Genomic DNA, 56,482 nt, shown 5'->3' with positions numbered 1-56,482 from the left:
TGTTGGAGCAACTAGCACATTAATTCCAGCCATGACATAAGGTTCTTCAATTTGAGCCGTTGGTGCTGTTGTTTTAAAATTAGAACGATACAAGTCAATCTTTTCTCGGTAATTATCTGAAGCAAAATGGGTTGCAATCGAGTAAGGCAGACCAAGCTGCGCGGCAATTGATGCACCATTCATACTTGAACCTAATACCCAAATCGGAATATTTGTCCCTGTTCCTACGTTCGAGGTAACTGGTACACTGTGACCTTTACCTTCTTCACTAAACCAACCCATAAGATCATAAATGGAAGTAGCAAAAGATTGCGGATCACTGCCAGAGCGTGTTAATAATTGCGCTGTTTGTCCATCTGTACCTGGTGCCCTTCCAAGTCCTAGGTCAATTCTTCCAGGATGTAATTGTGCAATCGTACCAAAGTTCTCCGCAACTTGAAGTGGGGAGTGGTTCGGTAACATAATTCCGCCTGACCCGACACGAATTCTTTTCGTCGCTTGGGCTGCGAGTAAAATAAGATGAGAGGTTGCCATGGATGCTAAGTTTATTGTGTTATGGTGCTCTGCAAACCAGAGGCGTTTATATCCTAACTCATCTAATAATTTCGCTGATGTTACTGCCTCTTCTAACGCTTCTTTCTTTGTTTGTCCTTCTGACACACTTACTAAATCTAGTACGTTTAACGGAATCCGTTTTGTCATATTATTCACCTCTATATATTTTACCCATTCGTCGATCAATAAATTAATTAATTTTTGCTAATGCTTCCGAGATCTCATCATTTCCAGATATCAGATCAAAAGCACGTTTATATGTGTTTTCTTTTGCTAGGGTTACTGCGATTGTTCGAGCAACATCTTCACGGGGAATTTTCGGAAGGTTACTTAAATCCCAATCTGTTTTTTCAGTTGTAGCGGTAATTTTATTGTTGCCTGGTTCATTCGTTAAGACACCAGGACGAATAATCGTATAATCGAGTGAGCTTTCCTCGAGAAACTTATCTGCATAATATTTTGCAGCCATATAATGACTTCCTGACCATTTTTCACGGTCATTTGATAGGATGGAGCTAACCATAATAAAACGCTTAATCCCTGCTTTTTCAGTTGCTTCAATTGTTTTTACTGCACCATCTAAATCAATAAGTATTGTTTTATCTGCTCCAGTATGGCTTCCAGAACCTGCAGCGAATACTACGGCGTCACAACCTTTAGCCGCTTCTGTAATGGATGCCACACTACCTTCTAAGTCAGCAAGTCTCGTTTCCACACCATCTTTTTCAAACGATGCTGCCTGCTCTTCTTTGCGAACCATCGCTCTTATCGTGTGTTCTTCACTATTTTTTAATAGATGAACCAACTGCTTCCCAATCTGCCCATTCGCACCAACAACAAGTACTTTCATCACTTAGCAACTCCCTTATACATTACCTCATAACCCTAACTCTATCGATGTTACTTTTTCATAGCAAGCGATTTGTTTGAGAGTGAAACATGGGGACGGTTCTCCTGTTGCAGAGTGCAACAAGAGAACCGTCCCCATGTTTCTATATGAGGAAATATAAAATATTATTTATCAAATAGTTCTAAGACATCATAGTTGAAGTATTCAACATTTCTTTTTTGTGACGGATCTTTAAATAATAGTCCTTTTTCAACTAATGAATTCAATGCTCTTCTAGCTGTAGTAAGTGCAACTTTAGTATGTTTGGCTGCCTCTACCGCTGTAATATTAGGATAACTAAACGTCATGAAGTATATAAGTTGCTCAGTATGGCGCTCACATTTTTTTATACCCTTTTTAGCTAATTCATTTGCTTCGTCTAATAAGGTGTTCAACTTTTGTGCCATTCGTTCTGAGGCAGAGAGGAAAAAGCTGAGCCAGCTATACCAATCCGGGTTATCTCCACGCGTTCGATTTAGTAGATGGTAATATTTTGCTCGTTGCTTTTCTAACTCTTCACTAACAAAGAATATTGGACTAGACAATTGATCAGATTGCATCATATAAAGAACTATCATAATTCTACTCAATCTACCATTCCCATCTAAAAAAGGGTGAGTAGATTCAAATTGAGCGTGAAGAATGGCAACTTTTAATAAAGGGTGAACATTTTCATCTAAAACAAAATCGCCGTCAAGAAGATGACTGCAATCCATTTTATCACCATAAGGAGGTTTATTTGCGTATACTTCCCAAATTCCTCATATAATCTTCTATTTCATCTGCAGCTACTGGAATATACACTGCATCTTCAAACCGCTTTGTAGGTCCAATCCAATTTGGGACCTTACGGAAATCAACACTACTTGCGCTAGTGCCTCTAGCATCCTTCATTAATATTTTATGAAGATCTAATATGAGACGCGTTGTAAGTGGATAACCATTCCTAATTCTTTCTTGTCCGACAGATAAAGCTTTTCGGTAATTTAATACTTCTATATGTTCTTTTTTTTGTTCCACCTTATGTGCCTCATGAACCATATCTGTGAATGTTACTTGTGTACCTTCTATTTTTGTAGACTGAACAGATTCTTTTAATGCTAGGGTATTAACTAAATCACTCTTTACAATAGAATGTTTTAATTTTTCATCCACCCGGCTTATTTCCGCAGAGACGTTAGCTAATTTCATAAAAAAATCCGGTGCCTTTTCCATTTTAATACTAATAGGTAATTTCTTAATGCCTTTGATAGGTGACATACGTCCACTCTCCTTTAAGTTCAATTTATGGAAAAATGAACTTAGTATATCTATTATAAACAGATTAGCATTAAATTAATACATTTCTTACTTTAATAGCAAATTGAAAACCCCCTTCCCGAGAATTGGGAAAGGGGTTTAAATGTTGATAAAATTAACGTTTTGAGAACTGAGGCGCACGACGAGCTTTTTTAAGTCCGTATTTGTAACGCTCTTTCATTCTTGAGTCACGTGTTAAGTAACCTTCTGTTTTAAGTGCTGCGCGGTATTCTGGATCTGCTTCTAGAAGCGCACGAGCTACACCGTGACGAATTGCACCAGCTTGACCAGTGAATCCTCCACCATGTACGTTAACGATAATGTCATATGTTCCTTCTGTTTCTGTAGCCGCTAAAGGCTGGTTAAGAATTAGAATTTGAGTTTCATATGGGAAATAGTCTCTTGCATCACGACCATTGATAGTAATGTTACCTGAACCTGGTACTAGACGTACACGTGCAGTTGATTTCTTACGACGACCTGTACCGTAGTATTGTACTTGTGCCAATATCTTCTACCTCCTTTGATTACCCGCGAAGCTCGTAAACTTCTGGTTTTTGTGCTTGGTGATTATGTTCCGCACCTTTAACTACATGTAACTTTTTATACATTTTACGTCCTAAAGGTCCCTTTGGAAGCATACCTCTGATTGCTAATTCAATCATTTGCTCTGGGTGCTTAGCACGTAGTTCTGCTGCATTACGCTCTTTCAATCCACCTGGGTGGTTTGAGTGACGGTAATACATTTTGTCCTGTTCTTTGTTACCTGTTAATTCGATTTTCTCTGCATTGATGATAATTACGTTATCACCAGTGTCTGCGTGTGGCGTGTAAGTTGGCTTGTGCTTTCCACGAAGGATAGAAGCAACTTCACTTGAAAGGCGTCCTAGACGTTGACCTTCCGCATCCACAACTAGCCATTTGCGTTCAATATTCGCTTCATTTGCCATGAAAGTTGTGCGCATGATATATTTCCCTCCATATATAAAAAATCCGTTTCAAATTGTATTTTAAGTTTCTTTAGACATAATTAGATTCCGGGGCTAATCATGTGGTTTAGAAATAAAATGCCATAGATAATAATATAACATATAAGGGGTTATTGTCAAGCTTTCTCAGGTTAATTTTTAATCTTATTCCTGGTTAATTAATCCTTTTGTATTTAGGGTAGAGTATACAGTATAAATTGTTAAAATATCGAAAGGAGTCACGTCCATGCGAAAGAAATTGATGGAGATGTTAGAAGCTCGAAAAGAAGAGATGATCGAAATTCGCCGCTACCTACATCAGCATCCTGAGCTCTCTTTTAAAGAAGAGAAAACAGCAGAATATATTATAGATTTTTATAAAGGAAAAGATATACAAATCGACACAAATGTCGGTAACGGCCACGGCATCATTGTCACGATCAACGGTGGGAAGGTTGGGGATACAATCGGACTTCGAGCAGACTTCGATGCACTACCAATCAAAGAAGAGGCAGATGTCCCTTTTAAATCGGTCAACGAAGGAGTCATGCATGCTTGTGGGCATGATGCTCATACAGCTTATCTACTAGTTCTAGCGGATTGCTTGATTGAATTAAAAGATGAACTGAATGGAACAGTTAAAATTATTCACCAGCATGCAGAAGAAGTTCCACCAGGTGGGGCTAAAAGTATCATGGATTCTGGAAAGCTCGATGACTTAGATGCTATTTTTGGCATACATGTATTACCTGTCGATGAGGCTGGAGTTGTTGGTTATCGGAGTGGCTATGCATTTAATGGACGTTCTTTCTTCAAATTGAAAATCCAAGGAAAAGGCGGGCATGGTTCTTCCCCTCATACTGCAAATGATGCGATAGTTGCAGGAGCACACTTTGTGACAGCTATTCAAACGATTGTCAGTCGAAGGATAAATCCGATGGAAGCTGGAGTTGTCACGGTTGGTTCTTTTGATGGGAAAGGTTCTTTTGATGGGAAAGGTTCTTTTAATGTAATCAAAGATAGCATCGAACTCGAAGGTGATATTCGCTATATGAGCACAGAGAGTCAGCAAATTATTGAGAAGGAATTTAAACGAATGGTTAAAGGCTTAGAAATCAATTTTGATGTGGAATGTACGTTAGATTACACCGCTGACTACCCTCCACTATATAATGACCCAGTTCAAACGGATTTTGTGATGCGTAGTTTACAACAAGCAAATGATCCCGTGATTACTGAAGTGAAGGAATACCCAGCACTCGCACCATCCGAAGACTTTGCCTACTACCTTGAGAAAATCCCGGGCTGCTACTTCTTTATCGGCTGCACACCCAAAGGAGTAGAAAAACCATACTTTAATCATCACCCAAAGTTCGATATCGACGAAGACTCCCTACTCGTCGCAGCCAAAGCAGTCGCCCACGTCGTCTGCTCCTATTTCGAACAATGAAACATGGGGACGGTTCTCGCGTTGCACATAGTGCAACAGGAGAACCGTCCCCATGTTTCAATAAACAACTTCCCACAAATATAGTCCTTCTGGTGGCATTGTTTTTCCGATCAGTTGTCTGTTTTTTGCAGCAATTAGGCCTGGGATGTCTGTAGCTTTTCTTTTCCCACGGCCTACATCAATTAAGACACTGACGATAATGCGCACCATATTATACAAAAATCCATTTCCTTTAAAAATAAACCGAACGCCATCATTGGTTTCTTCTATTTCTAAAGCATATAGCTCTCGAACACGACTTCCTTTAACGGTAGCCTTTGCTGAAGAAAATGTCGTAAAATCATGGGTCCCGACAAGCTTTTGGCAAGCCGCTTTCATTTCTTCTAAATCTAGTTCATAGGGAACATGGCTCGCATAATATCTTCTGAATATGTCGGGTTCTAGCGACGTTATCACTTCGTAGTGGTATTCCTTAGCAATCGCACTGTAACGAGCGTGAAAGGCGTCTGTGACGTTCTCACAGGCTACAATATAGATATCATCTGGTAGCAATGTATTTAATGCGCGTTTCCAATTTTCATCTGGAATGGTAAGTGGTGTATCGAAGTGGACAACCTGCCCTTTGGCATGAACACCTGCATCGGTTCTACCCGCACTTTGAATGCGAATAAATTCACCCTTATGCATTTTCTTCAAGACTTTCTCAAGCTCTCCACCAATGGTACGGCCTTCTGGTTGAAATTGAAAACCAGAAAAACCTGAACCGTCATATTCCAGTGTACATTTTACTCTCACCATTTGCTTCCCCTCTTACCCATAAGTTCTCGTCGCAAATAGAATTGCGATCACGATGGCAAAAACGACATATATTAAAATATCTAATTTGGTAATCTTTAGCTCTCGAAGCTTGCTACGGTTTTCTCCGCCTTGATAGCCACGTGCTTCCATAGCCATCGCGAGCTCCTCAGCACGCTTAAAGGCACTGATAAACAAAGGTATTAATAAAGGTATGACAGCTTTTATCCTATCTTTAATAGGACCTGTTCGAAAATCCACACCTCGTGAAGCCTGAGCTTTAGAAATTTTATCTGTTTCTTGCATTAGTGTCGGAATAAAACGAAGAGAAATTGACATCATCAATGCAAGTTCATGTACTGGAAACTTCCACTTTTTCAATGGATGTAACATATCTTCAATCCCATCTGTAATTTCGATAGGTGTTGTAGTTAATGTTAAAAGTGAAGTCACAAGGATTAATAAGAAGAAACGAATCGAAATAGCGAACCCTTGAATTAGTCCCCCTGAATAAAATTCAAAAATCCAGAAGTCGAAAATCACGGTCCCTTCTTTCGTAACAAATAAGTGCAGTATAAAAGTAAATATAATTAAAAACCATACAGGGGTAAGCCCTTTAATGATAAAACGAATAGGCACTTTACTAGTTAACATACTTGTCAGCGCAAAAAGAATAAGAATGCCATAGCTAAGAACATTATTCGCAAAGAAAACGATAAATACAAAGAAAAAGATTATCGTTATTTTCGTTCGAGGGTCCAAACGATGCACAATTGAATTACCCGGAACATACTGACCAATGATTAAGGAGTTATTCATTTCTCTCAACTCCTTTAAGAGCTTCCGTCATTTGTTGAGCTAACTGACCCATTGATTGATTGGAAAAAGGAATTTTTATCCCAAACTTTTCTTCAAAGCTCGCTATAAATGCTACAACCTCTGGAACATCAAGTTGAACGCTCTGTAATGCTTCCTGCTGACTAAACACTTCAATCGGCGAGCCTTCCATAAACTTTGTCCCTTTATTCAAAATAATAATATGGTCTGCATATTTGAGTGCATCTTCCATACTATGTGTGACAAGGATTGTAGTAAGTTTTTGTTCGTGATGGAGACGATGGAACATATCCATCATTTCCAGCTGACCCCGAGGATCAAGTCCTGCTGTTGGCTCATCTAATACAAGCACATCAGGCTGAACAGCCAAGACCCCTGCAATTGCAACTCGCCTCTTTTGTCCACCACTTAAATCAAATGGCGACCGTTCTAATAATTCTTCAGGTAATCTTACGGCATCGAAAACTGCTTTCGTTCTTCTTTCAATTTCTGCCTTTGCTACACCAAAATTTTCAGGACCAAACGCAATATCTTTCGCAATTGTTTCCTCAAAAAGTTGATGCTCTGGATATTGAAAAACAACCCCAACTTTACTACGGAGTTCTTTCATATTTTTCGGTTTGTCTTCATTTGTTAATTTAAAATCTCCAATATGAACCTCGCCCTCACTTGGCCTAGAAAGTCCATTTAAGTGCTGAATTAATGTAGATTTACCCGATCCTGTATGACCAATAATCGCAACAAAAGAACCTGAAGGAATATGAAAAGATAAATCATCAATAGCCTTATGTTCAAAAGGAGAATTCCTTTGATAGATATAAGTTACGTTCTTGAATGTAATGTCCATAGTTCCTCCAACATTTCCTCGTGGTTTAATGGTTCCTGTGTAAGTGATATCCCTGCTCGCTTTAATTCTTCAGCTAAAATCGCAATAAATGGCACATCTAATCCAATCTCTTTAAGCTCTTGGCGTTTGGAGAATATTATTCTTGGTGTTGCTTGCATCCAAATTTCTCCCTGATTTAAAACAATTACTCGCTCTGCTTGTGTCACTTCAGATAGATCATGTGTAATTGTAATCAAAGATAATCCACGTTGCTCACTTAGCTCGGAAACGGTGTCCATAATTTCTTTTCTTCCTTTTGGATCAAGCATTGCTGTCGCCTCATCCAAAATTAAGACCTTTGGAGAAATTGCTAACACACTTGCAATCGCAACTCTTTGTTTTTGCCCTCCAGATAAACGGTGAGGCTCAGTTAAACGGTATTCAACCATTCCTACTGCCTGTAATGTATCTTCAATTCTCTTTAGCATTTCCTCGCGTGGGAAGCCACGATTTTCCATCCCGAAAGCAACATCGTCCTGTACCGTTGCCCCAACAAACTGGTTATCAGGATTTTGAAAGACCATTCCAATCTCTCTGCGAATATCCCAAATAGTTTCTTCGTTCACAATACGATCATTTATATAAATTTCCCCTTCTTGTGGGAAAAGCAGTCCATTTACTAGCTTTGCAATTGTAGATTTACCAGAACCATTATGCCCGATAATTGCTACAAACTCACTTTCATATATTTCAAAGGATACATTCTTTAGTACCCAAGGCTGTTCCTCATTATAGCGAAAGGATACATTTTTAAATTCTATTAATTTCTTTCTCATCAACTTGCCTCCTCCGCTTCGAAAACTACGGGTTTCATTTTATGTAGGATTACTTGTTTTATTATAGTATACATTGCAACTTTCGACTATTCTTCCCGTTTATCCAATCATGTTTAAGAAGCTTTCTCTGCTCAGCTATGCTCAATCATATAAATGCTGTGTTAAAACTCATTGTTGAGATTTTCATGCATTAAAAGATATAAAATGAAAATGAGCTTCGGAAATATACGAAGACTCCTGCGGGAGGAAAGGCATGGGTGAGATCCCGCAGTACGCAAAGCGTACGAGGAAGCTCACCAGCCGCCCGCGGAAAGCGTAGTATATTTCCGAAGCGGGTTTTTCCTCTTATCAACATTGAACTGTAACATTGCAATTACAAAAAAAGGGCTTGGATTCATCTCTTTGTGAGAGGTGTGAGTCCTGCCCTTGCCGTTTTTGTTTGATTAAACTAATTCAATGATTGCCATAGGTGCACCATCACCTTGACGCTCACCTAGTTTAAGTACACGCGTATATCCGCCTTGTCTATCTTCATAACGTTTTGCAACATCATCAAAAAGCTTCTGAATAACTGAATTGTCTTCATCCGCTTCTTTATTATAAAGAAATGCCGCAGCTTGACGACGTGCGTGAAGATCGCCGCGTTTTCCTAATGTAATCATTTTATCGACTACAGATCTAAGTTCTTTCGCTTTCGCTTCTGTAACTTCAAGGCGCTCATGAATAATTAAATCAGATGCAAGGTTACGAAGTAGTGCCATACGTTGATCTGTTGTACGTCCTAACTTTCTAGCCATGGACTATCCCTCCCTTTCTTATAAATCTAAAGGTGACTGCTAGTTTCAGTCGTCATTACGTAAGCCTAATCCAAGGTCATCCAATTTCTGTTTAACCTCTTCTAAAGATTTACGTCCTAAATTACGTACTTTCATCATATCCTCTTCAGACTTAGTTGAGAGTTCCTGAACAGTATTAATACCAGCACGCTTCAAACAGTTATATGATCTAACAGATAGATCAAGTTCTTCAATGGTCATTTCCATTACTTTTTCTTTTTGGTCTTCTTCTTTTTCAACCATAATCTCAACGTTTTGAGCTTCATCAGTTAATCCTACGAAAATATTCAAGTGCTCGGAAATAATCTTCGCACCTAAAGAAACAGCTTCCTCTGGACGAATACTGCCATCAGTCGATACTTCTAAAGTTAATTTATCATAGTCAACAATTTGCCCAACTCTTGTGTTCTCTACTTGGTAAGTAGCACGAGAAACTGGTGTGAAAATAGAATCTACTGGAATAACTCCAATCGGTTGTTCATCGTGCTTATTCTCCTCAGCAGGGCGATAACCACGACCACGTTCAGCCGTTATTTTTACATATAAGCTACCTTTGCTATTAACCGTTGCGATATGAAGATCCGGATTCATCACTTCAACATCACTATCATAGGTTAAGTCTGCAGCAGTCACATTCGCTTTTCCTTGAATATCTAATTCTAATGTTTTTGGTTCATCAGAGTAGATCTTAAGTGCAAGCTTTTTTAAATTCAAAATGATTGTCGTTACGTCTTCTACAACACCATCGACCGTAGAGAACTCGTGTAAAGCACCGTCAATCTGAACTGAAGTAACAGCAGCTCCTGGAAGTGAGGATAATAGAATACGACGCAAGGAGTTTCCAAGTGTGGCACCATATCCACGCTCTAGAGGTTCAACTACGAATTTACCGAATGTAGCATCTTCACTAATTTCAATCGTTTCAATTTTTGGTTTTTCAATTTCAATCATTAAATAAAACCCTCCTTTAAAACGTCGAAACCCCGGCTAGACCTTGGAGTCTAACCGAAATTCCTCAAATAAGTAGTCGCGCATTTCGCACTACCTGTCTTTCCTTCGTACAAATGTCGTTCATTCTTCGTTAACACTGGCAAGAATATTTCTGCCATTATAACCCAGTATAGACAGGGTGACAAATTATATACGAATGTTTACAAAGCCTTACAAATTTAAGTCTTTAATAAACATTGTAGCATTCATTATACACGACGACGTTTCGGTGGGCGACAACCATTGTGAGGAACTGGTGTAACATCCACAATTGCTGTTACTTCTAAGCCAGCTGCTTGAAGTGAACGAATTGCTGCTTCACGTCCTGCACCAGGGCCTTTTACTGTTACTTCAAGGTGTTTCATTCCATTTTCTACAGCAGTTTTTGCTGCGGTTTCAGCTGCCATTTGAGCTGCAAAAGGAGTCGATTTACGAGATCCTCTGAAGCCTAATGCTCCTGCTGAACTCCATGAAATTGCATTACCTTTTTCATCAGTAATCGTTACAATTGTATTGTTAAATGTAGAGCGGATGTGCGCTGTACCAGATTCAACATGTTTTTTTACACGACGTTTACGTGTGTTTGTTTTACGTGACATCTAATATTGTCCTCCTTTCAGAAATTACTTCTTCTTGTTAGCCATTGTTCTACGTGGGCCTTTACGAGTACGAGAGTTGTTCTTCGTTTTCTGACCACGAACTGGTAAACCACGACGGTGACGGATTCCTCTGTAAGAACCGATTTCAATCAAACGTTTAACGTTAAGTGATACTTCACGACGAAGGTCACCTTCGATTGTATACTGTTCAACAGCTTTACGAATACGAGCAAGTTCATCTTCCGTTAAATCACGAACACGAGTGTCAGCTGAAACTCCAGCTTCTTCTAGAACTTTTTGTGCAGTAGTTTTACCGATTCCAAAAATATAAGTTAATGAAATAACGATACGTTTGTCTCTTGGAATATCAATACCTGCAATACGTGCCATTTAGTTGCACCTCCTGTTTAGCCTTGTTTTTGTTTATGCTTTGGATTTTCGCAAATCACCATTACTTTGCCTTTACGTTTAATTACTTTACATTTTTCGCAAATTGGTTTTACAGATGCTCTTACTTTCATCCTTATTACCTCCTTTAATATCGGAGCATTATTTATAACGGTACGTAATTCGACCTCTTGTTAAATCGTACGGAGAAAGTTCAACTGTAACTTTATCGCCTGGAAGAATACGGATATAGTGCATACGGATTTTGCCTGAGACATGCGCAAGCACTGTGTGTCCGTTTTCCAGTTCAACGTGAAACTGTGCGTTTGGCAGTGTTTCTTTTACAGTACCTTCTACTTCAATAACATCATCTTTCGCCACTTTAGTTAATCTCCCTTCTTCAAATCAGTCACAAGCATTGGTAAAACATTTAATCTTACATCTAAAGTTTATCCTCTGTGACAAGACCAGTTTCTAGAAGGTCTAAATTAGTGAGTTTTTCAACCACTTCATAATACATACTCATACTACGTCGTTCATTATAACTATTCACATATAGAAATACATCTGTAGTGAACTGACAATCGAATTATAATGCTTGGTTTTCCAGTTTCGAATGAATCTCTTGGAAAACATCATTGATGTCTTGATCTCCATTTACGCGGATAAGATAGCCTTTGCTTTCATAAAAATCGAGTAATGGTTGCATTTGCTCAATATTTACTGCTAAACGGTTTGTTACCGTTTCAGGTTTATCATCATCACGCTGTATTAAATGCGCACCATCCTTATCACAAACACCTTCCACCTTAGGCGGGTTAAATGCTACGTGATAAGCAGTTCCACAAGTAGGACAAATTCTTCGACCGGATAAACGCTCCACTAATTTTTCCTTTGGAACATCTACATGTAGTACAGAGCTAAGTGTCTCATTTAATTCTGTTAGTAGTTGTTCCAGTGCTTCAGCTTGTGCAATGGTTCTTGGAAATCCATCCAAAAGAAAACCATTTTTACAGTCATCTTTCATCAAACGTTCTCTTACTATACCGATAGTAACCTCATCTGGTACTAATGCTCCTTGGTCCATAAATGCTTTCGCTTCTTTTCCAAGTGCTGTACCTTCTTTGATCGCTAGTCGGAACATATCCCCTGTAGAAATATGAGGAATATTGTAATGTTCGTTTATTCTTTCTGCCTGTGTACCTTTACCAGCACCAGGTAAACCCATTAAAATTAAATTCAACTTTTTCCCCTCGCTTTTTTGGCGGCAGGAAATTACTTAATAAATCCTTTGTAGTGACGTTTTACTAGCTGTCCTTCAAGTTGTTTCATAGTCTGTAATGCAACCCCTACTACGATTAGTAGCCCTGTACCACCAATTTGGACAGACTGAGGAAGATTTGCAAGACCACCTAAAACGATTGGTAGAACGGAAACTCCTGCTAGGAAAAGCGCACCTACAAATGTTAGCCGCTTCATAACACGTGTAAGATACATTTCTGTATTATGACCAGGTCTAATTCCTGGAACATATCCACCTTGTTTCTGTAGATTCTCTGCCATTTGCTCAGGGTTAACTTGAACAAATGTATAGAAATACGTGAATGCTATAATTAATGCAGCATAGATTACTATGCCAACTGGTTGTGTGAAATCAAATAGATTCATAATTGTTCCCGCCACACTATTACCTTCAAAGAATCCGGCAACAGTAGTCGGAGCCATCATAAACGCCATTGCAAAAATAACTGGGATAACCCCCGCAGCATTTACCTTAATTGGTAAGTGTGTAGATTGCCCACCAACTGGTGAACGGTTAACTAATTTTTTTGCATATTGCACTGGGATTTTACGTAACGCTTGGTTTACATAAATAACTCCTACAGTAACTGCAACAATTACTAAGGCAATAATGACAACAATAATGATATTTATAAATAACTCATCTCCAGGATTAGTGAAATACTGGCTGAATAATTGACCTGCACCACTTGGTACTGCAGCAACGATACCAGCAAAAATTAGAATGGAAATACCATTTCCAACTCCATTTGCAGTGATCTGTTCACCAACCCACATAAGGAAGGCTGTACCCGCAGTTAGAGTGATTGCTATGATTAAGAACTTCATAACATCAGGGTCTTTAATTAGTAGGCCACCTGCCATAGCATTAAAACCTACCGACATTGCAATTGCTTGAATAAATGCTAGGACAATCGTTCCATAGCGCGTAACTTGAGCAATTTTTTTACGACCCATTTCCCCTTGCTTCTTCCATTCAGTAAACTTCGGAACTACATCCATCTGCAATAATTGCATAATGATGGAAGCAGTAATGTAAGGCATGATCCCCATTGCGAAAATAGAGAAATTCTGTAAAGCCCCACCGCCAAAGGTATTCAGAAAACCGAATACGTTTTGTTGCTCATTGATAAAATCAATAGCAGTTCTGTCAGTGAATGGTACTGGGATAAATGTGCCGAGACGGAAGACAACTAACATCGCTAATGTGAAGAGTATTTTCCGTCTAATATCAGCAACACGCCAAAGGTTGGAGATTGTTTCGAACATTAGATCACCTCAGTCTTACCGCCCGCAGCCTCTATAGCTTCTTTCGCTTGACCAGAGAACTTATGAGCTTTTACTGTTAGCTTCTTTTCAATAGCGCCATTGCCAAGTATCTTAATGCCTTGATTTAATTTACTTACGACACCTTCTTCAAGTAATAGCTCTGGAGTCACTTCAGTGCCTTCTTCAAAACGATTCAATGTATCTAAGTTAACGATTGAGTATTCTTTGCGATTAATGTTCGTAAATCCACGTTTTGGTAAACGCTGGAATAAAGGTGTTTGTCCACCCTCGAACCCTGGTCTTGTTCCACCGCCTGAACGTTGTCCTTGTCCTTTATGACCACGCCCAGAAGTTTTACCATTTCCAGAAGACATTCCACGTCCAACGCGGTTTCTTTCTTTACGATAACCTTCAGTTGCTTTCAATTCATGAAGTTTCATCGGAGCACCTCCTTATTTATAGAAATTTCTTACGCTTCTTTGACATCTAATAAGTGGGATACTCTATTAATCATACCACGATTTACTGGTGTGTCTTCAAGTACCACTGATTGACGAATTTTCTTAAGTCCAAGTGCTTCTACGGTTCTACGTTGTACGTCAGTTCCGCCAATAACACTGCGTTTGAGGGTGACTTCTAATTTGTTAGACATAATGTTTCCCTCCTTATCCTAAAAGCTCTTCAACAGACTTTCCACGTAGTTTAGCTACATCTTCTGCTGTTTTTAAATTTTCTAAGCCGTTTATTGTTGCACGAATCATATTGATTGGAGTGTTTGCTCCAAGTGATTTTGTTAGAATATCACCTACACCTGCTAGCTCAAGTACCGCACGAACCGGTCCACCTGAGATAACTCCCGTACCTTCTGTAGCTGGTTTCATTAACACGTTACCAGAACCGAAACGTCCATTGATTTCATGTGGAATTGTTGTTCCAACGATTGGTACACGGATAAGGTTTTTCTTAGCGTCGTCTACTGCTTTTTTGATAGCTTCAGGTACTTCTTGTGCTTTACCAGTACCGAATCCTACATAGCCGTTTCTGTCTCCAACAACAACTAATGCAGCAAAACGCATACGACGTCCACCTTTAACTACTTTAGAAACACGGTTAATAGTAACAACGCGTTCTTCTAAGTCTAATTTGTTCGCATCGATGTTATTCATTAAAACGGTAACCTCCTTTATCGATTAAAATTCAAGACCTGCTTCTCTTGCAGCGTCTGCTAATGCTTTCACACGTCCATGATATAGATAGCCTCCACGGTCAAATACAACTGATTTAAAGCCTTTATCTTGAGCGCGTTTAGCGAGAGCTTCTCCGACTAATTTAGCAGCTTCGACGTTACCACCGTTAGCTACGTTTAGATCTTTATCTTTAGTAGATGCACTTGCAATCGTAACATGATTTACATCATCAATTAATTGTGCATAAATATGTTTGTTTGAACGATACACGTTTAGACGTGGAGTTTCAGTAGTACCAGATAGGTTCTTACGTACTCGCCCGTGTCTTTTTCTACGCATTGTATTCTTGCTAGGTTTTGTGATCATCTAAGTCACTCCTTTCTCGCCTAACTAATCTTACTTCGCAGTTTTACCTTCTTTACGACGTACATATTCGCCAACATAACGAATTCCTTTACCTTTGTAAGGCTCAGGTGGTCTAATCGCACGAATGTTTGCTGCTACAGCACCAACTAGTTCTTTATCAATACCTTTTACAGTTAATTGTGTGTTCTTTGGAACGTCAATTTCGATACCATCGATTGGATCGATTTCAACTGGGTGTGAATATCCTGCGTTTACTACAAGTTTATTACCTTGCATTTGTGCACGATAACCAACACCAGAAATTTCAAGTGATTTTTCGTATCCTTTAGTTACACCTTCAACCATGTTACCAATAAGTGTACGACTTGTTCCATGCAATGCACGGTGGTCTTTATGGTCACTTGGGCGTGCAACTGTGATTACGTTGTCTTCTAATTTGATCGTAATATCACTGTGGAGTACTTTAGAAAGTTCACCTTTTGGTCCTTTAACAGAAACCTTTTGGCCTTCAACTTTCACTTCTACACCTTCAGGAATTTCGATCGGTTTAAGTCCTATACGAGACATTATCTGCACCTCCTCGAGTTAAAAAATAATATTACCAAACGTACGCTAATACTTCTCCACCAACGGATTGGTTTCTAGCTTCTTTGTCAGAAAGCATTCCTTTTGATGTTGAAACGATAGCAATACCTAAACCATTAAGTACACGTGGTACTTCGTCAGCCTTAGCGTAAACACGAAGACCTGGTTTGCTGATTCGCTTAATACCTGTAATTACACGCTCTTCGTTAGCACCGTACTTAAGGAAGATGCGTAATACACCTTGCTTGTTGTCTTCGATGAACTCATAGTCTTTAACGAAACCTTCACGTTTCAAGATATCAGCGATTTCGCGCTTTATTTTAGAAGCAGGAAGCTCCATTTTTTCATGTTTAACAGTATTTGCGTTTCGAATACGAGTTAACATATCTGCAATTGGATCTGTCATAACCATTAATTATTACCTCCTTCCCAATTCGGGGTTTACCAGCTTGCTTTTTTGACACCAGGAATTTGACCTTTATAGGCAAGTTCTCGGAAACAAATACGGCAAAGTTTAAATTTACGAATTACAGAATGTGGACGGCCACAACGTTCACAACGAGTATACTCTTGTACTTTATACTTTTGTGTACGTTTTTGCTTTGCGATCATTGATTTTTTAGCCACAAATTTACCTCCTTTTTTCCAAGCTTATTTCTGGAAAGGCATGCCTAGCTGAGCTAATAGTTCGCGTGCTTCCTCATCAGTGTTAGCAGTTGTAACGATAACTACATCTAAGCCACGGATTTTGCTTACTTTATCATAGTTGATTTCTGGGAAAATTAATTGTTCTTTCACACCTAATGTATAGTTTCCACGACCGTCAAAAGCTTTCTTTGAGATCCCACGGAAGTCACGTACACGTGGTAGTGAAACTGCAATTAGCTTTTGAAGGAACTCATACATACGTTCACCACGAAGAGTTACCTTGGCACCAATAGGCATTCCTTCACGTAGACGGAAACCAGCAATTGATTTCTTCGCACGAGTAATTAATGGTTTTTGACCAGAAATTAAAGTTAGTTCTTCAACAGCACTGTCTAATGCTTTTGAATTTTGAACTGCATCACCAACACCCATGTTGATAACAATTTTATCAACTTTAGGTACTTGCATTACAGATTTATATTCAAATTTATTCATCAAAGATGGGGTAACCTCATCTTGAAATCTTTGTTTTAATTCATTCATCATGGCGCCCTCCTTTCACAAAAACTTTATTTATCTAATACTTCACCGGATTTTTTAGCGATACGAACTTTTTTACCATCACGAACTTCGTAGCCAACTCTTGTTGCTTCACCTGTTTTAGGGTCAATTGGCAATACGTTTGAAACGTGAATAGCAGCTTCTTGGTTAAGAATTCCACCTTGTGGATTCTCTTGTGATGGTTTCGAGTGTTTCTGAACCATATTCACACCTTCAACAAGAACGCGTTCGTTCTTCGGGAATGCTTCTAAAACTGTACCTGTTTTACCACGGTCTTTACCAGTTAAAACTTTAACTTTATCACCTTTTTTTACATGCATGCTTGACGCACCTCCTTAAGAGCAAGAATTCACTTATAATACTTCTGGAGCTAGAGATACGATTTTCATGAATTTAGCATCACGTAATTCACGTGCAACTGGTCCAAAGATACGAGTACCTCTTGGGCTCTGATCGTCACGAATAATTACTGCAGCATTTTCATCAAAACGGATGTATGTTCCATCTTTACGACGTGCACCAGATTTAGAACGGACAATTACTGCTTTAACAACTTCACCTTTTTTGACAACGCCGCCTGGTGTTGCTTTTTTCACCGAACACACAATTACGTCACCAATGTTAGCAGTCTTACGTCCAGTTCCTCCTAATACTTTAATCGTTAAGAGCTCACGAGCACCAGAGTTATCTGCAACTTTTAATCTACTTTCTTGTTGAATCATAACACTGTTACCTCCCTTCGGATATGTTCCGAAACAACTTAAATTATATGATTACCGCTTCTTCAATAACTTCAACTAGACGAAAACGTTTAGTAGCTGAAAGCGGACGAGTTTCCATGATGCGTACGATATCACCAGTTTTTGCTTGGTTATTCTCATCATGTGTTTTTAATTTCTTAGAATATTTAACACGTTTGCCGTATAGACTATGGAACTTATATGTTTCAACTACAACAGTAATTGTTTTATCCATTTTGTCAGATACTACGCGACCTGTATAGACTTTACGATTATTACGTTCAGACATATGAGGCTAACCTCCTCTCTTCAATCAGTTATTTACGCTTAGTTCACGTTGACGTACAACGGTTTTTAAACGAGCAATTGATTTACGTACTTCACGGATACGTGCAGTGTTTTCCAACTGACCTGTAGCAAGTTGGAAACGTAAATTAAATAGTTCTTCTTTTAAAGATTTTACTTTTTCTTCAATTTCGGCAGTGGTTAGTTCTCTGATTTCATTAGCCTTCATTGATTTCACCACCAATTTCTTCACGTTTTACAAACTTCGTTTTAATCGGCAGTTTGTGAGCAGCTAGTCTTAATGCTTCTCTAGCAGTTTCCTCATCAACGCCTGCGATTTCAAACATGATCTTTCCTGGTTTTACTACTGCTACCCAGCCTTCTGGAGCACCTTTACCAGAACCCATACGAACTTCTAATGGTTTTGCTGTATATGGTTTGTCTGGGAAAATTTTAATCCAAACTTTACCACCACGTTTCATAAAACGAGTCATTGCGATACGGGCAGCTTCGATTTGACGACTTGTGATCCAAGAAGCTTCTACAGCTTGTAGGCCGTAATCACCGAAAGAAACAGTTGTTCCGCCTTTCGCTTGACCTCTCATTTTACCACGGTGTTGCTTACGATATTTTACACGTTTAGGCATTAACATAGAAAGTGCCCCCTTCCTTATTTTCCTTTTTTAGTTGGAAGGACTTCTCCACGATAGATCCACACTTTAACGCCTAACTTACCATAAGTTGTATCAGCTTCTGCTGTACCATAATCGATGTCAGCACGTAATGTGTGTAGTGGAACTGTTCCTTCACTATAACCTTCTGCACGGGCGATATCTGCTCCGCCTAGACGTCCAGAAACTTGTGTTTTAATTCCTTTTGCTCCCGTACGGATTGCACGTTGGATTGCTTGCTTTTGTGCACGACGGAATGAAATACGGTTTTCTAATTGACGAGCGATACTGTCTGCTACTAGTTTAGCGTTGATATCTACTCTCTTAATTTCTACGATATTGATATGAACTCTTTTACCTGTTAAGTTGTTTAATGCTTTACGAAGTGCTTCTACTTCAGAACCACCCTTACCGATAACCATTCCTGGTTTACCTGTATGAATAGTAATGTTTACGCGATTCGCTGCACGTTCAATTTCGATAGAAGAAACAGCAGCAATCTGTAAGCGGTTTTCAAGATATTCTCTGATTTTGATATCTTCGTGTAGTAAGTCTGCATAGTCTTTGCCAGCATACCATCTTGATTCCCAGTCTTTAATAACTCCTATACGAAGACCCGTCGGATTTACTTTCTGACCCACTAACTATCCCTCCTTCTTTTCTGTTACCACAACTGTAATGTGGCTTGTGCGTTTGTTTATTTTACTTGCGCTTCCCTGTGCACGTGGACGGAAACGTTTCAATGTAGCACCCTCGTTTACATACGCTTCAGAAACTACTAATTTATCTGTATCTAATTCGTAGTTATGTTCTGCGTTTGCGATAGCAGAGTTTAATACTTTCTCTACAACTGGAGAAGCACCACGTTGAGTATGTTTTAAAATTGCAATTGCTTCTGCAACGTCTTTTCCTCGAATGAGATCAACTACTAATCGTACCTTGCGAGGAGCAATTCGAACTGATTTTGCAATGGCTTTAGCTTGCATTTTTACTGCCTCCTCTCTTCATTAGCGTGTTTTCTTGTCGTCGCCAGAGTGTCCTCTGAACGAGCGTGTCGGTGCAAATTCACCTAATTTATGACCAACCATATCTTCTGTTACATATACTGGAACATGTTTACGTCCATCATATACTGCGATTGTGTGACCCACAAAAGTAGGGAAAATTGTTGAACGACGAGACCAAGTTTTGATTACTTGTTTCTTGTCATCTTCATTCAATTTATCAACTTTTGCTAACAGATGGTCATCTGCGAAAGGTCCTTTTTTCAAACTACGACCCATGGATAAGCCTCCTTCCAGAGTTTAGAGACGGGTGATTCATCCCGTCCTCTTCAAATCTTTATTTTTTACGTTTACGAACGATGTACTTATCAGTTGGTTTGTTACGCTTACGTGTCTTATATCCAAGAGTTGGTTTACCCCATGGTGACATCGGTGATTTACGACCGATTGGTGAGCGTCCTTCTCCACCACCGTGTGGGTGATCGATTGGGTTCATTGCAGAACCACGTACGCGTGAACGTTTGCCCATCCAACGTGAACGACCTGCTTTACCAATTCTAATTAGTTCGTGTTCAATGTTACCAACTTGGCCAACTGTTGCACGGCAAGATGTTAAAATTAAACGAACTTCTCCTGAAGCAAGACGTACTAGTGTGTACTTTCCTTCACGACCTAGAATTTGCGCTTCCGCACCAGCAGAACGAGCTAATTGCCCTCCGTTACCTGGTTTTAATTCTACGTTATGAATGATGGTACCTACTGGAATGTTTTCAAGTGGAAGTGCATTACCTGGTTTGATATCTGCATCTACACCTGATTCAATTTCCTGTCCTACTGTAATTCCTTTTGGAGCTAAGATATAACGCTTTTCTCCATCTGCGTAGTGGATTAAAGCAATATTAGCTGTACGGTTTGGATCGTATTCTACTGTAGCAACGCGTCCTGGTATACCATCTTTATCGCGTTTGAAGTCGATAATTCTGTATTGACGCTTGTGACCGCCTCCGATGAAACGAGCTGTCGTTCTACCTTGGTTGTTACGTCCACCTGATTTCGATAGTGGAGCAAGTAACGTTTTTTCTGGAGTATCCGTAGTAATCTCTGAAAATGTTGATACAGACATATTACGTCTACCATTTGAAGTTGGTTTATACTTCTTAATCGCCATCATTTTTCCCTCCTTCTCTAATGATTAGTCTTAGCCTTCAAAGAAGTCCAGATCTTTGCTGTCTTCTGAAAGCTGTACGATAGCTTTTTTACGATTCGGGCGATATCCGCCATATTGACCCATTCTCTTAAATTTACCTTTAAGATTAAATGTATTTACCTTTTCAACTTTAACACTGAATATTGATTCAACTGCATCTTTAATTTCAGTCTTATTAGCTTTAGGGTTTACTTCGAAAGTATATTTTTTCTCTGCCATTAAATCAGCACTGTTCTCTGTAATGACAGGGCGCTTTATAATATCACGTGCTTCTTTCATTATGCAAGCACCTCCCCTGCTTTTTCAACTGCATCCTTAGAAATAATCAGCTTGTCATACGATAGCAAATCAAGAACGTTAAGTTCCTCAACAGCTAATACTTTAACTGTTTTTAAGTTATTTGCTGAACGAGCTACTGTTACGTCTTTCTCAGCAGTTACGATTAGTACTTTTTCTTCTACTTTTAATACATCAAGTAGATTGATGATTTCTTTTGTTTTTGGAGCATCGATTACGATAGACTCTAAAACGATAATGCCTTCTTCTTTTACTTTAGAAGATAATGCAGATTTTAGCGCTAAACGACGAACTTTTTTCGGTAGTTTATAGCTATAGCTGCGTGGTGTTGGTCCGAATACTACTCCACCGCCAACCCATTGTGGTGAACGGATAGATCCTTGACGCGCACGACCAGTTCCTTTTTGACGCCACGGTTTACGACCACCGCCACGAACTTCTGAACGGTTTTTTACAGCATGTGTACCTTGACGCATTGATGCACGTTGCATAAGAACTGCTTCATGAAGTACATGTTCGTTTGGCTCAATACCGAATACCGCTTCGTTTAATTCAACTTCGCCTGCATTGCTTCCATCTTGTTTAAAAAGTGCTACTTTAGGCATGACAAATCCTCCCTTCTTTCAATAATTAATTGCTTTTTAACGCGCTTGTAATTTTAACGTAAGATTTTTTCGCTCCTGGAACGTTACCTTTTACTAGTAGAAGATTCTTTTCAGTATCTACGCTAACTACTTCAAGGTTTTGGATCGTTACAGTTTCGCTTCCCATGTGACCCGGTAGCTTTTTGCCTTTGAATACACGTGCTGGGTCAGCTGCCTGCCCCATTGAACCTGAGCTTCTATGGAAATGAGAACCATGACTCATTGGCCCACGTGATTGGTTGTGACGTTTGATAGATCCTTGGAAACCTTTACCTTTAGAAGTTCCAGTTACATCAATCATGTCTCCAGCTTCAAAAACATTAACACTAATTTCTTGGCCAACTTCGTAGTCAGCAACATTAGCGTTACGGATTTCACGAACGTAGCGCTTAGGGCTAGTGCTCGCTTTTTCAGCATGACCTTTTTCCGCTTTGTTTGTGCGTGATTCTTTCTTGTCAGCAAAACCGATTTGGATTGCTTCATAACCATCATTTTCTTGCGTTCTTAATTGTAATACGACGTTGGGCTCAGCTTGAATTACTGTTACAGGTACTAATTCACCGTTCTCAGAGAATAGCTGAGTCATGCCGATTTTACGACCTAAGATTCCTTTCGTCATCCGTTACACCTCCTATAATATATCTATATTTTATAATTTAATTTCAATATCTACACCAGATGGTAAATCAAGTCTCATCAACGAATCTACTGTTTTTGGTGTTGGGTTCACAATATCGATTAGACGCTTATGAGTGCGCATTTCGAATTGCTCACGTGAATCCTTGTACTTGTGCACCGCACGTAGTACTGTGTAAATGTTCTTTTCCGTCGGTAACGGAATTGGACCAGACACGCTAGCACCTGAACGTTTCGCTGTTTCTACAATCTTTTCTGAAGACTGATCTAACACACGGTGATCATATGCTTTTAAACGAATTCTAATTTTTTCTTTTGCCATTACTTTCCCTCCTTCGCCCATATTATTATAGACATTCTCCGTGGAAATTTCTTAACACCCCGCCATGGCAAAGCGGCCGGGTGTGCCAACAACCTTCCACATCATCGCCATTTTCGACCAACATTAGTAGTATACAGAAATCTGTTGGTCTTTGCAACCTTTTAAATACAAAACATTTGATTGCACATCTAGATATTATACGCACATTTTATATAGATTGCAAGGGGTTTTTATACTTTTTTATAGATTTTCAGAGGTTTTTATAGCTTTTAAGAGAAAATAGTAGAGTTTCTTTTAAATTATGGGTGAAACATGGGGACGGTTCTCTTGTTGCACTCGGTGCAACAAGAGAACCGTCCCCATGTTTCATTAAAAAAACAGGTAGCGAATTGTTAGCTACCTGTTTTGAATTTAATAGTTAATTACTTAGTGATTGTTGAAACAACGCCTGAACCTACTGTACGTCCACCTTCACGAATTGAGAAACGAGTTCCTTCTTCGATAGCGATTGGAGAGATTAGGTTAACTGTCATTTCGATGTTGTCACCAGGCATTACCATTTCTACACCAGCTGGAAGTTCAATAACTCCAGTTACGTCAGTTGTACGGAAGTAGAACTGAGGGCGGTAGTTAGCGAAGAATGGAGTATGACGTCCACCTTCTTCTTTTGATAATACATAAACTTCAGATTTGAAGCTTGTGTGTGGTGTAATTGTCCCAGGCTTAGCTAGAACTTGACCACGGCTGATGTCATCACGTGATACACCACGAAGTAGTGCACCGATGTTGTCTCCAGCTTCAGCGTAATCTAGAAGCTTACGGAACATTTCAACACCTGTTACAGTTGTTTTAGTAGGAGCTTCTGTAAGACCAATGATCTCAACTTCTTCTCCAACTTTAACTTGACCACGTTCAACACGACCAGTTGCAACTGTACCACGACCAGTGATTGAGAATACGTCCTCAACTGGCATCATGAATGGCTTATCAGTGTCACGAGTTGGTGTTGGAACATACTCATCAACTGCGTTCATTAGTTCAATGATTTTCTCTTCATACTCAGCAACACCTTCTAGTGCTTTAAGAGCAGAACCTGCGATAACTGGAACATCATCACCAGGGAAATCATATTCAGTTAATAGATCACGAACTTCCATTTCTACTAATTCTAGAAGCTCTTCATCATCTACCATGTCAACTTTGTTTAGGAATACTACGAATGCAGGTACCCCAACGTTACGAGATAGTAAGATGTGCTCACGAGTTTGTGGCATTGGACCATCAGCAGCAGATACTACTAAGATAGCACCGTCCATTTGTGCAGCACCAGTGATCATGTTTTTAACGTAGTCCGCGTGACCAGGACAGTCAACGTGTGCGTAGTGACGATTTTCAGTTTCGTACTCTACGTGAGAAGTAGCGATTGTAATTCCACGCTCTCTTTCCTCAGGTGCGTTGTCAATCATGTCGTACGCTTGTGCGTCTCCACCACCGTAAGTTTTGTTCATTACAGTTGTAATTGCAGCAGTTAAAGTTGTTTTACCATGGTCAACGTGACCTAGAGTTCCAACGTTAACGTGCTCTTTGGATCTGTCGAATTTTTCTTTAGCCATTTATAGTTCCTCCTTTAGATATATAGGTTTAAATTTAAAAATATATGCTTAACTAAAAAATAACAAATATCATTATTCTCTAGCCCTCACTAAATGTTATACTTCAGTTCTGGAAAAAAATCAATTATTCTCCAGCGTTTTTCGCAATAATTTCTTCTGAGATTGATTTAGGTACTTCTTCATAATGATCAAATGTCATTGTGTAAGTACCACGACCTTGCGTATTAGAACGAAGTGCAGTCGCGTAACCAAACATTTCAGATAGAGGCACGAAGCCTTTAACAAGCTGTGCATTACCACGAGCTTCCATACCTTCAATACGTCCACGACGTGAAGTTACGTCACCCATGATGTCTCCCATATATTCTTCTGGGATAACAATTTCAACACGCATCATCGGCTCAAGAATAACTGGGTTACACTTATTCTTCGCTGCTTTTAATGCCATTGAAGCTGCAATCTTAAACGCCATCTCGTTTGAGTCAACATCGTGGTAGCTTCCATCATATAATGTTGCTTTGATATCAATTAGAGGATATCCAGCTAGAACACCATTATCAAGAGCACCTTCGATACCTTGCTCAACTGAAGGGATATATTCACGTGGAACTACCCCACCAACGATTGCGTTTGTAAATTCAAAGCCTGCACCTTCTTCGTTAGGTTCGAATTTAACCCAAACGTGTCCATATTGTCCACGTCCACCAGATTGTCGGACAAACTTACCTTCAACCTCAGCTGCTGCACGGAATGTTTCACGGTACGCAACTTGTGGTGCACCTACGTTAGCTTCAACTTTAAATTCACGTTTCAAACGGTCAACAATGATATCAAGGTGAAGTTCACCCATACCAGAGATGATTGTTTGACCTGTTTCAGTGTTTGTTTCTGTTTTGAAAGTTGGATCTTCTTCAGCAAGTTTTGCTAAAGCAGTACCCATCTTGTCTTGGTCAGCTTTTGTTTTTGGTTCGATAGCTACTGAGATAACTGGCTCAGGGAAATCCATTGATTCCAAGATTACTAAGTTCTTTTCATCACAAAGTGTATCTCCAGTTGAAGTATCTTTCAAACCAACAGCAGCTGCGATTTCTCCAGAGTATGCTACTGAAATTTCTTCACGAGAATTCGCATGCATTTGTAGGATACGTCCTACACGCTCACGTTTTCCTTTTACAGAGTTCATAACATATGAACCTGATTGAAGTGTTCCAGAGTACACACGGAAGAATGTTAACTTCCCAACGAATGGGTCAGTCATTACTTTAAATGCAAGTGCTGAGAATGGAGCTTCATCACTTGACTCACGTTTAACTTCTTCTTCAGTGCCTGGTACGATACCTTCAATTGCTGCAACATCAGTTGGAGCTGGAAGGTAATCAACTACACCATCAAGAAGTAATTGTACACCTTTGTTTTTAAATGCCGAACCACAGAATACTGGGTAGAATTCAACAGCTAGAGTTGCTTTACGAATAGCAGCTTTTAACTCTGGAACTGTGATTTCTTCACCTTCAAGATATTTCATCATTAGATCTTCGTCAGTTTCAGCTACTGCTTCAACTAATTCAGCACGAAGTTCTTCTGCTTGTTCTTTTAATTCTGCAGGGATTTCTTTATTGTTCTCATCAACGTTACCAACATCATCGATGTAATGGTGTGCTTCCATTTCTAGAAGGTCAATGATTCCGTTAAATTCATCTTCTGCACCAATTGGCAATTGAATTGGCTGTGCTTTAACACCAAGACGATCTTGTAATGTTTTTGTTGCATATAAGAAGTCTGCGCCTGTTTTATCCATTTTGTTAATGAATACTGCTCTTGGTACACCGTATGTTGTCGCTTGACGCCATACAGTTTCAGTTTGTGGCTCAACTCCTGATTGTGCATCAAGAACTGTTACCGCACCATCAAGTACTCTTAATGAACGTTCAACTTCAACAGTGAAGTCTACGTGTCCTGGAGTATCGATAATGTTAATTCTGTGACCTTTCCATTGTGCTGTTGTAGCAGCAGACGTGATTGTAATTCCACGTTCTTGTTCCTGCTCCATCCAGTCCATCTGTGAGGCACCTTCATGTGTTTCACCAATCTTATGAATACGTCCTGTATAGAAAAGAATACGCTCAGTAGTAGTGGTTTTACCCGCATCAATGTGCGCCATAATACCAATATTCCGCGTCTTTTCCAAGGAGAACTCTCTAGCCATGTATTCTTCTCCTTCCGCTTAAAAGCAATTAGTTTTATCTTACCAACGGTAGTGTGCGAATGCTTTATTCGCTTCCGCCATTTTATGCAATTCTTCGCGTTTTTTAACTGAAGCACCTGTATTGTTAGATGCATCAATAATTTCATTAGCAAGTCTATCTTCCATTGTTTTCTCTCCGCGTAGGCGTGAGTAGTTTACAAGATATCGTAGACCTAATGCTTGACGACGTTCAGGGCGAACTTCAACTGGAACTTGATAGTTAGATCCCCCAACACGACGTGCACGTACTTCAAGTACTGGCATTACATTTTTCATTGCTTGTTCGAATACTTCCATTGGATCTTGTCCAGTGCGTTCTCCGATTAATGTAAATGCGTTATAAAGAATTTTCTGTGCTATACCTCTTTTTCCATCAACCATGATTTGATTGATTAGGCGAGTCACTAATTTTGAACTATAAAGTGGATCTGGTAAGACATCGCGCTTAGGTACTGGTCCTTTACGTGGCATATGTCCTCCTCCTTTCTAGGGTCTGTAGCTAATCTATATAGATTTAGCTTTCTTTCTTAGGTTTTTTTGCACCGTATTTAGAACGGCTTTGCATACGTCCTTCAACACCAGCAGTGTCAAGTGCACCACGAACGATGTGGTAACGTACCCCTGGAAGGTCTTTCACACGACCACCACGTAGTAATACTACACTGTGCTCTTGTAAATTGTGCCCAATACCAGGAATGTATGCAGTAACTTCCATATTATTAGATAAACGAACACGCGCATATTTACGTAACGCTGAGTTCGGCTTCTTAGGAGTTAATGTACCAACACGAGTACATACACCACGTTTTTGTGGAGAGTTTACTTTTGTGAATTGCTTCTTAAAGCTGTTGTATCCTCTGTTAAGAGCAGGTGAGTCAGCTTTTTTCGGCTTGCTAATACGTCCTTTACGGATCAATTGATTAATTGTAGGCATTTAATGTCCTCCTCTCTTGTTTCAAAGTCAAATTATAGTTGCAATTAGCTATTGTATTCAGCTAAATGTAATACCACACATCCAGGTGGTTCATAATTAGGTAAAAAAGAATGCTTCAGTGTAATCGTATTACACTAAAACTCTAGTTTTTAATCGCGACAACCGATGCTTTTACTTTCACTCCTGATGCCTTACCTAATTTCAGCATTGAATCCACATGTTGAAAAGGTATATCTAGCTCACTAGCTAAATTAACTACCTTTTGCGTTATTTGCTGGTTAGCATCTTCAGCAATAAACACTTCACTTACTAAACCACTTTCCATGGCTCTTTGGGTTTGCTTCGCCCCAATAATTATACGAGATTTAAGTTGAGTCACTTTTTCATAAGACATATTCATCCTCCAAAGTGATTAAATAACTTGATATTCACAATTCTTACTGATTAACAGTAAGGATGTTCTTAACGACCAAGTATAAAATGGAAGCACCTTGAATATATTAACATCCTCATTTTTCAATGTCAATAAGTTTTATGTTAATTTTTTGGTGCTTCCTCTTTTTTTACTTGTTAAAGGCTATTTTTTGTCAACTTCTAGCAATAATTATTGAATTGTTTCTGTTTCTTCTTCTACTTCTTCCGCTTCTGGTCGATCTAATCCAGATTTGATACTACGGTACTTCTGCATACCGGTACCAGCAGGAACAAGTTTTCCGATAATAACGTTCTCTTTTAGACCCAAGAGTTCGTCACGTTTTCCTTTGATTGCTGCATCGGTTAATACTCTTGTCGTTTCTTGGAATGAAGCTGCTGACAAGAAGGAATCTGTTTCTAATGAAGCCTTCGTAATTCCTAATAGAACTGGGCGCCCAACTGCTGGGTTTCCACCTTTTAAGAGTACTGGCTTATTAATATCCTTGAACTGGTGTAGCTCTAGTAATGAACCAGGTAGTGCGTCCGTATCGCCCGCTTCAACAACGCGGATTTTACGTAGCATTTGTCGAACCATTACTTCAACGTGCTTATCACCAATTTCCACCCCTTGCATACGGTATACGCGTTGAACTTCGCGGAGTAAGTAATCTTGAACTCCTTCAACACCTTTCACACGTAAGAGGTCTTTTGGATCAACGGAACCTTCTGTAAGCTCTTGACCAGCTACTACTGCTTCATCTACAGCCACTTTGACTCTAGCGTTATACGGAATTGCATACGTACGCTGTTCAACTTGACCTTGAACGACGATTTCGTTTTTATCTTTCAATTCTTTAACTTCTAAAACAGTACCAGCGATTTCTGTAATGACTGCTTGCCCTTTTGGATTACGCGCTTCGAAAAGCTCTTGAATACGCGGTAAACCTTGAGTAATATCGTCACCAGCTACCCCACCTGTGTGGAATGTACGCATCGTTAACTGTGTACCAGGCTCACCAATTGATTGAGCAGCAATAATTCCAACTGCTTCCCCAACTTCAACGTCTGATCCTGTTGCAAGGTTACGTCCATAACATTTCTGACATACACCATGCTTCGTGTTACAAGTAAATGCTGTACGGATAACGACCTCTTCAATACCAGCATTAATAATATCTTTTGCTTGGTCTTCGCTAATCATTTCGTTGTGCTTAACAATTGCTTTTCCAGTTTCTGGATGCTTCACAACGCCGTAAGCTGTACGTCCAATTAAGCGGTCAATTAATGGTTCAATTACTTCTGCACCATCAACTAATGCTCGAATTGTTAATCCTCTATCTGTACCACAGTCATCTTCACGGATAATTACATCTTGTGCAACGTCTACTAAACGTCTTGTTAGATAACCCGAGTCAGCTGTTTTCAGTGCCGTATCTGCAAGGCCTTTACGAGCACCGTGTGTCGAGATAAAGTATTCTAATACAGTTAAACCTTCACGGAAACTAGACTTGATCGGTAACTCAATGATCTTACCAGACGGGTCAGCCATCAATCCACGCATACCAGCAAGCTGTGTAAAGTTTGAAGCGTTACCCCTCGCACCTGAGTCACTCATCATGTAAATCGGGTTACTATTATCTAGAGATTCCATTAGTTTATCTTGAATAGTATCCTTCGCCTGTGTCCAAATTGCAATCACTCGGTCGTAACGTTCTTCTTCTGTTACTAGACCACGACGGAATTGTTTTAGTACATTATCTACTCTTTCTTGTGCTTCATCTAAGATTTTATCCTTACCTGGTAGTACAACAATGTCAGAGATTCCAACTGTCATACCAGCCTTAGTGGAATATTTGAATCCTAAGTCCTTCATGCGGTCTAGCATTTTAGACGTTTCAATAATCTTGAATCGCTTAAATACCTCAGCAATGATGTCACCTAAGAAACCTTTCTTAAATGGTTTTACAAGCTCGCTATTTTCAATAACTTCTCTTACATCCGTTCCCATCTCAACAAAGAATCCTTCAGGTGTTTCATCTTCTAGATTCGTTCTTGTTGGTTCATTAATGTAAGGGAATGAATCAGGTAAAATTTCATTAAAGATTAGCTTTCCTACAGTTGTAAGTAAAAGCTTATTGTTTTGCTCTTCAGTGAATGTCTTATTGTTTAAACTTCCTGCTTGTACTGCAATTCTTGTATGCAAATGCACATTCCCATTGTAGTAAGAAGTCAATGCTTCATTCGTATCAGCGAAAATAGCACCCTCACCAATCGCTTTTTCACGCTCTAATGTTAAGTAATAGTTACCTAATACCATATCCTGTGACGGAGTAACTACTGGCTTACCATCTTTAGGGTTAAGGATATTCTGCGCTGCTAACATTAAGATACGTGCTTCTGCTTGTGCTTCTGCTGAAAGCGGTACGTGAACAGCCATTTGGTCTCCATCGAAGTCAGCGTTATATGCTGTACAAACAAGTGGATGCAAATGAATGGCACGGCCATCAACAAGCGTTGGTTCGAAAGCCTGAATCCCTAATCTGTGAAGAGTTGGTGCACGGTTTAAGAGAACCGGATGCTCTTTAATAACATCTTCAAGTACATCCCAAACATCAGGGTGTACACGTTCAATTTTACGTTTTGCCGATTTAATATTATGTGCTAATCCACGATCAACTAGCTCTTTCATAATAAATGGTTTAAATAGTTCTAGCGCCATCTCTCTAGGAAGTCCACACTGATAAAGCTTTAAGTTTGGTCCAACTACAATAACCGAACGGCCAGAGTAGTCTACACGTTTTCCTAGTAAGTTTTGACGGAAACGACCTTGTTTTCCTTTCAGCATATGTGAAAGTGATTTTAATGGACGGTTTCCTGGTCCAGTTACTGGACGGCCACGACGACCATTATCAATTAAGGCATCTACCGCTTCTTGCAACATACGCTTCTCGTTTTGAACGATAATGCCGGGTGCACCTAGATCTAATAATCTTTTCAGACGGTTGTTACGGTTAATTACACGACGATATAAGTCATTTAGGTCAGATGTTGCGAAACGTCCGCCATCCAATTGAACCATTGGACGAATTTCTGGTGGGATTACCGGAAGTACATCTAGTACCATCCAGCTTGTTTCGTTACCAGAATTACGGAATGCTTCCATCACTTCTAAACGCTTAATTGCACGTGTTCTTCTTTGTCCTTGGGCAGTTTTTAATTCTTCACGAAGTGCTGCAACTTCTTTAACTAGATCAATATCTTGAAGGAGACGACGTACTGCTTCAGCACCCATCTCTGCTTTAAAGCTTCTACCGTACTTATCATAGTATGAACGATATTCTTTCTCAGATAAAAGTTGTTTTTTCTCAAGTGGTGTATTTCCAGGATCTGTTACGATATAAGCCGCGAAATAAATAACCTCTTCTAATGCACGAGGTGACATATCTAACACTAAGCCCATTCGACTTGGGATTCCTTTGAAATACCAAATATGAGATACAGGAGCAGCAAGTTCGATATGACCCATTCTCTCACGACGAACTTTAGCCTTTGTAACTTCAACACCACAACGGTCACAAACTACACCTTTATAACGAACGCGTTTGTATTTTCCGCAATGACATTCCCAATCTTTCTGTGGACCAAAGATTCGTTCACAGAATAACCCATCTTTTTCTGGCTTAAGTGTCCGGTAGTTAATTGTTTCAGGTTTTTTTACTTCACCGAAAGACCAAGAACGAATCTTTTCAGGAGAAGCTAAACCTATTTTCATATATTCAAACGTATTTACATCCAGCAAGGGGCAATCCTCCCTTATATAATTAATATGCTATTTTTCGATATTTTTATATAGGAGAATTGACGAAGCCCACTGCCAATTCTCCTTGTATTAATTAATTTTCCTCAATATCTAAATTGAGCTTTGAAGCTGCTTGAATCTCATCTTCTTCAAGTTCACGCATATCAATTTCTTCTTCTTTACTGTTAAGCATTTTAACATCAAGACCTAAACTCTGAAGCTCTTTTATTAGTACTTTGAAGGATTCTGGTACTCCTGGCTCTGGAACGTTATGACCTTTAACAATAGACTCATACGTTTTCACACGTCCAACTGTATCATCCGATTTAACAGTTAAAATCTCTTGTAGGGTATAAGCTGCTCCATACGCTTCAAGTGCCCAAACTTCCATCTCTCCAAAACGCTGTCCACCAAATTGCGCTTTACCACCAAGTGGCTGTTGCGTAACAAGTGAGTATGGTCCTGTAGAACGAGCGTGAAGTTTATCGTCAACCATATGTGCTAGTTTAATCATATACATGACACCAACAGATATACGGTTATCGAATGGTTCACCAGTTCTTCCATCATAAAGAACCGTTTTCGCGTCTTTCGCCATACCAGCTTCTTCCATCGTTGCATAAACATCTTCTTCCGTTGCCCCGTCAAATACAGGTGATGCAACATGGATGCCCAATGCTCTTGCAGCCATTCCTAAGTGCATTTCAAACACTTGTCCGATATTCATTCGCGATGGAACACCTAATGGGTTCAACATAACATCGATTGGTGTGCCGTCTGGCATAAATGGCATGTCTTCTTCTGGAAGGATTTTTGAAATAACACCCTTGTTTCCGTGACGTCCTGCCATTTTGTCACCTTCACTGATTTTACGTTTTTGAACAATATATACACGAACAAGCTGGTTAACACCTGGAGATAGTTCATCGCCATCTTCACGGTTGAACACTCGAACATCTAGAATGATTCCGCCGCCACCATGAGGTACGCGTAGGGAAGTATCCCTTACTTCACGAGCTTTTTCTCCAAAAATAGCATGTAATAAACGTTCTTCTGCTGAAAGCTCAGTTACTCCTTTTGGTGTAACTTTACCTACAAGAATATCACTATCTGTTACTTCAGCACCGATACGAATAATACCAGTTTCGTCAAGGTTCTTAAGTGCATCTTCTCCAACGTTAGGGATATCTCTTGTAATTTCTTCAGGTCCAAGCTTCGTATCACGAGCTTCTAATTCAAATTCTTCAATATGAATGGATGTGTAAACATCATCTTTTACAAGACGTTCACTGAATATAATTGCATCCTCGTAGTTATAACCTTCCCAAGTCATAAACCCAACTAGTACATTACGTCCTAGTGCAAGTTCACCTTTTTCCATAGAAGGTCCGTCTGCAATTACTTCACCCTTCATTACTCTGTCGCCTTCTTTAATAATCGGGCGTTGGTTGTAACAAGTTCCTTGGTTCGTACGTTGGAATTTCTGCAGTTTATAGTAATCTGCATCTCCTTCAACTTCCTTACCATCCACTTCAGCTACACGACGAATAACAACTTCCTTCGCTTCAACACGTTCAACAATTCCATCATGACGACAAATAACTGCCGCTCCAGAATCTTTACCGTTTACGTACTCCATACCTGTACCTACAATTGGTGCTTCAGAAACCATCAGCGGAACTGCCTGCTTCTGCATGTTCGCACCCATTAGCGCACGGTTCGAGTCATCGTTTTCTAAGAAAGGAATACAAGCTGTTGCTGCAGATACTACCTGTTTCGGTGATACGTCCATGTAATCGACTTTATCACGAGCTACAATGATGTTATCTTCACGGAAACGTGCAACAACCTCATCATTGATAAAGCGATTCTCTTCATCTAGTGGTGCATTTGCTTGAGCAACAATATAGTTATCCTGTTCATCTGCCGTTAAGTAATCAATTTGATTTGTAACTTGACCTGTCTCAGGGTCTACACGGCGATAAGGCGATTCGATAAATCCAAATTTATTTACTTTTGCATAACTCGATAGGGAGTTAATTAGTCCAATGTTTGGACCCTCTGGTGTTTCAATCGGACACATACGACCATAGTGTGAGTAGTGAACGTCACGTACTTCGAATCCAGCACGTTCACGAGTCAGTCCACCAGGTCCTAATGCAGATAGACGACGCTTATGCGTTAATTCCCCAAGTGGGTTCGTCTGATCCATAAATTGTGAAAGCTGTGAACTACCAAAGAATTCCTTGATAGAAGCGATCACTGGACGTATATTAATTAACTGTTGTGGTGTTACACTTGAAGTGTCTTGAATCGACATTCTTTCACGCACAACACGTTCCATACGAGATAAACCAATACGGAATTGGTTTTGTAAAAGTTCTCCTACTGAGCGGAGACGACGATTACCTAAATGATCGATATCATCTACATCTCCAACACGATGTAATAGATTAAAGAAGTAACTAATAGAAGCTAGAATATCAGCAGGTGTAACGTTCTTAATATCTGTAGACACGCCACCATTACCGATTACTGTTAATTCTCTTTCTCCATCGGGATCAGTTGGATCAATAATTTTAATAGACTGTAAAGCTATCTCTTCATCAAGCACGCCATCATATGGTGTAAGTGTGCGCTCGCCAACTCTATCTTCTTCTCTTTCGAAGAATGGAATTAACTTATCAAGTAGTTTACGTTCTAGACGCTCACCCTTCTCAGCTAAAACCTCACCCGTTTCAGGATCAGCAATCGTTTCAGCTAATACTTGGTTAAATAAGCGATTCTTGATGTGAAGCTTTTTATTCATTTTATAACGACCAACATGAGCTAAGTCATAACGTTTCGGATCAAAGAAACGTGAAACTAGAAGACTCTTCGCGTTCTCTACTGTTGGTGGTTCACCTGGACGTAGACGCTCATAGATCTCTAGTAAAGCTTTCTCTGTTGTTTCTGTATTATCTTTTTCAAGGGTGTTTCTTAAATATTCGTTATCACCGATCAAATCAAGAATCTCTTGGTCTGTACCGAAACCTAAGCTTCGTAGTAGTACAGTGATTGGTAATTTACGCGTACGGTCAATTCGAACATATGCAACATCTTTTGCGTCTGTTTCGAATTCTAGCCAAGCTCCACGGTTAGGAATTACTGTTGCTGCAACTCCACGCTTACCGTTTTTATCAATCTTTTCATTAAAGTAGACACTTGGAGAACGTACAAGCTGTGAAACAATAACACGCTCCGCTCCATTTATGATGAAAGTACCAGTGTCTGTCATTAATGGGAAGTCACCCATGAAAACCTCTTGTTCCTTTACTTCACCTGTTTCGTTATTCAACAAGCGAACTTTGACTCGAAGTGGAGCATTATAAGTAACATCTCTTTCCTTCGACTCATCTACAGGATAGTTAGGCTCAGCCAAGCTGTAATCCACAAACTCCAAAGAAAGGTTACCCGTGAAGTCTTCTATCGGAGAAATATCTTTAAACATTTCTCTTAAGCCTTCTTCCAAGAACCATTCATAAGAAGCTGTTTGAATTTCGATTAGATTTGGCAGCTCTAAAACTTCGCTGATTCTTGCATAGCTTCTGCGCTGGCGGTGCCGCCCATATTGAACTATTTGTCCTGTCAACTGCTTCACCCCTTAAATCTTTTATTTCTGTAGTACTTTGCTACAGAAAATGAATTTCATATTTTAATAACGATCGCCTGTAGATAATGGCTTTCGTTTTGAACACATTTTAAATACATTACTAGTAAAAACTTTTTTCGATGTACAACTAGATTAATTTTTGGTAAACTATAGGAAAGCAATATACACAACCGCGTAAAATTACTCCCACCATTGTCTCCCACTACCTATAAAATATACATTTTTTATGTTTTGCTACCTATTCTACTTGACATAGTGAAGCCAATCGTAGCATTATAACATATTATCATAACGCTCTAGCAAGGTCAAATATTAAATGCTCGAAGAATATAATAACCTTTACTCTTTGCAGCTACTTCTACATTACCGAATAATTCTTTCATTCTTTTTTCCGCAGAAGGAGCTCCTTGTTTTTTCTGAATAACTACCCACAATTCACCGTTTTCCACCAAAACCTTTTTTGCGTCTTCAAACATCCCATGCACAACTTCTTTCCCTGCACGAATAGGCGGATTTGTTAGAACCGCAGCAAATCTTCGACCGTCTAAATTTGAAAGTCGATCACTTACCACAACTTCTATATTCGTTAGGTTATTTTTTTTGGCGTTTTTTTCCGCTAATGCAGCAGCACGTTCATTTATATCGGCTAAAATTACCTGCCTATCCGTGAACTCGCCCGCTAAAGCGATGCCGATTGGACCATAACCACAACCTAAATCCAAAAAATCTCCAGCAGCAGATGGCGCCTGAAACATTTCTATCAAAAGGCGCGAACCAAAATCAACTTGGTTTTTAGAAAAGACATTTGAATCGCTTGTGAATGTAAGGGTTTGATTTCTTAAGTTGTAATTCCATGTTTTTGGTGAACTTTTTGTTTGGGGCTTATGCGAAAAGTAATGCTCAGACATATATATGGGCACCTACTTTGATAATTTTTGAGAAGAACTGTTTGTTTTTGATGAACAAGAGCCCGTCGATATACTTCGACGAGCTCTATGTGTTTTATACTTTAATTATTTAACTTCTACTGAAGCGCCTGCTTCTTCAAGCTTAGCTTTAACTTCTTCAGCTTCTTCTTTATTTACGCCTTCTTTGATTGCTTTTGGTGCTTCGTCTACAAGACCTTTAGCGTCTTTAAGTCCAAGACCAGTGATTTCACGAACTGCTTTAACAACTTTAATCTTAGAATCGCCTGCAGCTGTAAGTACTACATCAAATTCTGTTTGTTCTTCAGCAGCAGCACCTGCACCCGCGCCACCTGCAGCTGCAACTGGAGCAGCAGCTGTTACGCCAAACTCTTCCTCGATAGCTTTTACTAAATCGTTTAATTCTAAAACTGACATTTCTTTAATTGCACTAATCATTTCTTCTTTAGTCATGATTTAATTCCTCCTGAAATTTAATTTATTATAATAGTCGTACGCATGTTATGCGCCTTGTTCTTGTTCTTCTTTCTGATCTGCAACAGATTTAGTAACATAAGCGAAGTTGCGGATAGGTGCTTGTAGCACGCTAAGCAACATAGAAACCATACCTTCGTAGTTTGGTAGGTCAGCAAGCTCTTTAATCTGTTCCAACGTAGCTACTTTACCTTCGATTACTCCACCTTTGATTTCAAGGGCTTCGTTTCCTTTAGCAAAGTCATTAAGAATTCTTGCTGGAGCTACAACGTCATCCTTACTGAAAGCAATTGCGTTCGGTCCAACTAAAACATCGCTTAGTTCTGACAGTTCAGCAGCTTCAACAGCACGGCGAGTCATCGTGTTTTTATAAACATGAAGCTCAATGCCCTCGTCACGTAACTTCTTACGTAATTCAGTAACTGCAGCAACATCAAGTCCACGGTAGTCAACAACAACAGATGTTTGACTTTCTTTAAACTTCTCTGTAATTTCTTCTACTTTTTGTTTCTTGATTTCTAATACTTTAGACATTCTTCCACCTCCTGGTTACTTGAATCATACCGTTCGATTAGCGTTTGTCACCCTAATGTCTAGAGAGCCACTTCCATAAGAAAAAGCTCCCATATAGACATGAGAGCTTTATATAACAAATTCACGATTTCATTCGATGGATTTGCACACAAAACACCTCGGCGGGATATTAAGCAAAAAATTGCACCTGCTGTCTACGGCATAAAATATTCATTTTTAACATTGCTAGTATAACAAATGACTAGCTATGCGTCAATTGTTTTTTATTTGTAGTCTGAAACGTCAATCTTGATTCCAGGTCCCATTGTTGAAGCGATAGAAACGTTCTTCATGTAAGTACCTTTAGCAGATTGTGGTTTTACTTTGACGATTTGCTCAATGATCGCTGTTAGGTTCTCAGCAAGCTTATCATTTTCAAATGAAACTTTACCAACTGGAACGTGAACGTTTGACTGTTTGTCAACACGGTATTCAACTTTACCAGCTTTGATTTCATTTACTGCTTTTTCAACATCAAAAGTAACTGTTCCAGTTTTAGGGTTCGGCATAAGACCTCTTGGCCCAAGCACTCTTCCTAATTTACCTACTTCAGCCATCATGTCAGGTGTTGCAACGATAACATCAAATTCAAACCAACCACCGTTGATTTTTTCGATGAATTCTGCTTCTCCTACATAATCCGCTCCAGCAGCTTCAGCTTCTTTAGCTTTTTCACCTTTAGCGAAAACAAGTACACGTTGTGTTTTACCTGTACCATGTGGAAGTACCATCGCGCCACGGATTTGTTGATCCGCTTTCTTAGGGTCAACCCCTAAACGAAATGCTACTTCTACTGTTTCATCAAAATTAGCTTTTGGAACTTCTTTTAATACTGAAATTGCTTCTTCAATTTCGTATGTTTTCGTACGGTCAATTAGCTTTGCAGCTTCATTGAACTTTTTACCTCTTTTTGCCATTTTATTTCCTCCTCTAATGTGGTTTTAGCGGTTAAACCTCCCACTTGTAAAAACATAGGAAGCCTCTCTGCATAAAATACAGCAAAGGCCCTAACGTTTTTGTGTCACATTTAAAATAAATGTGATGACCTGCAGAATAGCTGTGACTCTTCTTAAAAGATAGGCCACAGCTTCTATTCATTAGTCTTCGATTGAGATTCCCATACTGCGAGCAGTACCTTCAACCATACGCATTGCCGCATCAACGTCAGCTGCGTTTAAATCTTCCATTTTAGTTTCCGCAATTTCTCTTACTTTATCACGCTTCACCGTTGCAACTTTGTTCTTGTTAGGCTCACCAGAACCACTATCGATTCCAGCTGCTTTCTTAAGTAAAACTGCTGCCGGTGGAGTTTTTGTAATGAACGTAAATGAACGGTCTTCAAATACTGTGATTTCCACTGGGATAACTAAACCTGTCTGTTCTTGTGTACGTGCATTAAATTCTTTACAGAATCCCATAATGTTAATACCTGCCTGACCAAGTGCTGGCCCTACTGGTGGTGCTGGGTTTGCTTTACCAGCTGGAATTTGTAATTTTACTAGTTTAATTACTTTATTAGCCACGAAACACACCTCCTTAAAGTCCGTGATGTGGTAATAGGGCTTTCCCCTCCCACTCTTAATTACAAACACGCTTGTAGTCAAGCGCATAAATAACATTGAAATTCTAGCATATATTTTATATTTATGCAAGAATAACTTTTTATATTTTTTCTACTTGAGAAAAATCAAGTTCAATTGGTGTTTCTCTACCAAACATATTTACATGTACTTTTAACTTCTGTTTGTCTGCATCGATATTTTCAATCGACCCTTCAAAGTCCGCAAATGGTCCTTCCATTACACGTACATTTTCTTTTAACTCAAAGTCAACATGCATAGTTGGTGCATCCACACCCATACGTTTCAATACAGCATCTACTTCGTCAGGCAATAAAGGTGTAGGTTTTGTTCCATGTCCACTTGATCCTACAAACCCTGTTACTCCTGGAGTGTTTCTTACGACATACCAAGAATCGTCTGTCATTACCATTTCTGTCAAAACATAACCTGGAAAAGATTTTTTCTTAACAACTTTCTTCTTACCATTTTTCACTTCTGTTTCTTCATCTTCTGGGACAATAACACGAAAGATTTTATCTTCCATCCCCATTGTTTCTACGCGTTTCTCTAGGTTGATCTTCACTTTGTTTTCATAACCAGAGTACGTGTGTACAACATACCAATTTTTTTCCATGTACTTTAGGACAACTTCTGTCCTTCCCTCCCTTATATTAAATATATCAAAAGTAACTGAGCGCTTTAAGGCTAATTCATTTATTTCAACCAATATGAAAAACCCGTCTACTGCGGGCTTTCTTTAAAGGACATATTTATTTCTATATTATAGCACATATTTATCATAATTAATCAAAACAACTCTAGAATTTGCGATATTCCTAAGTCAACGATGAAGAAAAAGATAGCAACAAAGATTACAGTTGTTAGTACAATCAACGTATAACTTCTTAGCTCTTTAGCTGTTGGCCAGCTAACTTTTTTCATCTCTCTAGAAACATTCTTCAAGAATGTAAACATACTTGTACCCCCTAAGTCTACCTTAAGCCTACTACTTTGTTTCTTGGTGTAATGTATGCTGTCCACAATATTTACAGTATTTTTTTACTTCTAATCTTGTAGAAGAAGTGGATGCATTTTTATTTGTTGAATAATTTCTGTTTGCACACACAGAACATGCTAGTGTTATCTTATTACTCATTTTCTCACCCCTATATGAAGAGGGTATTTTTCCATCTAATAATGTAGCATGTTTTGACCCATTATGTCAATCTCACGATTATGCATATTCATAATAACTAGCCTAATTTAAGCTCATTTTCTTTCATTAATTGCTCTAATTTGCGCTTTACACGTTGTAAAGCGTTGTCGATTGATTTCACATGACGGTTTAGTTTTACAGAAATCTCTTGATAGGACTGTCCATCTAAGTATAGGTGTAAAACATTTCGCTCTAAACCGCTTAATAATTCTGATAATTTAAGTTCCATATCTACCAATTCTTCTTGGTTGACGAGTAATTCTTCTGGGTCCATTGATTTTACTTCTTCAATTACATCTAGCAAGGTGCGTTCAGATTCTTCATCAAAAATTGGCTTGTCTAGCGACACATAGGAGTTAAGTGGAGTGTGTTTTTGCCTTGTTGCGGTTTTAATAGCGGTGATTATTTGTCTAGTAATACATAATTCTGCGAAAGCTTTAAAAGAGGAGAGCTTTGTTTTGTCAAAATCTCGAATTGCTTTATAGAGTCCAATCATACCTTCTTGAATAATGTCTTCTCGATCTGCTCCAATTAAGAAATATGTTCTCGCCTTCCCTTGAACAAACCTACGATACCTATTAATTAAAAAGTCTAATGCTTGTTTATTTTCCTGATGAATTAAGTGGAGCAGTTCTTCATCATCAAGCAAATCTAAGTCTGTCTCATTTCTACTTATAAGTAGCTCGACTTCCACCAAGAATTACCCCCGTTCGTCATTGTTCATCTCTTTACTGCGTAATGGTAATTATAGCCAATGTCGCAACGTTCGTCAATATGTGAATTATCTTTTTTTTAGCACAAAGGCGTAAGCGCCCGTTCAGCGACGTACAAACTGCGCCCCACAGGACGTGGGGTGGTTCAACGTTGCTCATGACGATGTGGCGTTCTTAGTTGAACTTCCCCTTCTCTTTGAGATAAAGGAAACACGGCGAACGTAGTGAGTCGATAATGACTTATCGATTGAAGGAGTGCGAAGTTTGATCGCCGCTTTAGCGCTGGAGCCGGACGTGGCTATCTCTCAAGCACAAAGTTATCCACCGTCCATTAATTTTATATTTTCCTAGACAGTCAAAAAGGGAAAAGCTAGTAATTATCCTAACTTTCCCCTCTTCTCATTTTTTCAAATACTTCTAGAACGTCCTTATCAAAGTCAATTTTGGACTGTGGTCTGCTCTTCTGATGATGCTTGATCTGAATATTTATTTCTCTTTCCATATCTTCAATTTGAATCTTTAATTCTCTAGCAGACATTCTTAACGCACCAAGGGCAAAGATGGTGCGTTGTTCCTCATAGTCAGAAGTCGCTACATGTACTTGTGTTTTTACATTTTTTAATTTCTTAATTAATCCCTCGATATGCTCATCCGCAGTTTCTTTTTCTTTTGTATAAATCACTTCTACTTTGGATTGTTCATATTTATTCGCTTTTCCACGAATTTCATACGCATCAAAAACGACGATTACTCTATTGCCATAATACGCTTGGTACTCCGCCATCAATTCTACCAAGCGATCACGAGCCTGAGCCATGTCTTGATCTCTTAAGACCTGGAGTTCAGGCCAATCACCGATGATGTTATAGCCATCGACGAGTAGAACATTCATTATCCCTCACCTAAAGGATGGCGCTTTCGGTAAACTTCATATAATAAAAGGCTACATGCTACAGATGCATTTAAAGAAGAGACTTGTCCACTCATTGGTAGACTTACTGTCCAATCACATTTTTCTCTCACAAGTCTTGAAATTCCCTTACCTTCATTTCCGATAACAACTGCAATTGGAAGCGTGCCATCTAAACGGCGATAGTCCTCTGTTGCTTCTCCTTCTGTTCCCACTACCCATACATGCTTGTCCTTCAATTCATCAATTGTCTTTGCGATGTTTGTCACTCTTACTACTGGAACATGCTCGATTGCCCCTGCTGCGGTTTTGGCGACTGTTGCTGTCAAACCAACCGAGCGACGTTTTGGAATAATAACGCCATGTGCCCCTGTCGCATCAGCGGTTCGAAGGATAGAGCCGAGATTATGTGGATCTTCAAGCTCATCTAAAATAATAAAAAATGGTGCTTCACCTTTCGAATCTGCTATGGAAAATAATTGGTCTAGCGTACCGTAATCATAAGAGGCAACATATGCAATTATTCCTTGATGGTTGCCATCTGACATAGAATCAAGCTTGTTCTTTGGAACCTTTTGTACAACTGTTCCTGCTTCTCTCGCTAACTGTTGTAGCTTTTTGACTGTATTTGGATTTAGATGTTCTGATGCAAATACTTTGTTCACGGACCGTCCTGAACTTAGAGCTTCAAATACAGGGTTTTTTCCCATTATCATTTCTTCACTCATTCTGCTCTTCCTTTCTCTATAGCTACAACAGCAGCTTCCATTAATTCGTACAGTCTTTCTTCATCTTTATTTAAATAATGATACCCTAATAAAGTTTCAAAGCCTGTACTATAGCGATAGGTTTGAATACTAATATTTTTAGGGATGGATCCTGACTTTGCGTTTCTACCGCGACCTACAATGCGTTTTTCCTCTTCAGAAAGCATATCAGAATCCAACCATTGTAAAAGTACAGCTGCTTGCCCTCTTGCAGAGACAAAGTGAATAGCCTCTTGATGCAATACATGTGGTTTCACTTGCCCTTTATTTAATAAATATTCTCGTATATAGACTTCATAAACAGCATCACCCATGTATGCGAGTGCTAAGCTTTTCATTTGTTTTACATTCATGCTTTACTCAGCCTCTTTTCCAGCGAACCCCTTGAGCGGTATCTTCCAGAACAATCGATTGTTCCTTCAACATATCTCTAATTTCGTCTGCTCGTTGGAAATCGCGGTTTTTTCTGGCTGTATTTCTTTCTTCGATAAGCGCTTCAATTTCTTCATCAAGTAATTCTGATTCTACTGCTATTTTTATACCTAATACTTCAAGTAAATCAGCAATCGACTCTTGAAATGCTTCAATGACAATTGTTGATGTTTGAGCTTCGTTTAGGTAAATATTCGCTTCTTTTGCTAAATCAAATAAAACAGATATTGCATTTGCCGTGTTAAAATCATCATCCATTTCATGTTCAAATTTCAAACTTAGATTTGCGATTTTTTCTACCCATTCTTCTTCATTCTTTGCAAGATCAAGGCTAGTCGCTTTACGGTGTTCTAAATTATGGTAAGCTGTCTCAATTCGCTCTAAACTGTTTTTCGCGCTTTCCAATAATTCTTCAGTAAAATTAATTGGGTGTCGATAATGCACACTTAGCATAAAGAAACGAAGGACTCTTGGATCATGCTCTGCAATTAATTCTCTTGTTAATACAAAGTTTCCAAGGGATTTTGACATTTTTTCATTATCAATATTGATATAACCATTATGCATCCAATAATTTGCGAAAGTCTTTCCATTCCCTGCTTCAGACTGGGCAATTTCATTTTCATGGTGTGGGAAGGTTAAATCCTGTCCACCCGCATGAATATCAATCGTATCTCCTAGATACTTTTTAGCCATTGCAGAACATTCAATATGCCAGCCTGGTCGGCCTTCTCCCCAAGGGGATTCCCATGCGATTTCTCCATCCTTTGCCTTTTTCCAAAGAGCAAAGTCGAGCGGGTCTTCTTTTTTCTCTCCTACTTGAATTCTTGCTCCAGCTCGGAGCTCATCAATCGATTGCTGGGAAAGCTTGCCATATCCTTCAAAGCCGCGTGGTCTAAAGTATACATCACCATCTGCTTCATATGCATGACCTTTTTCGACAAGAACTTTAACAAAATCAATAATTTCATCCATCGTATCCATCACTCGTGGATGATGAGTTGCTTCTTTTACACCTAAAGCTCCAACATCTTCAAGATAGGCGTTAATAAAACGATCAGCAACTTCAGGTACTTCTTCTTTTAATTCTTTTGCAGCATTAATTATTTTATCATCAACATCTGTAAAGTTTAATACATAATCTACTTCATAATCTTTATATTCAAAGTAACGTCTAACGGTATCAAAAACAATTGCTGGTCTTGCGTTTCCTATATGAATATAATTATATACTGTTGGTCCGCAGACATACATCTTTACCTTATTTTCCTCAATTGGTTTGAATGTTTCTTTATTTCTAGTAAGCGTATTATAAATTTTTATCGACATCTTTTAATTGCTCCTTTCTTTCAACAACTTTATTTCTTCTTTCAATAGATCTATTTCTTTTTGTAATTCATCACATCGATCATTAATAGGGTCAGGTAGTTTATGATGATCCAAATCTCTTCTCACCTTTTCACCATCCTGGATGACAACTCGACCTGGAACTCCTACAACAGTTGAATTTGCTGGTACATCTTTTAATACAACAGAACCTCCACCAACTTTGGAATTTTCCCCGATGGTAATGGAACCAAGTATTTTAGCTCCTGTCGCAATTAATGCATTGTCTTTTACTGTCGGATGACGCTTCCCTTTTTCTTTACCTGTTCCACCAAGTGTGACGCCTTGGTAAATCGTAACATCATTTCCGATTTCGCAGGTTTCACCGATAACGACGCCCATTCCATGGTCAATAAATAAACGTCTACCTATCTTGGCTCCTGGGTGTATTTCAATCCCTGTAAAGAACCGACTAATTTGCGAAATAGCACGAGCTAAAAAATACAAGCGTTTATTAAAGAAGGCGTGTGCAATTCTATGTGACCATACAGCATGCAGACCGGAATAAGTTAAGAAAACTTCTAAATAAGTTCGCGCTGCTGGATCTTGTTCGAACACAACATCCATATCTTCTTTCATACGAGAAAAGAATCCCATTGCTTCTCCCCACCTTTCTAAAGTTCTAAGGCGCAAGCGCCCGTTTAGCGACGTACAAACTGTAGCACTTCGCAATGAGATATAGGAAACACGGCGAGGTACGAACCGATGTTGACTTATCGATTGGAGGAGTGTGAAGTTTGATAGTCGTTGGGCGCTGGAGCCGGATGTGGCCCTACCACAAAAGATAGCTAAAACATGTAACTTTTACAAAAACCAACCAATTAAAAAATACGCCTCTGTATATGAATACAGAGACGCATTTATGCGCGGTTCCACTCTGTTTGAAGAAACAAATGTCCCTTCCAACTTGTGCTCTTGTTAACGGTAGAGTCCCGCTACTATGTACTTAAAAAACATTTTCCATAGTAGACTCAAAGGGGCACTTCAGAAGTATTGCTTAAAATCACTTTCAGCCAAGGTGATTCTCTCTGTGTGAGCAATTTTCTTCTTACTTTCCCTTATCAACGTTCAAATATATGTTATTACTATATTACAGTTTTTACGTTTTGTGAACTATTTAGCATTTATTTTTTCTTCAAATGATACAGATTATAATTCACCCAAAAGTTTATCTAAGCGGTTTAGGATGACTTCTTTTCCTAGTAACTCAATTGCAAATGGAAGCTCTGGTCCATGCATTTGGCCTGTAGTTGCGACGCGGATTGGCATGAATAGTTTCTTTCCTTTATGCCCAGTTGCTTTTTGTGTTGCTTTGATCTGAGCTTTAATTTCATCCTTTGAAAAATCCTCTAATGCACTTAAGTTTTCTTTAAATGCTTGTAAAACTTCTGGTACTTGTTCTTCTTTCAATACTGCCATGTTTTCTTCGTCATAAGAAATTTCTTCTGTAAAGAATAACTCTGTTAGTTCTACAATTTCATAACCGAAACGCAGTTGTTCATGGTAAAGTGCAATCACATTTTCCGCCCATGTCCGTTTTTCTTCATCCATATCAGCCGGTAGTTTTCCAGCTTCAATAAGATGTGGCATAGCAAGTTCAATCACTTTGTCTAACTCTAATGCTTTAATATATTCCCCATTCATCCATTGCAACTTTTGTTGATCAAAGATTGCTGGAGAAGTAGATAAACGTGCTGGGTCAAAGATCTCGATCAATTTTTCTTTATCGAATATTTCTTCCTCGCCAACAGGAGACCAGCCTAATAAGCTAATAAAGTTAAACATTGCTTCTGGTAGGAAGCCAAGATTACGGTATTGTTCAATGAACTGTAAAATATGCTCATCACGTTTACTTAATTTTTTACGATTTTCATTTAATATTAATGTCATATGGCCATAAGTTGGCGCTTCCCAATCAAATGCATCATAGATCATCATTTGCTTCGGCGTGTTAGAAATATGTTCTTCCCCGCGTAGTACATGAGTAATGTTCATCAAATGATCATCGATTGCTACAGCAAAGTTATAGGTTGGGATACCATTCTTTTTAACGATTACCCAATCACCAAAGTCACTTGATTCAAAAGTGATATCTTTTCGAACCAAATCATTAAAAGTATATGTTACTCCTTCAGGTACTCGGAAACGAATACTTGGAAGTCTTCCTTCTGCTTCAAATGCAGTGATTTGTTCTTCTGTTAAATCACGGTGGGCACCAGAATACTTCGGAACTTGACCTTTGGCTTTCTGTGCTTCACGTTCCTCTTCTAGTTCTTCTTCTGTCATGTAACATTTATAAGCAAGTCCGCGTTCTAATAGGTCATCCGTGTATTTTTTATAAATATCAAGGCGTTCTGTTTGTCTGTATGGTCCATAATCTCCACCAACATCTGGACCTTCTTCCCAATTAACACCTAGCCATTTCAAATATTTTAACTGGCTTTCTTCGCCTCCTGGGACATTTCGTTTTTCATCTGTATCTTCCGTACGTATAATAAATTTTCCATTAAAATGCTTTGCATATAAATAATTGAACATTGCCGTTCTTGCATTACCGATATGCAATTGACCTGTTGGGCTTGGTGCATAACGTACCCTTACCTCCGTCATATTGCTTCCCCTCTTTTCTGTTAGTAAAAAAACCTGTATTCAGTTAAGTTAAATTGCTGTTAAAAATTAATGTTGATTTAGTTATACAACCACGCTGCAGAAATATACTACGCTTTCCGCGGGCTTGCGCTGAGCCTCCTCGAGAAAATCGCTCTCCGGGGTCTCATCGTCTTCGCTTTCCCGCTGGAGTCTCCGTATATTTCTTCCGCTGAATGTGTTATTTCATCAGTCTATTTGGATGACTAGCTAATACAAACACCAACAATTAGCTTTAACAAATTCTAAGTAAAAGAAAAGTGACAACAGAATATGTCATCACTCGTAAGATGATATCCTTTATAAGTTATACGCTTTTTATAGTGCTTTTTCAAGTGATTTTGGTTTTGCAAAGATCATTCTACCGGCTGATGTTTGTAAAACGCTCGTAATCACGACTTCAATTGTTTTTCCAATATAATTACGGCCTTCTTCAACAACAATCATCGTGCCATCATCAAGATATGCAATTCCTTGCTTCTGTTCTTTCCCGTCTTTAATTACCTGTACAACTAATTCTTCACCAGGTAATACAACAGGTTTTACAGCGTTAGCAAGGTCGTTGATATTTAGGACAGGAACATTTTGCAAATCACATACTTTATTTAGGTTAAAGTCATTCGTTACAACGATACCATTACTTACTTTCGCTAATTTCACTAATTTACTATCTACTTCCGCGATCTCTTCAAAATCACCTTCGTAAATTTCTACTTTAACTGGTAATTCTTTTTGAATTCGATTCAATACATCCAGTCCACGCCTGCCACGGTTTCTTTTTAGCGCATCAGAAGAGTCAGCAATATGTTGTAATTCGCCTAGTACAAACTGTGGAATTACTAAGGTACCTTCTAAGAATCCTGTACTACATATATCTGCAATTCTTCCATCGATAATAACACTCGTATCTAAAATCTTTGGCTTTGGTAGCTCTATTTCTCCGTCTGCTTCATTTGCATTTGATCCTTTTTGTCTATCTTTTTTACCTGCTCTTAATAGATTCGTGAATTCTTCTTTCCTACGAAATCCAACTCTAAAACCTAGATAACCAAGAGCAATTGTAATGAAAATTGGTAAAACTTGCGAGAATATTTGTATATTAACATCTTGAAGTGGCATTGTTCCTAAATAAGCAATAATAAGACCGACAATCATACCAACACTACCGAACAGTAAATCCATTACAGGTAGCTTGATTAGCGTGTCTTCTAACCATTTAAAGAAGTTCACAATATAATCTGCGACAAAATAAGATAGTAAAAATAAAATAATTGCACCAAGAGCCATGCCTAGGTATGGATTTGCTAACCAACTAATACCTTCAAGATTTAATAATTCAACGAAAACAGGAATATAAACAAATCCGATTGATCCACCTAATATGATTAAAAAGATATGAACTATTTTCTTAAGCATCTCTTCACCTCCTATTAATATTATTACCTATATTTTTTAAATATAATCCTCGTATTAAAGAATGCTAACTAACTTGTCTATTAATTGTTTATAGTATAACAGAATTATCTATAAATGTACTATCGAGCAAGCCCTATATCTAAGGCTTCTTGCACAGTCGAAACACCAACGACTTCGATATCTTTTGGAATCGTCCAACCATCTAGATTATTCTTCGGACAAATCACACGGCCAAAGCCTAATTTCGCTGCTTCTTGTACGCGTTGCTCAATCCTTGAAACTCTTCTAATTTCTCCTGTCAAACCTACTTCTCCAATAAAAATATCTCTTGGCTCTGTTGGTTGATCTCTAAAACTCGACGCAATACTAATTGCAATTGCCAAATCAATTGCGGGTTCGTCTAACTTCACTCCACCAGCTACCTTGATATAAGCATCTTGATTCTGGAGCATGAAGCCAACTCTTTTTTCTAGAACAGCCATAATAAGGGGCACACGATTATGGTCAATTCCAGTTGCCATTCTTCGTGGATTCCCAAAACTAGACGGCGAAATTAGTGCTTGAATTTCAACAAGAACTGGACGTGTTCCTTCCATGGAAGCTACAACAGTTGAACCAGCTGCTCCCGCTGTCCGTTCCTCTAAGAAAATTTCTGAAGCATTTAACACTTCTTGTAATCCTTTTTCCTTCATTTCAAAAATACCCATTTCATTCGTACTTCCAAAACGATTTTTTACCCCACGTAAAATTCGATATGTATGATGGCGTTCGCCTTCAAAATAAAGTACCGCATCAACCATATGCTCTAATATTCTCGGGCCTGCAATAGAGCCTTCTTTTGTTACATGTCCAACAATAAAAATACTTATATTTTTTGTTTTTGCAATTCGCATCAGTTCACTCGTACATTCTCGCACCTGTGAAACACTTCCTGGGGCACTTGTAACTTCTTCCCTATACATTGTCTGAATGGAATCAATAACGACTAGCTCAGGATTTAATTCATCTATTTGATGACTAATATCTTGAAGATTTGTCTCACTTAAAACATAGAGCTCATCTTCATTTACATCTAATCTTTCTGCACGAAGCTTTGTTTGACGTGTTGATTCCTCACCAGAAACATATAAAACTGGCATTCCTTTTCTGGCAATTTGAGAGGAAATTTGCAGGATTAAAGTAGACTTCCCAATTCCAGGATCCCCACCAATTAATACAAGTGAACCAGGAACAATTCCACCACCAAGTACACGGTTAAATTCTCGCATTTCGGTTGTAATTCTTGGTTCCTTTTGTGATTCAAGAGCAGAGATTTTCTCTGGTTTACTAACTGTTTTTGTACCCTTACTCACTAAGTGTCTGCTGCCAGTGCCACGAGCTTGGACTTCTTCAACCATTGTATTCCAGTTTGAACAACCTGGACATTTCCCCATCCATTTGGCTGATTCATAGCCACAATCTTGGCAGACAAACTTATTGGTTCTTTTTGCCAATCCGCATCACTCCTTACTTCTTATTATAAATGAAAATTAAAGGAATATTGTTACATTCATCTATCAAATTTCGAGTTTTTTTGACATATTTATGCCACATACAATTTCTTTGTAAGAAAAGCTAGAAGAAATCATTCTTCTAGCTTTCTAACTACATTTTTTATTTTAAAATAATAAACTCACCTTTATTATTTAAGCCAACTTTAACTTTTTGACCTTTTTTAATTGTACCTTTGAGTAATTCCTCTGAAAGCAGGTTTTCAATATTTTGTTGGATTGAACGACGCAATGGTCTTGCTCCATACTCAGGGTCAAAGCCTTCGTTAGCAATCTTTTCAATCGATTTATCTGTAAGAGACAAGTCAATTTCCTGATCGGCAAGTCGTTTCTTCAACTCTTCTAACATAAGAACAACAATATCTTTCATATGCTTCTTCTCAAGTGAGTGGAAGACAATTGTTTCGTCAATACGGTTAAGGAACTCTGGACGGAATACTTTCTTCAATTCATCCATAACTTTCGATTTCATATCTTTATGCTGTTGATCACCATCAGCGATATTAAATCCAACGAATTTATTACGCTTTAACTCACTTGCACCAACGTTTGAAGTCATAATGATTACTGTGTTACGGAAATCAACTAGTCTACCTTTTGAGTCTGTTAAACGACCATCTTCTAAAACTTGTAATAAGATATTGAAGACTTCTGGATGCGCTTTTTCAACTTCATCAAGCAGAATAACAGAATACGGTTTACGACGTACTTTTTCCGTCAGCTGTCCGCCTTCCTCATAGCCAACATACCCTGGAGGAGAACCAACTAATCTTGCTGTTGAATGTCTTTCCATAAACTCAGACATATCTACACGAATCATCGCATCCTCATCGGCAAACATTACTTCTGCTAAGGCACGCGCTAATTCTGTTTTACCAACACCTGTAGGTCCTAGGAAAATAAATGAACCAATTGGACGCTTCGGATCTTTTAGTCCTGAACGTGCACGGCGAATAGCTCTAGAAACAGCATTCACTGCTTCTTCCTGACCGATTAAGCGATTATGAAGGATTTCTTCCATATTCAAGAGTCGTTGACTTTCATCTTTCGTCAATTTAGCTACTGGTACACCAGTCCAAATCGAAACAACACTCGCAATGTCTTCAACAGTTACCTCTGAATCCATTTGACCTTGTTTTTCTTTCCATTCATCTTTCGTTTTCTCTAACTCTTCACGATATTTTTGCTCCGTGTCGCGTAAGGAAGCTGCTGTTTCAAATTCCTGACTTTGGACAGCTGCATCTTTTTCTTTTCTTACTTCTTCAAGCTTCTGTTCCAATTCTTTTAGATTCGGTGGAATGGTATAAGAATGAAGACGAACTTTCGAACCCGCCTCATCAATTAAATCAATTGCTTTATCTGGTAAAAAGCGATCTGTAATATAGCGATCAGATAAAGTTGCAGCTGCTTCAATTGCTTCATCTGTAATTGTTACACGGTGGTGTGCTTCATAACGATCTCGAAGTCCACCTAAAATTTGAATCGTTTCTTCAACAGATGGTTCGTCTACTTGGATCGGCTGAAAACGACGCTCAAGCGCTGCATCTTTTTCGATATATTTACGATACTCATCAATTGTAGTAGCACCAATACACTGAAGTTCTCCTCTTGCTAAGGAAGGTTTTAAAATATTCGAAGCGTCAATTGCACCTTCTGCTCCACCTGCACCAATTAATGTATGCAATTCATCAATAAATAGAATAATATTGCCTGCTTGGCGAATCTCTTCCATTACTTTTTTCAAGCGATCCTCGAATTCTCCGCGATATTTCGTTCCAGCTACAACCGTACCCATATCAAGGGTCATCACTCGTTTATCGCGTAAAATTTCCGGAATTTCGTTATCTACAATCTGCTGTGCTAAACCTTCTGCTACAGCCGTTTTCCCAACACCTGGTTCCCCAATAAGTACTGGGTTGTTCTTTGTACGGCGACTAAGTACTTGAATCACACGTTCAATTTCTTTTGAACGCCCGATAACTGGGTCAATTTTTCCCTCTTTAGCACTTACCGTTAAATCTCTCGCTAATGAATCTAAAGTTGGTGTATTCACATTTGACTGTTGTGCGCCGCCACGTGTGCGCCTTCCGCCTTGTGACTCATTGCTCCCAAGAAGCTTTAAAACTTGCTGACGTGCTTTATTTAAGCTTACACCAAGGTTATTAAGCACACGAGCTGCTACACCTTCACCCTCGCGAATTAAACCTAGTAGAATATGTTCTGTTCCTACATAAGAGTGACCTAATTTTCTCGCTTCATCTTGAGATAATTCAACAACTTTTTTCGCTCGTGGTGTGTAGTGAATTGTTTTCATTGGTTGTTTTCCAATTCCAATTAACTTTTCTACTTCTTCTTGAATTTTCGGTACCTCTGCTCCAAGTAACTGCAATGCTTTCGCAGCGATTCCGTCACCTTCACGTACAAGGCCTAGTAAAATATGTTCTGTTCCAATATTATTATGTCCTAATCGTACTGCTTCTTCTTGAGAGAGTGCGAGTACTTTTTGTGCTCTTTCCGTAAAACGTCCAAATAACATATTATCTCCCCCTCCTATTTTTCCAATTGGATTCTTTCTCTTATTAGAGTCGCACGGAATATATCGCGCTCTCTTGCTGTTAGTTTCTTATTTGCATAATGCTGTAAAAATCCAGGTTGTGTTAAAACCATTAATTCATTCAATATATTTTTAGATATATTTTCAATAATACCTAAGTCTATTCCTAAACGCACGCTAGAGATACATTTAGCAGCTTCCGTTGAGTCAATAATTCTACTATGTTGTAAAACACCATAAGCTCGATAAATACGGTCTTCTAAGGATAGTCCTAGATTATTAACAATATACCTACGAGCAAGCCGTTCTTGTTCAAGAAGTTGCTTCACAATACTCTCTAAATCATGCACAATATCATTTTCTGATTTTCCTAGCGTGATTTGATTCGACACTTGAAAAATATTTCCTAGTGACTCACTTCCTTCGCCATATATCCCGCGAACTACTAAGCCTAAGCGATTAATCACTGGAATCATTCGGTTGACTTGTTTTGTAAAAACTAAAGCAGGCAAATGCAACATAACAGAAGCCCGCATTCCTGTACCAACATTTGTTGGACAACTCGTTAAATAACCAGCCTTCTCATCAAAAGCATAATTCACCTTTTCTTCTATCCAATCATCCAATTCAAACGCTTTTTCCAATCCTTCTGTTAATTGATAACCAGGGAAATAAAGCTGAATACGCAAATGATCCTCTTCATTTATCATAATCGATACTTGCTCGTTTTCCGATATCAATACAGCTGATTCATGAAAGTTTTCAAGGTTTGGGCTTATTAAATGTTTTTCAATAAGCATACGCTTTTCAATTGGTGAGAGATCTTCCATCGAAATATATTTAAAATCCTTATGTTGATCGAAGGATTGACCAGCATATGCTTCTTTCATAAATTCATTTACTTTTGTTAATTCTGTTTCGTTCCCAAGAATAGGATAAGTCATATCTGCAAAGTTACGAGCTAAACGAATGCGACTACTTAGAACAATATCATTATCTGAACCTTCCTCACGCATCCAAGGGCTAAGTGCTTCATCTATAAAGTGCTCTAGCGTCATTCTTCATTCGCCCCCTTTGCCTTACCTTCCAATACTTTTATCTTATCTCTAATGGCGGCCGCTTCTTCAAAAGCCTCTTGCTCTACAAACCGCTGCATTTCTTTACGATAGGCTTCAACTTTTTTCTTCAATTTAATACTATCTCCAGAGCGTTTAGGTATTTTTCCCGTATGCTCTGTGTTACCCGAATGTACACGTTTTAAAATTGGTACAATTTGTTCTGAGAATGTGTCATAACATGAAGCACAACCAAACTTCCCAACCTGTCTAAATTCTTCAAATGTCATCTCACATTTGGGGCATTGTGCTTCTTTTCTCATCTGTTTCTCTTGAATCGACTTGGAACCAAGTTGCGATGTATCAATATTGAATAGACCAGTCAATAAGTCTTGTAAAGAATAATTATCATGCATTGCTTTGATGTTGCCCATTTCTTGTGCACATACCTCACATACATGAACTTCTTGTTTTTCACCATTCACTATTTGTTGAAAACGAATTGTTGCTGGTCGTTGTTGACATTCCTGACATTGCACTTGGTATCCCCCCTTTTTATCCGACTTAATGTAGATATTTTAAAGTATTCAGCATCGCAGAAAGTATGCGAGCACGTACTTCATCACGTACTGGTAATTGAAAAGCTAACGTATTTCGTTCCAAGGCACTAAACATTATTTTCTCTTCACGGGCTGTTATAATTTCATCTTCTCGCAGTCGTTCAAGTACATGAAGCGCTGCTTGCTGCGAAAGACTCGGATTTACCATCTTAATAATTTCATCGATCATTTCAGCCTTGTCTTGATGTTGGATACGGATAATTCGAATGTACCCGCCACCTCCACGCTTACTTTCTACTATATACCCTTTTTCACTAGTAAATCTCGTGTTTATGACATAATTTATTTGTGAAGGAACACATTGAAATTGATCCGCTATTTCACTACGTTTAATTTCAATTGTATTTTTACCTTTCGCTTGAAATACCTTCTTTAGATACTGTTCAATAACATCAGATATATTACTCATTTTCCCAACTCCCTTTTATGACATTTCACTGGTAATATCGAATCATCCACATAGGATGAATTCCAGTTTATGCCCTTATAAGCATATTCTTTAATTACTTACGAACAGAAATACTTAAGAGCCAGTCTTTTTTGACTTTGACTATCTTTGACTATGTTATTATTATACGTCAAATTTCTCTACTTGAAAAGTAAAACAAGCTATTATAGCATAGACGTTTTTTCAATAAACCAAACCCTACATGCTTAAACAATTAAAAATTGAAAAAACCTGCAAGTGAGTCGATCCTCACCTACAGGTTATCAATATCATTACTTTACAAATCTCGTTGCATGATTAACATACTCTAACTTAGAAATAGCTTCAAATAATCCAAGCAGCTTAATGTTTTCAATCGTATTCATTTTTATATACACCGCACGTAAATCACGCTCTAATTTTTCAACCTCAACATTTACGATGGTGATTTCATGCTTCTCTAGAATTTCAATGATTTCTGTAATTCGTAGTTCTTTTTCAATAACAATCTCAATCTGCATACTCTTTTTCTTTGATACAAACTTCTTCTCAAAACCATTTAATAGGACAAGGCTTACTAAGATTAAAATCGTTGTTACAACTGCTGGCCCATACATTCCAACACCAACTACCAATCCAATTCCAGCAACCGCCCAAATCGATGCTGCAGTAGTTAATCCCCGAATCGTACCACCATAAACGATAATTGTACCTGCACCTAGAAAACCAATCCCACTAATTACATAAGAAGGAATTCTTGCTGGATCAAAGCGGACATTATCATGTGCATCAATAAAATCTGTAAAACCATATAAGGACATTAACATCATTAAACATGCACCAAGTCCGACAAGGATATGCGTACGGAAGCCAGCTGAATGGTGGTTCCACTCGCGCTCAAAGCCAATTATCCCAGATAGTATCAATATAACAAATAATCTTATTAAAATTGTAGTAAAATTTTCATCCATTATTTCATTTAAAAATACCTCCACAGCCCAACCTCCCTTTCTAATGTATATTATTATATTCCCAAATGTATTAACATTATATCATCTAGTGGATTGTCCAACTTTATATTTATTAAATGAACTTTGTTTTTATTAAAATCTCATTGTAGCTTATTAGGTAGAGTGCTTCCATGGTAAGGAAGAGCTTATCGGTTCAAATTGAATATCTTGGTGTAAACATTATAGGTGGAGAAAGAGCATCATAAAATGCTGATGATGATTCGTGATAGGGGTAAAAGAAAAGCATAAAAGTCCTCTTAGTTTCAATAAAATCTATATGAGTTAGGTCGATTATCCAAAAACACTAGGGTAATTCTAACTGAATAAGTTAAAAGTAATTATATAAATAGAAAACACCGAAATAACTTATTACCTTTCTTATATATGTTCACATAAGACTAAAAGTAGTTCATACCAAAGTATTAAATTCCATTAAAAAAACAGTTTACAAATTAATGTAAACTGTTTTCTCTTTGCCTGGCGGCGTCCTACTCTCGCAGAGACAAAGTCTCAACTACCATCGGCGCTGGAAAGCTTAACTACTGTGTTCGGTATGGGAACAGGTGTGACCTTTCCGCCATCGCTACCAGACATGCT

69 protein-coding genes, 1 rRNA gene and 2 other annotated features (1 of these 72 cut by a window edge) are annotated in these 56,482 nt (G+C 38.7%); of the genes, 1 reads left to right on the top strand and 69 read right to left on the bottom strand.

Features of this window, described 5'->3' with window-relative positions; translation table 11 throughout:
* The 6 genes from ACXYMZ_RS16160 to rplM form a co-directional block, all read right to left on the bottom strand.
* Window positions 1-702: the 5' portion of an LLM class flavin-dependent oxidoreductase gene (locus tag ACXYMZ_RS16160; RefSeq protein ID WP_458949443.1), read on the bottom strand. The gene continues 300 nt to the left of window position 1, outside the view; the window shows 702 of its 1,002 coding nt (coding positions 1-702); the start codon lies at window positions 700-702; its stop codon lies beyond the left edge, outside the window.
* Between the two features lie 43 nt (window positions 703-745).
* Entirely contained in the window at window positions 746-1,405 is a 660-nt protein-coding gene (locus ACXYMZ_RS16155) for an SDR family oxidoreductase (RefSeq protein ID WP_458949442.1), read from the bottom strand.
* A 164-nt stretch (window positions 1,406-1,569) separates the two neighbouring features.
* Window positions 1,570-2,160: a Fic family protein gene (locus ACXYMZ_RS16150; protein ID WP_458949441.1), complete on the bottom strand. Its 591-nt coding sequence runs from the start codon at window positions 2,158-2,160 to the stop codon at window positions 1,570-1,572.
* Window positions 2,161-2,179: 19 nt separating this feature from the next.
* Entirely contained in the window at window positions 2,180-2,704 is a 525-nt protein-coding gene (locus tag ACXYMZ_RS16145; RefSeq protein WP_458949440.1) for a Fic family protein, read from the bottom strand.
* Between the two features lie 154 nt (window positions 2,705-2,858).
* The gene (gene rpsI / locus ACXYMZ_RS16140) at window positions 2,859-3,251 is read right to left on the bottom strand and encodes a 30S ribosomal protein S9 (protein WP_458949439.1); all 393 of its coding nucleotides are present in this window, start codon (window positions 3,249-3,251) and stop codon (window positions 2,859-2,861) included.
* A 19-nt stretch (window positions 3,252-3,270) separates the two neighbouring features.
* Window positions 3,271-3,708 (bottom strand): 50S ribosomal protein L13, encoded by a 438-nt coding sequence (gene rplM, locus ACXYMZ_RS16135; RefSeq protein WP_458949438.1) that lies wholly within the window; start codon window positions 3,706-3,708, stop codon window positions 3,271-3,273.
* 250 nt (window positions 3,709-3,958) lie between these two features.
* Between rplM and ACXYMZ_RS16130 the strand changes: the two genes are divergently transcribed.
* The gene (locus ACXYMZ_RS16130; RefSeq protein ID WP_458949437.1) at window positions 3,959-5,161 is read left to right on the top strand and encodes an amidohydrolase; all 1,203 of its coding nucleotides are present in this window, start codon (window positions 3,959-3,961) and stop codon (window positions 5,159-5,161) included.
* Window positions 5,162-5,218: 57 nt separating this feature from the next.
* Here ACXYMZ_RS16130 and truA read toward each other — a convergent pair whose 3' ends face one another.
* The 63 genes from truA to rrf all read right to left on the bottom strand — a co-directional run bounded on the left by truA (window position 5,219) and on the right by rrf (window position 56,476).
* Window positions 5,219-5,959 (bottom strand): tRNA pseudouridine(38-40) synthase TruA, encoded by a 741-nt coding sequence (gene truA, locus ACXYMZ_RS16125; RefSeq protein WP_458949435.1) that lies wholly within the window; start codon window positions 5,957-5,959, stop codon window positions 5,219-5,221.
* 12 nt (window positions 5,960-5,971) lie between these two features.
* Window positions 5,972-6,775 carry an energy-coupling factor transporter transmembrane component T family protein gene (locus ACXYMZ_RS16120; protein ID WP_458949434.1) on the bottom strand — a complete coding sequence of 268 codons (804 nt, stop codon included), beginning with the start codon at window positions 6,773-6,775 and terminating at the stop codon, window positions 5,972-5,974.
* Window positions 6,768-7,640: an energy-coupling factor ABC transporter ATP-binding protein gene (locus ACXYMZ_RS16115; RefSeq protein ID WP_458949433.1), complete on the bottom strand. Its 873-nt coding sequence runs from the start codon at window positions 7,638-7,640 to the stop codon at window positions 6,768-6,770. The genes ACXYMZ_RS16120 and ACXYMZ_RS16115 overlap by 8 nt, the downstream gene beginning before the upstream one ends.
* Entirely contained in the window at window positions 7,616-8,455 is an 840-nt protein-coding gene (locus ACXYMZ_RS16110) for an energy-coupling factor ABC transporter ATP-binding protein (protein ID WP_458949432.1), read from the bottom strand. The genes ACXYMZ_RS16115 and ACXYMZ_RS16110 overlap by 25 nt, the downstream gene beginning before the upstream one ends.
* A gap of 443 nt (window positions 8,456-8,898) precedes the next feature.
* Window positions 8,899-9,252, bottom strand: a complete 354-nt coding sequence (gene rplQ, locus ACXYMZ_RS16105; RefSeq protein WP_458949431.1) for a 50S ribosomal protein L17 — start codon at window positions 9,250-9,252, stop codon at window positions 8,899-8,901.
* Between the two features lie 45 nt (window positions 9,253-9,297).
* The gene (locus ACXYMZ_RS16100) at window positions 9,298-10,242 is read right to left on the bottom strand and encodes a DNA-directed RNA polymerase subunit alpha (protein ID WP_458949430.1); all 945 of its coding nucleotides are present in this window, start codon (window positions 10,240-10,242) and stop codon (window positions 9,298-9,300) included.
* Window positions 10,243-10,490: 248 nt separating this feature from the next.
* Window positions 10,491-10,880 (bottom strand): 30S ribosomal protein S11, encoded by a 390-nt coding sequence (gene rpsK, locus ACXYMZ_RS16095; protein WP_458949429.1) that lies wholly within the window; start codon window positions 10,878-10,880, stop codon window positions 10,491-10,493.
* Between the two features lie 24 nt (window positions 10,881-10,904).
* The gene (gene rpsM / locus ACXYMZ_RS16090) at window positions 10,905-11,270 is read right to left on the bottom strand and encodes a 30S ribosomal protein S13 (RefSeq protein ID WP_458949428.1); all 366 of its coding nucleotides are present in this window, start codon (window positions 11,268-11,270) and stop codon (window positions 10,905-10,907) included.
* 17 nt (window positions 11,271-11,287) lie between these two features.
* Complete coding sequence (gene rpmJ / locus ACXYMZ_RS16085) at window positions 11,288-11,401, bottom strand: 50S ribosomal protein L36 (protein ID WP_010095733.1); 114 nt, start codon at window positions 11,399-11,401, stop codon at window positions 11,288-11,290.
* 28 nt (window positions 11,402-11,429) lie between these two features.
* Window positions 11,430-11,648 (bottom strand): translation initiation factor IF-1, encoded by a 219-nt coding sequence (gene infA / locus ACXYMZ_RS16080; RefSeq protein ID WP_458949427.1) that lies wholly within the window; start codon window positions 11,646-11,648, stop codon window positions 11,430-11,432.
* A 208-nt stretch (window positions 11,649-11,856) separates the two neighbouring features.
* Complete coding sequence (locus ACXYMZ_RS16075; RefSeq protein ID WP_458949426.1) at window positions 11,857-12,510, bottom strand: adenylate kinase; 654 nt, start codon at window positions 12,508-12,510, stop codon at window positions 11,857-11,859.
* 32 nt (window positions 12,511-12,542) lie between these two features.
* On the bottom strand, window positions 12,543-13,838 hold the full coding sequence (gene secY / locus ACXYMZ_RS16070) for a preprotein translocase subunit SecY (protein ID WP_458949425.1): 1,296 nt from the start codon (window positions 13,836-13,838) through the stop codon (window positions 12,543-12,545).
* Window positions 13,838-14,278: a 50S ribosomal protein L15 gene (gene rplO / locus ACXYMZ_RS16065; protein WP_458949424.1), complete on the bottom strand. Its 441-nt coding sequence runs from the start codon at window positions 14,276-14,278 to the stop codon at window positions 13,838-13,840. The genes secY and rplO overlap by 1 nt, the downstream gene beginning before the upstream one ends.
* A gap of 29 nt (window positions 14,279-14,307) precedes the next feature.
* Window positions 14,308-14,490 (bottom strand): 50S ribosomal protein L30, encoded by a 183-nt coding sequence (gene rpmD, locus ACXYMZ_RS16060; RefSeq protein ID WP_458949423.1) that lies wholly within the window; start codon window positions 14,488-14,490, stop codon window positions 14,308-14,310.
* Window positions 14,491-14,503: 13 nt separating this feature from the next.
* Window positions 14,504-15,004, bottom strand: a complete 501-nt coding sequence (rpsE, locus tag ACXYMZ_RS16055; protein WP_458949422.1) for a 30S ribosomal protein S5 — start codon at window positions 15,002-15,004, stop codon at window positions 14,504-14,506.
* 24 nt (window positions 15,005-15,028) lie between these two features.
* Window positions 15,029-15,391: a 50S ribosomal protein L18 gene (gene rplR, locus ACXYMZ_RS16050; protein WP_458949421.1), complete on the bottom strand. Its 363-nt coding sequence runs from the start codon at window positions 15,389-15,391 to the stop codon at window positions 15,029-15,031.
* Window positions 15,392-15,421: 30 nt separating this feature from the next.
* Window positions 15,422-15,958, bottom strand: coding sequence for a 50S ribosomal protein L6 (gene rplF / locus ACXYMZ_RS16045; RefSeq protein WP_458949420.1), 537 nt, complete (start codon window positions 15,956-15,958; stop codon window positions 15,422-15,424).
* Window positions 15,959-15,989: 31 nt separating this feature from the next.
* Window positions 15,990-16,388 (bottom strand): 30S ribosomal protein S8, encoded by a 399-nt coding sequence (rpsH, locus tag ACXYMZ_RS16040; protein ID WP_458949419.1) that lies wholly within the window; start codon window positions 16,386-16,388, stop codon window positions 15,990-15,992.
* Window positions 16,389-16,417: 29 nt separating this feature from the next.
* Window positions 16,418-16,603, bottom strand: a complete 186-nt coding sequence (gene rpsN, locus ACXYMZ_RS16035; RefSeq protein ID WP_047990173.1) for a 30S ribosomal protein S14 — start codon at window positions 16,601-16,603, stop codon at window positions 16,418-16,420.
* Between the two features lie 24 nt (window positions 16,604-16,627).
* Window positions 16,628-17,167, bottom strand: a complete 540-nt coding sequence (gene rplE / locus ACXYMZ_RS16030; protein ID WP_458949418.1) for a 50S ribosomal protein L5 — start codon at window positions 17,165-17,167, stop codon at window positions 16,628-16,630.
* Window positions 17,168-17,193: 26 nt separating this feature from the next.
* The gene (gene rplX / locus ACXYMZ_RS16025) at window positions 17,194-17,505 is read right to left on the bottom strand and encodes a 50S ribosomal protein L24 (RefSeq protein ID WP_458949417.1); all 312 of its coding nucleotides are present in this window, start codon (window positions 17,503-17,505) and stop codon (window positions 17,194-17,196) included.
* Between the two features lie 33 nt (window positions 17,506-17,538).
* Window positions 17,539-17,907, bottom strand: a complete 369-nt coding sequence (rplN, locus tag ACXYMZ_RS16020; RefSeq protein ID WP_458949416.1) for a 50S ribosomal protein L14 — start codon at window positions 17,905-17,907, stop codon at window positions 17,539-17,541.
* 43 nt (window positions 17,908-17,950) lie between these two features.
* Entirely contained in the window at window positions 17,951-18,214 is a 264-nt protein-coding gene (gene rpsQ / locus ACXYMZ_RS16015; protein WP_458949415.1) for a 30S ribosomal protein S17, read from the bottom strand.
* A 24-nt stretch (window positions 18,215-18,238) separates the two neighbouring features.
* Window positions 18,239-18,439 (bottom strand): 50S ribosomal protein L29, encoded by a 201-nt coding sequence (gene rpmC, locus ACXYMZ_RS16010; RefSeq protein WP_458949469.1) that lies wholly within the window; start codon window positions 18,437-18,439, stop codon window positions 18,239-18,241.
* On the bottom strand, window positions 18,429-18,863 hold the full coding sequence (gene rplP / locus ACXYMZ_RS16005; protein ID WP_458949414.1) for a 50S ribosomal protein L16: 435 nt from the start codon (window positions 18,861-18,863) through the stop codon (window positions 18,429-18,431). Before rplP ends, rpmC begins: the two co-directional genes overlap by 11 nt.
* Window positions 18,864-18,880: 17 nt before the next feature.
* The gene (gene rpsC / locus ACXYMZ_RS16000; RefSeq protein WP_458949413.1) at window positions 18,881-19,522 is read right to left on the bottom strand and encodes a 30S ribosomal protein S3; all 642 of its coding nucleotides are present in this window, start codon (window positions 19,520-19,522) and stop codon (window positions 18,881-18,883) included.
* A gap of 3 nt (window positions 19,523-19,525) precedes the next feature.
* Window positions 19,526-19,867: a 50S ribosomal protein L22 gene (rplV, locus tag ACXYMZ_RS15995; protein WP_458949412.1), complete on the bottom strand. Its 342-nt coding sequence runs from the start codon at window positions 19,865-19,867 to the stop codon at window positions 19,526-19,528.
* A 21-nt stretch (window positions 19,868-19,888) separates the two neighbouring features.
* The gene (gene rpsS / locus ACXYMZ_RS15990) at window positions 19,889-20,164 is read right to left on the bottom strand and encodes a 30S ribosomal protein S19 (protein WP_458949411.1); all 276 of its coding nucleotides are present in this window, start codon (window positions 20,162-20,164) and stop codon (window positions 19,889-19,891) included.
* 58 nt (window positions 20,165-20,222) lie between these two features.
* Window positions 20,223-21,053, bottom strand: coding sequence for a 50S ribosomal protein L2 (gene rplB / locus ACXYMZ_RS15985; RefSeq protein ID WP_458949410.1), 831 nt, complete (start codon window positions 21,051-21,053; stop codon window positions 20,223-20,225).
* 30 nt (window positions 21,054-21,083) lie between these two features.
* Window positions 21,084-21,371, bottom strand: coding sequence for a 50S ribosomal protein L23 (gene rplW / locus ACXYMZ_RS15980; RefSeq protein ID WP_458949409.1), 288 nt, complete (start codon window positions 21,369-21,371; stop codon window positions 21,084-21,086).
* The gene (gene rplD / locus ACXYMZ_RS15975; RefSeq protein WP_458949408.1) at window positions 21,371-21,994 is read right to left on the bottom strand and encodes a 50S ribosomal protein L4; all 624 of its coding nucleotides are present in this window, start codon (window positions 21,992-21,994) and stop codon (window positions 21,371-21,373) included. Before rplD ends, rplW begins: the two co-directional genes overlap by 1 nt.
* Window positions 21,995-22,019: 25 nt before the next feature.
* Window positions 22,020-22,652, bottom strand: a complete 633-nt coding sequence (rplC, locus tag ACXYMZ_RS15970) for a 50S ribosomal protein L3 (protein ID WP_458949407.1) — start codon at window positions 22,650-22,652, stop codon at window positions 22,020-22,022.
* A 30-nt stretch (window positions 22,653-22,682) separates the two neighbouring features.
* Window positions 22,683-22,991, bottom strand: a complete 309-nt coding sequence (rpsJ, locus tag ACXYMZ_RS15965; protein ID WP_458949406.1) for a 30S ribosomal protein S10 — start codon at window positions 22,989-22,991, stop codon at window positions 22,683-22,685.
* 422 nt (window positions 22,992-23,413) lie between these two features.
* Window positions 23,414-24,604 (bottom strand): elongation factor Tu, encoded by a 1,191-nt coding sequence (tuf, locus tag ACXYMZ_RS15960; protein ID WP_458949405.1) that lies wholly within the window; start codon window positions 24,602-24,604, stop codon window positions 23,414-23,416.
* A 124-nt stretch (window positions 24,605-24,728) separates the two neighbouring features.
* Window positions 24,729-26,810 carry an elongation factor G gene (gene fusA / locus ACXYMZ_RS15955; protein WP_458949404.1) on the bottom strand — a complete coding sequence of 694 codons (2,082 nt, stop codon included), beginning with the start codon at window positions 26,808-26,810 and terminating at the stop codon, window positions 24,729-24,731.
* A 39-nt stretch (window positions 26,811-26,849) separates the two neighbouring features.
* Window positions 26,850-27,320 carry a 30S ribosomal protein S7 gene (gene rpsG, locus ACXYMZ_RS15950; protein WP_458949403.1) on the bottom strand — a complete coding sequence of 157 codons (471 nt, stop codon included), beginning with the start codon at window positions 27,318-27,320 and terminating at the stop codon, window positions 26,850-26,852.
* A gap of 43 nt (window positions 27,321-27,363) precedes the next feature.
* Window positions 27,364-27,783, bottom strand: coding sequence for a 30S ribosomal protein S12 (gene rpsL, locus ACXYMZ_RS15945; RefSeq protein ID WP_458949402.1), 420 nt, complete (start codon window positions 27,781-27,783; stop codon window positions 27,364-27,366).
* 142 nt (window positions 27,784-27,925) lie between these two features.
* Complete coding sequence (locus ACXYMZ_RS15940) at window positions 27,926-28,177, bottom strand: ribosomal L7Ae/L30e/S12e/Gadd45 family protein (RefSeq protein ID WP_458949401.1); 252 nt, start codon at window positions 28,175-28,177, stop codon at window positions 27,926-27,928.
* Between the two features lie 210 nt (window positions 28,178-28,387).
* Window positions 28,388-31,996 (bottom strand): DNA-directed RNA polymerase subunit beta', encoded by a 3,609-nt coding sequence (gene rpoC, locus ACXYMZ_RS15935; RefSeq protein WP_458949400.1) that lies wholly within the window; start codon window positions 31,994-31,996, stop codon window positions 28,388-28,390.
* Window positions 31,997-32,090: 94 nt separating this feature from the next.
* Window positions 32,091-35,627: a DNA-directed RNA polymerase subunit beta gene (gene rpoB / locus ACXYMZ_RS15930; RefSeq protein WP_458949399.1), complete on the bottom strand. Its 3,537-nt coding sequence runs from the start codon at window positions 35,625-35,627 to the stop codon at window positions 32,091-32,093.
* A gap of 326 nt (window positions 35,628-35,953) precedes the next feature.
* The gene (locus ACXYMZ_RS15925) at window positions 35,954-36,556 is read right to left on the bottom strand and encodes a class I SAM-dependent methyltransferase (RefSeq protein WP_458949398.1); all 603 of its coding nucleotides are present in this window, start codon (window positions 36,554-36,556) and stop codon (window positions 35,954-35,956) included.
* Window positions 36,557-36,661: 105 nt separating this feature from the next.
* Complete coding sequence (gene rplL, locus ACXYMZ_RS15920) at window positions 36,662-37,027, bottom strand: 50S ribosomal protein L7/L12 (RefSeq protein WP_458949397.1); 366 nt, start codon at window positions 37,025-37,027, stop codon at window positions 36,662-36,664.
* 48 nt (window positions 37,028-37,075) lie between these two features.
* Complete coding sequence (gene rplJ / locus ACXYMZ_RS15915; protein WP_458949396.1) at window positions 37,076-37,582, bottom strand: 50S ribosomal protein L10; 507 nt, start codon at window positions 37,580-37,582, stop codon at window positions 37,076-37,078.
* A gap of 70 nt (window positions 37,583-37,652) precedes the next feature.
* Window positions 37,653-37,800, bottom strand: a sequence feature (ribosomal protein L10 leader region).
* Window positions 37,801-37,845: 45 nt separating this feature from the next.
* A complete protein-coding gene (gene rplA / locus ACXYMZ_RS15910) occupies window positions 37,846-38,538 on the bottom strand; it encodes a 50S ribosomal protein L1 (protein WP_458949395.1) in 693 nt (230 codons plus the stop codon).
* A 180-nt stretch (window positions 38,539-38,718) separates the two neighbouring features.
* Window positions 38,719-39,144 carry a 50S ribosomal protein L11 gene (rplK, locus tag ACXYMZ_RS15905; protein WP_458949394.1) on the bottom strand — a complete coding sequence of 142 codons (426 nt, stop codon included), beginning with the start codon at window positions 39,142-39,144 and terminating at the stop codon, window positions 38,719-38,721.
* A gap of 139 nt (window positions 39,145-39,283) precedes the next feature.
* Window positions 39,284-39,817 carry a transcription termination/antitermination protein NusG gene (nusG, locus tag ACXYMZ_RS15900; RefSeq protein WP_458949393.1) on the bottom strand — a complete coding sequence of 178 codons (534 nt, stop codon included), beginning with the start codon at window positions 39,815-39,817 and terminating at the stop codon, window positions 39,284-39,286.
* Between the two features lie 173 nt (window positions 39,818-39,990).
* Window positions 39,991-40,158: a preprotein translocase subunit SecE gene (gene secE, locus ACXYMZ_RS15895; RefSeq protein ID WP_458949392.1), complete on the bottom strand. Its 168-nt coding sequence runs from the start codon at window positions 40,156-40,158 to the stop codon at window positions 39,991-39,993.
* 31 nt (window positions 40,159-40,189) lie between these two features.
* Window positions 40,190-40,339 (bottom strand): 50S ribosomal protein L33, encoded by a 150-nt coding sequence (rpmG, locus tag ACXYMZ_RS15890; protein WP_458949391.1) that lies wholly within the window; start codon window positions 40,337-40,339, stop codon window positions 40,190-40,192.
* A gap of 97 nt (window positions 40,340-40,436) precedes the next feature.
* The gene (sigH, locus tag ACXYMZ_RS15885) at window positions 40,437-41,096 is read right to left on the bottom strand and encodes an RNA polymerase sporulation sigma factor SigH (protein ID WP_458949390.1); all 660 of its coding nucleotides are present in this window, start codon (window positions 41,094-41,096) and stop codon (window positions 40,437-40,439) included.
* A 398-nt stretch (window positions 41,097-41,494) separates the two neighbouring features.
* Entirely contained in the window at window positions 41,495-42,004 is a 510-nt protein-coding gene (locus tag ACXYMZ_RS15880) for an NYN domain-containing protein (protein ID WP_458949389.1), read from the bottom strand.
* Window positions 42,004-42,750: a 23S rRNA (guanosine(2251)-2'-O)-methyltransferase RlmB gene (gene rlmB, locus ACXYMZ_RS15875; protein ID WP_458949388.1), complete on the bottom strand. Its 747-nt coding sequence runs from the start codon at window positions 42,748-42,750 to the stop codon at window positions 42,004-42,006. Before rlmB ends, ACXYMZ_RS15880 begins: the two co-directional genes overlap by 1 nt.
* Complete coding sequence (locus tag ACXYMZ_RS15870; protein ID WP_458949387.1) at window positions 42,747-43,142, bottom strand: Mini-ribonuclease 3; 396 nt, start codon at window positions 43,140-43,142, stop codon at window positions 42,747-42,749. Before ACXYMZ_RS15870 ends, rlmB begins: the two co-directional genes overlap by 4 nt.
* A 7-nt stretch (window positions 43,143-43,149) precedes the next feature.
* Window positions 43,150-44,550 (bottom strand): cysteine--tRNA ligase, encoded by a 1,401-nt coding sequence (cysS, locus tag ACXYMZ_RS15865; protein WP_458949386.1) that lies wholly within the window; start codon window positions 44,548-44,550, stop codon window positions 43,150-43,152.
* A gap of 3 nt (window positions 44,551-44,553) precedes the next feature.
* Complete coding sequence (cysE, locus tag ACXYMZ_RS15860; RefSeq protein ID WP_458949385.1) at window positions 44,554-45,240, bottom strand: serine O-acetyltransferase; 687 nt, start codon at window positions 45,238-45,240, stop codon at window positions 44,554-44,556.
* Window positions 45,241-45,454: 214 nt separating this feature from the next.
* Window positions 45,455-45,681, bottom strand: a binding site (T-box leader).
* A 75-nt stretch (window positions 45,682-45,756) separates the two neighbouring features.
* Complete coding sequence (gene gltX, locus ACXYMZ_RS15855) at window positions 45,757-47,217, bottom strand: glutamate--tRNA ligase (RefSeq protein WP_458949384.1); 1,461 nt, start codon at window positions 47,215-47,217, stop codon at window positions 45,757-45,759.
* A 354-nt stretch (window positions 47,218-47,571) separates the two neighbouring features.
* Complete coding sequence (locus tag ACXYMZ_RS15850; protein ID WP_458949383.1) at window positions 47,572-48,669, bottom strand: PIN domain-containing protein; 1,098 nt, start codon at window positions 48,667-48,669, stop codon at window positions 47,572-47,574.
* 119 nt (window positions 48,670-48,788) lie between these two features.
* Entirely contained in the window at window positions 48,789-50,162 is a 1,374-nt protein-coding gene (gene radA, locus ACXYMZ_RS15845; protein ID WP_458949382.1) for a DNA repair protein RadA, read from the bottom strand.
* Window positions 50,163-50,322: 160 nt separating this feature from the next.
* Window positions 50,323-52,755, bottom strand: a complete 2,433-nt coding sequence (gene clpC / locus ACXYMZ_RS15840; RefSeq protein WP_458949381.1) for an ATP-dependent protease ATP-binding subunit ClpC — start codon at window positions 52,753-52,755, stop codon at window positions 50,323-50,325.
* 14 nt (window positions 52,756-52,769) lie between these two features.
* Window positions 52,770-53,831: a protein arginine kinase gene (locus ACXYMZ_RS15835; protein WP_458949380.1), complete on the bottom strand. Its 1,062-nt coding sequence runs from the start codon at window positions 53,829-53,831 to the stop codon at window positions 52,770-52,772.
* On the bottom strand, window positions 53,828-54,367 hold the full coding sequence (locus tag ACXYMZ_RS15830; RefSeq protein WP_458949379.1) for a UvrB/UvrC motif-containing protein: 540 nt from the start codon (window positions 54,365-54,367) through the stop codon (window positions 53,828-53,830). The genes ACXYMZ_RS15835 and ACXYMZ_RS15830 overlap by 4 nt, the downstream gene beginning before the upstream one ends.
* Before the next feature lie 25 nt (window positions 54,368-54,392).
* Complete coding sequence (locus ACXYMZ_RS15825; protein ID WP_458949378.1) at window positions 54,393-54,857, bottom strand: CtsR family transcriptional regulator; 465 nt, start codon at window positions 54,855-54,857, stop codon at window positions 54,393-54,395.
* A gap of 311 nt (window positions 54,858-55,168) precedes the next feature.
* Entirely contained in the window at window positions 55,169-55,846 is a 678-nt protein-coding gene (locus ACXYMZ_RS15820) for an MgtC/SapB family protein (protein ID WP_458949468.1), read from the bottom strand.
* A 514-nt stretch (window positions 55,847-56,360) separates the two neighbouring features.
* Window positions 56,361-56,476, bottom strand: a 5S ribosomal RNA gene (gene rrf, locus ACXYMZ_RS15815).
* Between the last annotated feature and the right edge of the window lie 6 nt (window positions 56,477-56,482).

It is taken from the genome of Oceanobacillus sp. CAU 1775, assembly GCF_054482815.1.
This window is presented reverse-complemented; position numbering and strand designations above follow the sequence as displayed.

What these genes read in the sequence shown, in the direction of transcription:
- rpmG (WP_458949391.1), bottom strand. Translation starts at nt 40,339, where the DNA reads ATGAGTAATAAGATAACACTAGCATGTTCTGTGTGTGCAAACAGAAAT.
- ACXYMZ_RS15870 (WP_458949387.1), bottom strand. Translation starts at nt 43,142, where the DNA reads ATGAATGTAAAACAAATGAAAAGCTTAGCACTCGCATACATGGGTGAT.
- rpsH (WP_458949419.1), bottom strand. Translation starts at nt 16,388, where the DNA reads ATGGTTATGACAGATCCAATTGCAGATATGTTAACTCGTATTCGAAAC.
- fusA (WP_458949404.1), bottom strand. Translation starts at nt 26,810, where the DNA reads ATGGCTAGAGAGTTCTCCTTGGAAAAGACGCGGAATATTGGTATTATG.
- rpsJ (WP_458949406.1), bottom strand. Translation starts at nt 22,991, where the DNA reads ATGGCAAAAGAAAAAATTAGAATTCGTTTAAAAGCATATGATCACCGT.
- rpsG (WP_458949403.1), bottom strand. Translation starts at nt 27,320, where the DNA reads ATGCCACGTAAAGGACCAGTACCTAAGCGCGATGTCTTACCAGATCCA.
- rplR (WP_458949421.1), bottom strand. Translation starts at nt 15,391, where the DNA reads ATGATCACAAAACCTAGCAAGAATACAATGCGTAGAAAAAGACACGGG.
- ACXYMZ_RS15880 (WP_458949389.1), bottom strand. Translation starts at nt 42,004, where the DNA reads ATGAATGTTCTACTCGTCGATGGCTATAACATCATCGGTGATTGGCCT.
- cysS (WP_458949386.1), bottom strand. Translation starts at nt 44,550, where the DNA reads ATGTCGATAAAAATTTATAATACGCTTACTAGAAATAAAGAAACATTC.
- rplM (WP_458949438.1), bottom strand. Translation starts at nt 3,708, where the DNA reads ATGCGCACAACTTTCATGGCAAATGAAGCGAATATTGAACGCAAATGG.
- ACXYMZ_RS16155 (WP_458949442.1), bottom strand. Translation starts at nt 1,405, where the DNA reads ATGAAAGTACTTGTTGTTGGTGCGAATGGGCAGATTGGGAAGCAGTTG.
- secE (WP_458949392.1), bottom strand. Translation starts at nt 40,158, where the DNA reads ATGTTTACATTCTTGAAGAATGTTTCTAGAGAGATGAAAAAAGTTAGC.
- rpsL (WP_458949402.1), bottom strand. Translation starts at nt 27,783, where the DNA reads ATGCCTACAATTAATCAATTGATCCGTAAAGGACGTATTAGCAAGCCG.
- ACXYMZ_RS15940 (WP_458949401.1), bottom strand. Translation starts at nt 28,177, where the DNA reads ATGTCTTATGAAAAAGTGACTCAACTTAAATCTCGTATAATTATTGGG.
- ACXYMZ_RS16100 (WP_458949430.1), bottom strand. Translation starts at nt 10,242, where the DNA reads ATGATTGAAATTGAAAAACCAAAAATTGAAACGATTGAAATTAGTGAA.
- ACXYMZ_RS16150 (WP_458949441.1), bottom strand. Translation starts at nt 2,160, where the DNA reads ATGGATTGCAGTCATCTTCTTGACGGCGATTTTGTTTTAGATGAAAAT.
- gltX (WP_458949384.1), bottom strand. Translation starts at nt 47,217, where the DNA reads ATGACGGAGGTAAGGGTACGTTATGCACCAAGCCCAACAGGTCAATTG.
- rplC (WP_458949407.1), bottom strand. Translation starts at nt 22,652, where the DNA reads ATGACGAAAGGAATCTTAGGTCGTAAAATCGGCATGACTCAGCTATTC.
- rplN (WP_458949416.1), bottom strand. Translation starts at nt 17,907, where the DNA reads ATGATTCAACAAGAAAGTAGATTAAAAGTTGCAGATAACTCTGGTGCT.
- ACXYMZ_RS15825 (WP_458949378.1), bottom strand. Translation starts at nt 54,857, where the DNA reads ATGAGTAATATATCTGATGTTATTGAACAGTATCTAAAGAAGGTATTT.
- rpmD (WP_458949423.1), bottom strand. Translation starts at nt 14,490, where the DNA reads ATGTCTAACAAATTAGAAGTCACCCTCAAACGCAGTGTTATTGGCGGA.
- rpsE (WP_458949422.1), bottom strand. Translation starts at nt 15,004, where the DNA reads ATGAATAACATCGATGCGAACAAATTAGACTTAGAAGAACGCGTTGTT.
- rpsQ (WP_458949415.1), bottom strand. Translation starts at nt 18,214, where the DNA reads ATGTCTGAACGTAATAATCGTAAAGTCTATACAGGTCGCGTAGTATCT.
- rpsM (WP_458949428.1), bottom strand. Translation starts at nt 11,270, where the DNA reads ATGGCACGTATTGCAGGTATTGATATTCCAAGAGACAAACGTATCGTT.
- rplW (WP_458949409.1), bottom strand. Translation starts at nt 21,371, where the DNA reads ATGAAAGAAGCACGTGATATTATAAAGCGCCCTGTCATTACAGAGAAC.
- truA (WP_458949435.1), bottom strand. Translation starts at nt 5,959, where the DNA reads ATGGTGAGAGTAAAATGTACACTGGAATATGACGGTTCAGGTTTTTCT.
- ACXYMZ_RS15850 (WP_458949383.1), bottom strand. Translation starts at nt 48,669, where the DNA reads ATGCTTAAGAAAATAGTTCATATCTTTTTAATCATATTAGGTGGATCA.
- rplJ (WP_458949396.1), bottom strand. Translation starts at nt 37,582, where the DNA reads ATGTCTAAAGTATTAGAAATCAAGAAACAAAAAGTAGAAGAAATTACA.
- rplQ (WP_458949431.1), bottom strand. Translation starts at nt 9,252, where the DNA reads ATGGCTAGAAAGTTAGGACGTACAACAGATCAACGTATGGCACTACTT.
- ACXYMZ_RS16120 (WP_458949434.1), bottom strand. Translation starts at nt 6,775, where the DNA reads ATGAATAACTCCTTAATCATTGGTCAGTATGTTCCGGGTAATTCAATT.
- rlmB (WP_458949388.1), bottom strand. Translation starts at nt 42,750, where the DNA reads ATGAGTGAAGAAATGATAATGGGAAAAAACCCTGTATTTGAAGCTCTA.
- rplV (WP_458949412.1), bottom strand. Translation starts at nt 19,867, where the DNA reads ATGCAAGCTAAAGCCATTGCAAAATCAGTTCGAATTGCTCCTCGCAAG.
- ACXYMZ_RS16115 (WP_458949433.1), bottom strand. Translation starts at nt 7,640, where the DNA reads ATGGACATTACATTCAAGAACGTAACTTATATCTATCAAAGGAATTCT.
- rplO (WP_458949424.1), bottom strand. Translation starts at nt 14,278, where the DNA reads ATGAAACTTCATGAATTGAAAGCAACTGAAGGTTATCGTAAAGAAAGA.
- rpmC (WP_458949469.1), bottom strand. Translation starts at nt 18,439, where the DNA reads ATGAAGGCTAATGAAATCAGAGAACTAACCACTGCCGAAATTGAAGAA.
- ACXYMZ_RS16130 (WP_458949437.1), top strand. Translation starts at nt 3,959, where the DNA reads ATGCGAAAGAAATTGATGGAGATGTTAGAAGCTCGAAAAGAAGAGATG.
- tuf (WP_458949405.1), bottom strand. Translation starts at nt 24,604, where the DNA reads ATGGCTAAAGAAAAATTCGACAGATCCAAAGAGCACGTTAACGTTGGA.
- ACXYMZ_RS15925 (WP_458949398.1), bottom strand. Translation starts at nt 36,556, where the DNA reads ATGTCTGAGCATTACTTTTCGCATAAGCCCCAAACAAAAAGTTCACCA.
- rplF (WP_458949420.1), bottom strand. Translation starts at nt 15,958, where the DNA reads ATGTCTCGTATAGGACTTAAACCGATCGAAATTCCTGAAGGTGTAGAA.
- rplB (WP_458949410.1), bottom strand. Translation starts at nt 21,053, where the DNA reads ATGGCGATTAAGAAGTATAAACCAACTTCAAATGGTAGACGTAATATG.
- rpmJ (WP_010095733.1), bottom strand. Translation starts at nt 11,401, where the DNA reads ATGAAAGTAAGAGCATCTGTAAAACCAATTTGCGAAAAATGTAAAGTA.
- rplA (WP_458949395.1), bottom strand. Translation starts at nt 38,538, where the DNA reads ATGGCAAAAAGAGGTAAAAAGTTCAATGAAGCTGCAAAGCTAATTGAC.
- nusG (WP_458949393.1), bottom strand. Translation starts at nt 39,817, where the DNA reads ATGGAAAAAAATTGGTATGTTGTACACACGTACTCTGGTTATGAAAAC.
- rplE (WP_458949418.1), bottom strand. Translation starts at nt 17,167, where the DNA reads ATGAATGAATTAAAACAAAGATTTCAAGATGAGGTTACCCCATCTTTG.
- ACXYMZ_RS16145 (WP_458949440.1), bottom strand. Translation starts at nt 2,704, where the DNA reads ATGTCACCTATCAAAGGCATTAAGAAATTACCTATTAGTATTAAAATG.
- rpsS (WP_458949411.1), bottom strand. Translation starts at nt 20,164, where the DNA reads ATGGGTCGTAGTTTGAAAAAAGGACCTTTCGCAGATGACCATCTGTTA.
- rplD (WP_458949408.1), bottom strand. Translation starts at nt 21,994, where the DNA reads ATGCCTAAAGTAGCACTTTTTAAACAAGATGGAAGCAATGCAGGCGAA.
- ACXYMZ_RS15835 (WP_458949380.1), bottom strand. Translation starts at nt 53,831, where the DNA reads ATGACGCTAGAGCACTTTATAGATGAAGCACTTAGCCCTTGGATGCGT.
- secY (WP_458949425.1), bottom strand. Translation starts at nt 13,838, where the DNA reads ATGTTCGAAACAATCTCCAACCTTTGGCGTGTTGCTGATATTAGACGG.
- rplP (WP_458949414.1), bottom strand. Translation starts at nt 18,863, where the DNA reads ATGTTAATGCCTAAACGTGTAAAATATCGTAAGCAACACCGTGGTAAA.
- rplX (WP_458949417.1), bottom strand. Translation starts at nt 17,505, where the DNA reads ATGCATGTAAAAAAAGGTGATAAAGTTAAAGTTTTAACTGGTAAAGAC.
- clpC (WP_458949381.1), bottom strand. Translation starts at nt 52,755, where the DNA reads ATGTTATTTGGACGTTTTACGGAAAGAGCACAAAAAGTACTCGCACTC.
- rplL (WP_458949397.1), bottom strand. Translation starts at nt 37,027, where the DNA reads ATGACTAAAGAAGAAATGATTAGTGCAATTAAAGAAATGTCAGTTTTA.
- ACXYMZ_RS16110 (WP_458949432.1), bottom strand. Translation starts at nt 8,455, where the DNA reads ATGAGAAAGAAATTAATAGAATTTAAAAATGTATCCTTTCGCTATAAT.
- ACXYMZ_RS15820 (WP_458949468.1), bottom strand. Translation starts at nt 55,846, where the DNA reads ATGGATGAAAATTTTACTACAATTTTAATAAGATTATTTGTTATATTG.
- rpsK (WP_458949429.1), bottom strand. Translation starts at nt 10,880, where the DNA reads ATGTCACGTAAAACAAACACACGTAAACGTCGTGTAAAAAAACATGTT.